This window comes from Streptomyces sp. NPDC058279 (genome assembly GCF_042881255.1).
Taxonomy (GTDB): Bacteria; Actinomycetota; Actinomycetes; order Streptomycetales; family Streptomycetaceae; genus Streptomyces.
This window is the reverse complement of sequence record NZ_JBHVYA010000009.1, coordinates 170,957-227,494: the sequence shown is the minus strand read 5'-3', so window position 1 is coordinate 227,494 and position 56,538 is coordinate 170,957. Positions and strand designations below refer to the sequence as shown.

The 56,538-nt window shown below is 71.9% G+C and carries 51 protein-coding genes, 1 tRNA gene and 1 pseudogene (2 of these 53 only partly in view); 36 read left to right on the top strand and 17 right to left on the bottom strand.

Going from position 1 to position 56,538, the window contains the following annotated elements:
- Positions 1-104 carry the 3' end of a hypothetical protein gene (locus ACFVXJ_RS19525; RefSeq protein WP_389663129.1) on the top strand. It extends 163 nt beyond the left edge of the window, so 104 of the gene's 267 nt are visible here — the last part of the coding sequence; its start codon lies beyond the left edge, outside the window; it ends in the stop codon at positions 102-104.
- A gap of 684 nt (positions 105-788) precedes the next feature.
- Here ACFVXJ_RS19525 and ACFVXJ_RS19520 read toward each other — a convergent pair.
- From ACFVXJ_RS19520 to ACFVXJ_RS19510, 3 genes are all read right to left on the bottom strand, one after another.
- On the bottom strand, positions 789-2,033 hold the full coding sequence (locus ACFVXJ_RS19520; RefSeq protein ID WP_389663127.1) for a histidine kinase dimerization/phospho-acceptor domain-containing protein: 1,245 nt from the start codon (positions 2,031-2,033) through the stop codon (positions 789-791).
- Entirely contained in the window at positions 2,030-2,707 is a 678-nt protein-coding gene (locus tag ACFVXJ_RS19515) for a hypothetical protein (RefSeq protein WP_389663126.1), read from the bottom strand. Before ACFVXJ_RS19515 ends, ACFVXJ_RS19520 begins: the two co-directional genes overlap by 4 nt.
- Before the next feature lie 153 nt (positions 2,708-2,860).
- Entirely contained in the window at positions 2,861-3,442 is a 582-nt protein-coding gene (locus tag ACFVXJ_RS19510; protein ID WP_389663124.1) for a hypothetical protein, read from the bottom strand.
- A 186-nt stretch (positions 3,443-3,628) separates the two neighbouring features.
- On the opposite strand from ACFVXJ_RS19510, the gene ACFVXJ_RS19505 reads away from it, so the two are divergent.
- Positions 3,629-4,426 (top strand): nuclease-related domain-containing protein, encoded by a 798-nt coding sequence (locus ACFVXJ_RS19505; protein ID WP_389663122.1) that lies wholly within the window; start codon positions 3,629-3,631, stop codon positions 4,424-4,426.
- A 186-nt stretch (positions 4,427-4,612) separates the two neighbouring features.
- On the opposite strand, the gene ACFVXJ_RS19500 is transcribed toward ACFVXJ_RS19505, so the two are convergent.
- Positions 4,613-5,725 (bottom strand): Ku protein, encoded by a 1,113-nt coding sequence (locus ACFVXJ_RS19500; RefSeq protein ID WP_389663120.1) that lies wholly within the window; start codon positions 5,723-5,725, stop codon positions 4,613-4,615.
- A gap of 31 nt (positions 5,726-5,756) precedes the next feature.
- Between ACFVXJ_RS19500 and ligD the strand changes: the two genes are divergently transcribed.
- Both ligD and ACFVXJ_RS19490 read left to right on the top strand, forming a co-directional pair.
- Entirely contained in the window at positions 5,757-6,641 is an 885-nt protein-coding gene (gene ligD / locus ACFVXJ_RS19495) for a non-homologous end-joining DNA ligase (protein ID WP_389663119.1), read from the top strand.
- Positions 6,638-7,576 (top strand): ATP-dependent DNA ligase, encoded by a 939-nt coding sequence (locus tag ACFVXJ_RS19490; protein WP_389663118.1) that lies wholly within the window; start codon positions 6,638-6,640, stop codon positions 7,574-7,576. Before ligD ends, ACFVXJ_RS19490 begins: the two co-directional genes overlap by 4 nt.
- 67 nt (positions 7,577-7,643) lie before the next feature.
- Here the strand turns inward: ACFVXJ_RS19490 and ACFVXJ_RS19485 are convergent, their stop codons facing one another.
- Both ACFVXJ_RS19485 and ACFVXJ_RS19480 read right to left on the bottom strand, forming a co-directional pair.
- Positions 7,644-8,084, bottom strand: a complete 441-nt coding sequence (locus ACFVXJ_RS19485; RefSeq protein WP_389663116.1) for a DUF6479 family protein — start codon at positions 8,082-8,084, stop codon at positions 7,644-7,646.
- Positions 8,085-8,206: 122 nt separating this feature from the next.
- Complete coding sequence (locus tag ACFVXJ_RS19480; protein WP_389663114.1) at positions 8,207-9,190, bottom strand: XdhC family protein; 984 nt, start codon at positions 9,188-9,190, stop codon at positions 8,207-8,209.
- A 181-nt stretch (positions 9,191-9,371) separates the two neighbouring features.
- Here ACFVXJ_RS19480 and ACFVXJ_RS19475 point away from each other — a divergent pair.
- Positions 9,372-10,049, top strand: a pseudogene (locus tag ACFVXJ_RS19475) (phosphoribosyltransferase); the annotation flags it as partial.
- Between the two features lie 81 nt (positions 10,050-10,130).
- Positions 10,131-12,524, top strand: coding sequence for a helicase-associated domain-containing protein (locus ACFVXJ_RS19470; protein WP_389663112.1), 2,394 nt, complete (start codon positions 10,131-10,133; stop codon positions 12,522-12,524).
- Between the two features lie 284 nt (positions 12,525-12,808).
- On the opposite strand, the gene ACFVXJ_RS19465 is transcribed toward ACFVXJ_RS19470, so the two are convergent.
- Positions 12,809-12,880: transfer RNA gene (locus ACFVXJ_RS19465), tRNA-Arg, on the bottom strand.
- Between the two features lie 82 nt (positions 12,881-12,962).
- Between ACFVXJ_RS19465 and ACFVXJ_RS19460 the strand changes: the two genes are divergently transcribed.
- From ACFVXJ_RS19460 to ACFVXJ_RS19340, 25 genes are all read left to right on the top strand, one after another.
- On the top strand, positions 12,963-13,457 hold the full coding sequence (locus ACFVXJ_RS19460; RefSeq protein ID WP_389663261.1) for a PleD family two-component system response regulator: 495 nt from the start codon (positions 12,963-12,965) through the stop codon (positions 13,455-13,457).
- Positions 13,458-13,538: 81 nt separating this feature from the next.
- On the top strand, positions 13,539-14,531 hold the full coding sequence (gene nrtL, locus ACFVXJ_RS19455) for an ArgS-related anticodon-binding protein NrtL (protein WP_389663110.1): 993 nt from the start codon (positions 13,539-13,541) through the stop codon (positions 14,529-14,531).
- A 19-nt stretch (positions 14,532-14,550) separates the two neighbouring features.
- Positions 14,551-15,942 carry a diaminopimelate decarboxylase gene (gene lysA / locus ACFVXJ_RS19450; protein ID WP_389663109.1) on the top strand — a complete coding sequence of 464 codons (1,392 nt, stop codon included), beginning with the start codon at positions 14,551-14,553 and terminating at the stop codon, positions 15,940-15,942.
- Positions 15,943-16,099: 157 nt separating this feature from the next.
- Positions 16,100-17,392, top strand: coding sequence for a homoserine dehydrogenase (locus ACFVXJ_RS19445; RefSeq protein WP_389663108.1), 1,293 nt, complete (start codon positions 16,100-16,102; stop codon positions 17,390-17,392).
- 6 nt (positions 17,393-17,398) lie between these two features.
- Positions 17,399-18,469, top strand: a complete 1,071-nt coding sequence (gene thrC / locus ACFVXJ_RS19440) for a threonine synthase (protein ID WP_389663107.1) — start codon at positions 17,399-17,401, stop codon at positions 18,467-18,469.
- Between the two features lie 354 nt (positions 18,470-18,823).
- Entirely contained in the window at positions 18,824-19,750 is a 927-nt protein-coding gene (gene thrB, locus ACFVXJ_RS19435; protein WP_389663105.1) for a homoserine kinase, read from the top strand.
- Between the two features lie 441 nt (positions 19,751-20,191).
- On the top strand, positions 20,192-22,309 hold the full coding sequence (rho, locus tag ACFVXJ_RS19430) for a transcription termination factor Rho (RefSeq protein ID WP_389663103.1): 2,118 nt from the start codon (positions 20,192-20,194) through the stop codon (positions 22,307-22,309).
- Positions 22,310-22,652: 343 nt separating this feature from the next.
- Entirely contained in the window at positions 22,653-23,762 is a 1,110-nt protein-coding gene (locus ACFVXJ_RS19425; RefSeq protein WP_389663101.1) for an LCP family protein, read from the top strand.
- 190 nt (positions 23,763-23,952) lie between these two features.
- Positions 23,953-24,171, top strand: a complete 219-nt coding sequence (gene rpmE, locus ACFVXJ_RS19420) for a 50S ribosomal protein L31 (RefSeq protein ID WP_030153765.1) — start codon at positions 23,953-23,955, stop codon at positions 24,169-24,171.
- A 108-nt stretch (positions 24,172-24,279) separates the two neighbouring features.
- A complete protein-coding gene (gene prfA, locus ACFVXJ_RS19415; protein ID WP_389663099.1) occupies positions 24,280-25,359 on the top strand; it encodes a peptide chain release factor 1 in 1,080 nt (359 codons plus the stop codon).
- A gap of 74 nt (positions 25,360-25,433) precedes the next feature.
- Complete coding sequence (gene prmC / locus ACFVXJ_RS19410; protein ID WP_361309382.1) at positions 25,434-26,279, top strand: peptide chain release factor N(5)-glutamine methyltransferase; 846 nt, start codon at positions 25,434-25,436, stop codon at positions 26,277-26,279.
- Between the two features lie 58 nt (positions 26,280-26,337).
- Entirely contained in the window at positions 26,338-26,985 is a 648-nt protein-coding gene (locus ACFVXJ_RS19405; RefSeq protein WP_389663097.1) for an L-threonylcarbamoyladenylate synthase, read from the top strand.
- Positions 26,982-27,638, top strand: coding sequence for a protein-tyrosine-phosphatase (locus ACFVXJ_RS19400; RefSeq protein WP_361309377.1), 657 nt, complete (start codon positions 26,982-26,984; stop codon positions 27,636-27,638). The genes ACFVXJ_RS19405 and ACFVXJ_RS19400 overlap by 4 nt, the downstream gene beginning before the upstream one ends.
- Before the next feature lie 205 nt (positions 27,639-27,843).
- Positions 27,844-29,073, top strand: a complete 1,230-nt coding sequence (gene glyA / locus ACFVXJ_RS19395) for a serine hydroxymethyltransferase (protein ID WP_389663096.1) — start codon at positions 27,844-27,846, stop codon at positions 29,071-29,073.
- Between the two features lie 104 nt (positions 29,074-29,177).
- Positions 29,178-30,512 (top strand): MraY family glycosyltransferase, encoded by a 1,335-nt coding sequence (locus ACFVXJ_RS19390; RefSeq protein WP_389663260.1) that lies wholly within the window; start codon positions 29,178-29,180, stop codon positions 30,510-30,512.
- 285 nt (positions 30,513-30,797) lie between these two features.
- Positions 30,798-31,235 carry a hypothetical protein gene (locus ACFVXJ_RS19385; RefSeq protein ID WP_389663094.1) on the top strand — a complete coding sequence of 146 codons (438 nt, stop codon included), beginning with the start codon at positions 30,798-30,800 and terminating at the stop codon, positions 31,233-31,235.
- 210 nt (positions 31,236-31,445) lie between these two features.
- Positions 31,446-32,285 carry a F0F1 ATP synthase subunit A gene (gene atpB / locus ACFVXJ_RS19380; RefSeq protein WP_389663258.1) on the top strand — a complete coding sequence of 280 codons (840 nt, stop codon included), beginning with the start codon at positions 31,446-31,448 and terminating at the stop codon, positions 32,283-32,285.
- Positions 32,286-32,364: 79 nt separating this feature from the next.
- On the top strand, positions 32,365-32,598 hold the full coding sequence (atpE, locus tag ACFVXJ_RS19375) for an ATP synthase F0 subunit C (RefSeq protein ID WP_079429787.1): 234 nt from the start codon (positions 32,365-32,367) through the stop codon (positions 32,596-32,598).
- A 43-nt stretch (positions 32,599-32,641) separates the two neighbouring features.
- Complete coding sequence (locus ACFVXJ_RS19370) at positions 32,642-33,181, top strand: F0F1 ATP synthase subunit B (RefSeq protein WP_389663092.1); 540 nt, start codon at positions 32,642-32,644, stop codon at positions 33,179-33,181.
- Positions 33,178-33,993 carry a F0F1 ATP synthase subunit delta gene (locus ACFVXJ_RS19365; RefSeq protein ID WP_389663090.1) on the top strand — a complete coding sequence of 272 codons (816 nt, stop codon included), beginning with the start codon at positions 33,178-33,180 and terminating at the stop codon, positions 33,991-33,993. The genes ACFVXJ_RS19370 and ACFVXJ_RS19365 overlap by 4 nt, the downstream gene beginning before the upstream one ends.
- A 129-nt stretch (positions 33,994-34,122) precedes the next feature.
- The gene (gene atpA, locus ACFVXJ_RS19360) at positions 34,123-35,718 is read left to right on the top strand and encodes a F0F1 ATP synthase subunit alpha (protein ID WP_190183439.1); all 1,596 of its coding nucleotides are present in this window, start codon (positions 34,123-34,125) and stop codon (positions 35,716-35,718) included.
- Positions 35,719-35,738: 20 nt separating this feature from the next.
- Positions 35,739-36,668 carry a F0F1 ATP synthase subunit gamma gene (locus ACFVXJ_RS19355; RefSeq protein ID WP_361309363.1) on the top strand — a complete coding sequence of 310 codons (930 nt, stop codon included), beginning with the start codon at positions 35,739-35,741 and terminating at the stop codon, positions 36,666-36,668.
- On the top strand, positions 36,668-38,110 hold the full coding sequence (gene atpD / locus ACFVXJ_RS19350; protein WP_389663088.1) for a F0F1 ATP synthase subunit beta: 1,443 nt from the start codon (positions 36,668-36,670) through the stop codon (positions 38,108-38,110). Before ACFVXJ_RS19355 ends, atpD begins: the two co-directional genes overlap by 1 nt.
- A 129-nt stretch (positions 38,111-38,239) precedes the next feature.
- A complete protein-coding gene (locus tag ACFVXJ_RS19345) occupies positions 38,240-38,614 on the top strand; it encodes a F0F1 ATP synthase subunit epsilon (protein WP_190183442.1) in 375 nt (124 codons plus the stop codon).
- A gap of 128 nt (positions 38,615-38,742) precedes the next feature.
- A complete protein-coding gene (locus tag ACFVXJ_RS19340; RefSeq protein WP_361309357.1) occupies positions 38,743-39,189 on the top strand; it encodes a DUF2550 domain-containing protein in 447 nt (148 codons plus the stop codon).
- Between the two features lie 194 nt (positions 39,190-39,383).
- On the opposite strand, the gene ACFVXJ_RS19335 is transcribed toward ACFVXJ_RS19340, so the two are convergent.
- Both ACFVXJ_RS19335 and ACFVXJ_RS19330 read right to left on the bottom strand, forming a co-directional pair.
- Positions 39,384-41,201 (bottom strand): glycosyl hydrolase family 18 protein, encoded by a 1,818-nt coding sequence (locus tag ACFVXJ_RS19335; RefSeq protein ID WP_389663256.1) that lies wholly within the window; start codon positions 41,199-41,201, stop codon positions 39,384-39,386.
- 542 nt (positions 41,202-41,743) lie between these two features.
- On the bottom strand, positions 41,744-42,316 hold the full coding sequence (locus ACFVXJ_RS19330; RefSeq protein WP_389663086.1) for a cob(I)yrinic acid a,c-diamide adenosyltransferase: 573 nt from the start codon (positions 42,314-42,316) through the stop codon (positions 41,744-41,746).
- Between the two features lie 235 nt (positions 42,317-42,551).
- On the opposite strand from ACFVXJ_RS19330, the gene ACFVXJ_RS19325 reads away from it, so the two are divergent.
- From ACFVXJ_RS19325 to ACFVXJ_RS19315, 3 genes are all read left to right on the top strand, one after another.
- Positions 42,552-43,400, top strand: a complete 849-nt coding sequence (locus tag ACFVXJ_RS19325) for a 3-hydroxyacyl-CoA dehydrogenase family protein (RefSeq protein ID WP_190183449.1) — start codon at positions 42,552-42,554, stop codon at positions 43,398-43,400.
- A 167-nt stretch (positions 43,401-43,567) separates the two neighbouring features.
- Positions 43,568-43,891, top strand: a complete 324-nt coding sequence (locus ACFVXJ_RS19320; RefSeq protein ID WP_361309350.1) for an STAS domain-containing protein — start codon at positions 43,568-43,570, stop codon at positions 43,889-43,891.
- A 195-nt stretch (positions 43,892-44,086) separates the two neighbouring features.
- Positions 44,087-46,681 carry an ATP-binding protein gene (locus tag ACFVXJ_RS19315; RefSeq protein ID WP_389663083.1) on the top strand — a complete coding sequence of 865 codons (2,595 nt, stop codon included), beginning with the start codon at positions 44,087-44,089 and terminating at the stop codon, positions 46,679-46,681.
- A gap of 28 nt (positions 46,682-46,709) precedes the next feature.
- Here the strand turns inward: ACFVXJ_RS19315 and nucS are convergent, their stop codons facing one another.
- Positions 46,710-47,381, bottom strand: a complete 672-nt coding sequence (gene nucS, locus ACFVXJ_RS19310) for an endonuclease NucS (RefSeq protein ID WP_361309344.1) — start codon at positions 47,379-47,381, stop codon at positions 46,710-46,712.
- A 220-nt stretch (positions 47,382-47,601) separates the two neighbouring features.
- On the opposite strand from nucS, the gene ACFVXJ_RS19305 reads away from it, so the two are divergent.
- On the top strand, positions 47,602-47,994 hold the full coding sequence (locus ACFVXJ_RS19305; RefSeq protein ID WP_136215131.1) for an SCO5389 family protein: 393 nt from the start codon (positions 47,602-47,604) through the stop codon (positions 47,992-47,994).
- A 133-nt stretch (positions 47,995-48,127) separates the two neighbouring features.
- Here the strand turns inward: ACFVXJ_RS19305 and ACFVXJ_RS19300 are convergent, their stop codons facing one another.
- Positions 48,128-49,147, bottom strand: a complete 1,020-nt coding sequence (locus tag ACFVXJ_RS19300; protein ID WP_389663081.1) for an LLM class flavin-dependent oxidoreductase — start codon at positions 49,145-49,147, stop codon at positions 48,128-48,130.
- A 248-nt stretch (positions 49,148-49,395) separates the two neighbouring features.
- Between ACFVXJ_RS19300 and ACFVXJ_RS19295 the strand changes: the two genes are divergently transcribed.
- Entirely contained in the window at positions 49,396-49,755 is a 360-nt protein-coding gene (locus ACFVXJ_RS19295) for an ATP/GTP-binding protein (protein WP_389663080.1), read from the top strand.
- Between the two features lie 40 nt (positions 49,756-49,795).
- Here the strand turns inward: ACFVXJ_RS19295 and ACFVXJ_RS19290 are convergent, their stop codons facing one another.
- From ACFVXJ_RS19290 to scy, 6 genes are all read right to left on the bottom strand, one after another.
- On the bottom strand, positions 49,796-50,680 hold the full coding sequence (locus ACFVXJ_RS19290; RefSeq protein ID WP_389663078.1) for an ABC transporter permease: 885 nt from the start codon (positions 50,678-50,680) through the stop codon (positions 49,796-49,798).
- Positions 50,677-51,792 (bottom strand): ABC transporter ATP-binding protein, encoded by a 1,116-nt coding sequence (locus tag ACFVXJ_RS19285; protein WP_389663076.1) that lies wholly within the window; start codon positions 51,790-51,792, stop codon positions 50,677-50,679. Before ACFVXJ_RS19285 ends, ACFVXJ_RS19290 begins: the two co-directional genes overlap by 4 nt.
- A gap of 164 nt (positions 51,793-51,956) precedes the next feature.
- Complete coding sequence (locus tag ACFVXJ_RS19280) at positions 51,957-52,739, bottom strand: ABC transporter permease (RefSeq protein ID WP_389663074.1); 783 nt, start codon at positions 52,737-52,739, stop codon at positions 51,957-51,959.
- The gene (locus ACFVXJ_RS19275; RefSeq protein ID WP_389663072.1) at positions 52,736-53,758 is read right to left on the bottom strand and encodes an ABC transporter ATP-binding protein; all 1,023 of its coding nucleotides are present in this window, start codon (positions 53,756-53,758) and stop codon (positions 52,736-52,738) included. The genes ACFVXJ_RS19280 and ACFVXJ_RS19275 overlap by 4 nt, the downstream gene beginning before the upstream one ends.
- Before the next feature lie 133 nt (positions 53,759-53,891).
- Entirely contained in the window at positions 53,892-54,830 is a 939-nt protein-coding gene (locus tag ACFVXJ_RS19270) for a cellulose-binding protein (protein WP_136215138.1), read from the bottom strand.
- Positions 54,831-55,023: 193 nt separating this feature from the next.
- Positions 55,024-56,538: the 3' portion of a polarized growth protein Scy gene (scy, locus tag ACFVXJ_RS19265; protein ID WP_389663070.1), read on the bottom strand. The gene runs 3,021 nt beyond the window's last position; the window shows 1,515 of its 4,536 coding nt (coding positions 3,022-4,536); its start codon lies beyond the right edge, outside the window; its stop codon occupies positions 55,024-55,026.

Below are 56,538 nucleotides of genomic sequence, written 5' to 3'. Positions count from 1 at the left end.
GCCAGACCAAACGCCTGGGCCTCCAGAAGGGCTGGAAGTACACCTTCCGTCCGGAGGGCACCCGCCCCCGCCTCCGCGCGCGCTGGCCGTGGGCCGGGCCGTAGCCCTGGCCGGGTCGTGTTGCGGGCCTCCGCGGGGGTTGCCCGGTGGGCCGGGCCGGTGCCCTGGCCGGGGCGTTGTGCGGGGTCCCGCGGGGGTTGCCCGGTGGGCCGGGCGGGGTGGGTGTTCGCCTCAAAGCTCCCCCAGCTACCGCTGGGAGGTGCCCCCACGGGGCTGGGGATGGGGCCGGGGCCGGGTGGGTATCTGATCCTCGTCCTGCCCTGGGCTGCATGAATGAGTCCGCGGTTGTCTTTCCGCTGGGACCGGCGGTCATCTGAGGTTGACGGCCGGGCGGTGGTTTGTCCCCTCTGGTTGGGCTGGAGGTGTTGGTCGGGGGTGGGGGCGGGGGGGGGGGTCGACCGGGGCTAAAACGTGATTTGTGGCGGGTCGGCCCGCCCGGCAGTGGAAGCCGGTTCGGGCGCCATAAATCATGCCCACCCCGTCCACGCCCCGACCCCCCCGCCCAGGCGCAACCACCCCCAGCCCCGCCGGCGTTTGAGGCGAACACCGACCCCGCCCGGCGGCACGGGCAACCCCCGCGGTGCCCCGCAAAGACGCCCGGCCAGGGCACCGGCCCGGCGGCACGGGCAACCCCCGCGGTGCCCCGCGAAGACGCCCGGCCAGGGCACCGGCCCGGCGGCACGGGCAACCCCCGCGGTGCCCCGCAAAAACGGCCGGCCAGGGCAACGTCACGGCAACCGCAGCACCGCCTCCGCCCCGCCCCCCTCCGCCCGGCGGAATTCCAGCCGCGCCCCGATCACCCCCGCCTGGCCGACCGCGATGGTCAGCCCCAGCCCGTGCCCCTTCCCGGCCCGGGGCCCCGACCCCTCGCTGCGGAACCGCTGCGGCCCCCGCGTCATCAGGTACTCCGGGAACCCGTCACCGTGGTCCCGTACCGTCACCACCGGTCCGTCCACCGTCAGGACGACCGGCTCGCGCCCGTGCCGGTGCGCGTTCGCGACCAGGTTCCCCAGCACCCGCTCCAGCCGCCGCCGGTCTGTCTCCACCAGCGCGTCCCGCACCACGACCACCTCGGTCGGCGTCCCCGACGCCCGCACCACGCGCCGCGCCAGCCGCGCCAACTGGTGCAGGTCCGTCTCCACCACCTCGCGGCCGGAGTCCAGCCGCGAGATCTCCAGCAGGTCCTCCGTCAGCCCCCGCATCGTCCGTACCCGCTCCCGCACCAGCTCCGTCGCCCGCCCCTCGGGCAGCAGCTCCGACGCCGCCTGCAACCCGGTCAGCGGTGTCCGCAGCTCGTGCGCGACGTCCGCCGTGAACCGCTGTTCGCGCTCCAGCTTGCCCTGGAGCGTCGCCGCCATCGTGTCGAGCGCGCCCGCCACCGTCGCGACCTCGTCCTGGTGGCGCGAGGCGTCCCGCGTCCGGGGGTCGCCCACCCGCGCGTCGAGGTCCCCCTGGGAGATCCGCCGCGCGACCGTGGCCGTCTGGTGCAGCCGCCGCGTCACCCGCCGCACCGCGAACGCGCCCAACAGCAGCGTGCCGCCGATCGCCAGCACCGAGGAGCCGACGATCGCCTGGTCCAGCCCGCTGATCGTGCGCGCCGCCTGGCTGTAGTCCACGGCCGTCGCGAGGGCCCGGCCATCCGCCGGTCCGGCCGCCCACATGACCTGCCGCCCCCGGTACTCGGCCACCACCGTGCCCCGCCGTCCGCCCACCGCCAGCCGCCGCAGCGACTCCGGCAGACCCGCCGGGTCCAGCGACGAACGCGGCGGCAGCGCCTCGCCCGCCTCGTACGCGCGCGTGGCGTCGGCCAGCTTCTCCAGGGCGCGGTCGCGAGCGTTCGACACCGTCTGTCGGGTGACCTCGACGTGCACGAGCGCGCCCAGCGCCGCCGCCAGCGCACAGCACATGACCACGATGAAGCACGCCGACTTCCAGGTGAGCCGGGCGGTCCACGCGGGCAGCCGGGCCCTCATGACGTCCGCGGGCGCGCCGGCACCCGTACGATCTGCTCGCGCGTCGGCAGCATGCTCCGCTGCTTGTCGTCCCACGACCACGTGCTGATCAGCTCGTATCCGGGATGCCCGCTCGGCACGCGCAGCACCACGTTCTGACCGGCCAGCTCGACGTCGATGACGGTCTCGGTGGTCGCCATGATCCGGTTGAGCCGTCCGTCCGGGTCGGCCGTGTAGGCGCGTACGGACATCATGTGGTCGGGCAGTTCGATCCCGACGACGACCTCGTCCTTCCCGTTCCCCGTGAGGTCCCGGTAGTACGGGTCGAGCACCGGGCACCGCTCCGGGGCCTCCGTCCCGCAGGCCCCGATCGCGTCGGCGGTCTCCTTCGGCATCCCGTCCGGGCCGACCACGGCGCCCCGGTGGGCGCTCAGATCGGCCCGCACCAGCGCCACCGCGTCCACCTCATGCACGTTCTGGTCGTGCACCGGCGCCAAGCCCTGCACGTACACCGGCGGCACGCCCCCGGGCGGTGCGGGCGGTACGTCGGCGCCCGCGCGCCACGGCCACAGTCGTACGGGCCCGCTCGCCGTCGGGGTCGGACCGGCGGAGACCAGCCCGCCCGGATCACCGCACGCCGCCAGCGGCGGCAGCAGGAGCAGCCCGATGACCGTGCGGAAGACGAGCGTGCGCACAGCGGCGGGCCTCCTCTGACACGGTCCGGGGTGACGGTCGGGTTCCCGCCAACCTTAGGCCGACCCGGTCCGCTTTCGCCCGCACACATGGGCGACGCCCGGGCGGCGGGGGAGCGTCACCCGCGTGACGCGCAGCCGGCCGGGCGCGCGGTGTCAGGCGTCCGTACGACCCCGCCGCAGCATCGCGAAGCCCAGCCCGGCGGCGCCGACGGCCGCGATTCCGCCGCCCGCGGCGAGCAGCAGCGCCCCGTTGCCGGGCCCGTCCGGCACGGCGTACGAGCGCAGCGCCGCGACGGCCGCGCTCCGCGGCGCCACGGCGGCGGAGACCGGCCGGCCGCGGGTCGCGGTCTTGTGTCCGTCGCCGGCCAACGCGTGGCCGCCCGGCCCGGGGGCGATGGCGCCGACCCAGGACGAGAGCCGGCCGTCCGCCCGCAACGCGATGTGCAGTCCCCGCGTCTCACCGGTGCCGGGGGCGCCGGGACGGCTGGTCAGCGACGCCACGCGGGCGCCGTCGCGCAGCACGTCGGCCTCGTACGTGTCACCGGGGAGCCGGTAGACCCGGGCCGTGGACCGGCCGTCGGCCAGGGACAGGCTGCTCACCAGGGTCCGCGTCCCCGCCGAGGCGGCCGGCGGCCCTTCGGCGAGCGCGGCGGCGGTCGGCGCGGCGAGCAGCGCGCCGGCGCAGACGGTCACGGCGGCGGCGCGCACGAGGGTGCGGCGGCTGACGGTGGTCACGGGACTCCTCCTGCGGTCGGGCTCGGCCGGGGACGTCCCAACGTAGGGGCGCGCCGTTGCGGTAGGGCGATGGCCTTGTAACGGTGAGCCGACAGCGTCCCGTAGGAGTCGTCGCACGGTGTGCCGCGTACGGGGGATTGCCGGGCGGCGCATCGCCTGTTCCCATGGACGCCGGGGGTGAGGGCGATGCGTGGACTCACGGTGTTGCCGAGCGGACGGCCCGGGCGCGGCCGGTTGTTCGTCAACCTGCCGGACGGCCGGGCGGTGGCCTGGTACGACCGGCGCGCCAACCGGGTCAGCCTGCTGGAGGAGGCCCGCCGCGAGGCGGTGCTGGCCGCCCTGCGCCCTTACCTGAGCGGTGAACCGGCCGTCGGGCCGCCGCCGGTGCCCACGCCCGCCGAACGGCTCCGGCTGGCCCTTCCCCCGGACCGGGACCTGGCCCCGAACCGCCCGGGTGAACCGCTGCTGGGGGAACTCGGGTACGGCTCACCGGGCACCCGGGCCCGCCACCGGCTGCGCCGGGAGCTGGAGGCCCGGGAACTGATGGGGGCGGAGCTGGACGCCCTCGAAGCGATGGACTGGCGGGTCCTGCACGCCGTGCCGCTCCCGGGCGGCGGCCTGATCGACCACCTGCTGATCGGGCCGGCCGGGGTGTTCTGCGTCGTCACGGTGGCGGGCGGGCGCCGCCGGGTCCGGGTCGGCGACCTGCTGGTCACGGTGGGCCGTGCCGACCCCCGCCCCGACGTACGCCACGTCCGCGGCGCGGCGGCCCACGCCGCGCTCGCCCTGCGCACGCCGGTCACCCCGGTGGTGGCGGTGGTCGACGCCTCCGCGGTCGAGGCGGCCGCCACCCTGCGCGACGTCCTCGTCCTGCAACCCCACACGGCGGCCCCCTACTTCACGACGGCCACCCCCACCCTCAAACCCCCGGACCCGGACACCCTCTTCTCCCTGGCCCGCGACACCACGACCTGGCTCCCGTAACCCCCGCGGCCCCACCGACCCCCAGCCCCGCCCCCGGACGGAGTCCGGAGGAGGTGGCGGGGGGAGGTGGCGGGGGAGCTTGAGGCGTACACCGACCCCGCCCGGCGCAACCGGGCAACGCCTCGCGGAGGCCCGCTTGACGTCCCGGCCAGGGCAACCGTGCAGCGTCCCGGCCAGGGCGCGGGATCACGCCGAGCGCCGCTTGCGCGGTGTCGCCGCCTTCTTGCCGGCCGCCGTCGTCTTCTTCGCCGCCGCCGACGTGGACTTGGTACCGCCCGACTTGCCCCCGGCCGACCCCGTCTTCTTCGCGGAAGCCGACGCCGACGACGACGACGCCGACGTGGACTTCCGCCCCGACGCCGTCTTCTTCGCCGCCCCCGACCCGGAGGTCGCCGTGGACTTCTTGCCGCCCACCGCCTTGGGCGCGGCGGCGGCCTTCCGCCGGATCGGCGTCACCTCGGCCTCGCCCCCCGACCCGGCCCCCGCTCCCGCCTTCGCCTCCGCGGGAACGCCACCGCCCTCGCCCCGCGACGCCTTCGCCGCCTGCACGCTCCGCTCCAGCGCCGCCATCAGGTCGATCACCTGCCCGGCCGGTTCCGCCGCGGCCTCGGCCGGCTCGTACGCCCCGCCCGCCTTCGCCGCGATCATCTCCTCCAGGGCCTCGCGGTAGTCGTCGTGCAGCGACTCGATGTCCACCTCGCCCAGCGTCGCCATCAGCGCGTCCGCCAGGTCGAGTTCGGCGTCCCGCACCGTCACCGACGTCTCCGGCGCCACCCCCTCCGGGCGGCGGATCTCGTCCGGCCACAGCAGTCCGTGCATGGCGATCACGTCGTCGACGACCCGCAGCATCCCCAGCCGCTCCCGCCCCCGCAGCGCGAACTTCGCGATCGCCACCTTCCGGCTGCGCTTCAGGGCCTCCCGCAGCAGGGTGTACGGCTTGGCCGCCGTCGCACCGTTCGCCGCGAGGTAGTACGCCGCGTCCATCTGGAGCGGATCGATCTCGTCGGCCGGTACGAACGACACGATCTCGATCGTCTTGGCGGTGGCGATCGGCAGCCGCGCCAAGTCCTCGTCCGTGATCGGGATGATCGAGCCGTCCGCCTCCTCGTACCCCTTGCCGATCTCGGCGGCCGACACCTCCTCGCCGTCCAGCTCGCACACCTTGCGGTACCGCACCCGTCCGCCGTCGGTCACATGGATCTGGCGGAACGAGATCGAGTGGCTCTCGGTGGCGTTCACGAGCTTGATCGGAATGCTGACCAGGCCGAAGGAAATCGCCCCATTCCAGATGGATCGCACAGTTCCTCCCGTTTCGTGGCAATCTCATCGTATGACGCCGATCACCATGGTGGAGGGGCGGCGCATCGCGCTCAGCAACCTGGACAAGGTCATCTACCCGGAGACCGGTTTCACCAAGGGCGAGGTGCTGCACTACTACGCCACCGTCGCGCAGCCCCTGCTGGCCCACGTCCACAACCGGCCGGTGTCGTTCCTGCGCTACCCCGACGGCCCCGACGGGCAGCTCTTCTTCACCAAGAACCCGCCGCCGGGTACCCCCGAATGGGTGCGGACCAGCCCGGTCCCGCGCTCGGAGGACCCGTCCGCCGAACAGGTGGTCATCGCGGACATGCCCACCCTCATGTGGGCCGCCAACCTCGTCGTCGAGTTCCACGTCCACCAGTGGACGGCGGGCAGCCCGGCCGTCGCCGACCGGCTGATCCTCGACCTCGACCCCGGCCCGCCCGCCACCGTCGTGGAGTGCTGCGCCGCCGCCCTCTGGCTGCGCGACCGGCTCGCCGCCGACGGCCTGCACGCCTACCCCAAGACCTCCGGCGCCAAGGGCCTGCACCTGTCCGCGCCCCTGGAACCGACCCCCTCCGCGCGGGTGTCCGCGTACGCGAAGCGGCTCGCCCAGGAGGCCGAACGGGAGCTCCCGGAGCTCGTCGTGCATCGCATGACCAAGGCGCTGCGGCCCGGCAAGGTGTTCGTCGACCACAGCCAGAACGCCGCCGCCAAGACCACCGCCGCGCCCTACACCCTGCGCGCCCGCGCCCGCCAGACGGTCTCCGCGCCCGTCTCGTGGGAGGAGGTGGCGGCCTGCGCCAACCCCGCCGACCTGGTGTTCCTGGCCGACGACATCGCGCCCCGGCTGGCCCGCGACGGTGACCTCTTCGCCCCGCTCACCGACCCCGCGCAGGCCGGGGCCCTGCCGTGAGCCGGGTCCGGGTCGCGCTGGCCGCCACCGTACGGACCCTGCCGCGGGCGCCCGGCCTGGCGTACGAACCGAAGTTCGACGGCCACCGTCTCGTCATCGTGCGCGGTGCGGACGGCGTGGTGCTCCAGGCCCGTTCCGGCCGGATCGTGACCAGTGCGTTCCCCGACCTGGCCCGGGCGGCGGAGCGGTTGCCCGCCGGGACCGTGCTCGACGGTGAGGTGGTGGTCTGGCACGACGGGCGCACGGACTTCGCCCTCGTCCAGCGGCGGGCGGCGGCGACGGCGACCCGCGCCCCGGCGCTCGCCCAGAGCCTGCCGGCCTCGTACGCGGCGTTCGACGTCCTGGAGCTGGCCGGAGTCGACGTGCGCGGCCGCTCGTACGAACGGCGTCGGGCGCTCCTGGTGGACCTGTTGCTCCCGCTCGGGCCGCCCCTGCAGCCGGTGCCGATGACGACCGATCCGGAGCTGGCCGCGACCTGGTACGAGACGCTGCCCGCCAGCGGGATCGAGGGCCTGGTCGTCAAACGGCTGGACCAGCCCTACCCGGCCGGCCGGCGCGCCTGGCAGAAACTGCGACACACCGACGTCCGGGACGCGGCGGTGATCGGCTACACCGGTACGCCGCGCCGGCCGGCGGCGCTGGTGCTGCTCGTGCCGGGCGACGACGAGGCGCCCCTCGTGTCGAGCCCCCTGTCGGCGCCCCTGCGCAGGGAGTTGTCCGAGGCCCTGGCCGCCCGTGCGGGCGGGGCCCCAGGGGAGTCGACGGCGGCGACGGCGGGGGCGGGGGCGGGCGCGCCGGCTCCGGCCACCGTCACGGCCATCGGGCTCGGGGAGGTGGCCTACCGTCCGCTCGACCCGCCGCTGGCGGCGGAGGTCCGGCACACCTCGCTGCGCCATCCGCCGCCGGAGGTGCTCCGACTGCGGACGGACCTCTGACGCGCGCCTCGCGGCAGCGCGGTCAGAGGTCCGAGGTCGAGGTCCGTCCGGGCGGTCGGGGGCGGCGTCAGGTGTGGTCCGTCCCCCCGTGCGGCGGGGCCACCGGCGGCTCCGGCGGGGTCGGTGGCGCGGGCGGCGGAGGCTCGGTGACCTCGGAGGACGGGCGCCGGCCGGCGTGCGGGTGCGAGTGCTGGTACCCCGATTCCCGGGCCGCGCGGACTTCGTCCGGATGCGCGGAGGTGGTGGACCCGAAGTTGCCGAAGCCCTGCATCTCGTGCGGACGCAGGCCGCTCTCGGGGAACTCCACGGGGTCCCGCTCCTCCCGCACCTCGTGCACGGCGCCCCCGTCGGGCAGGTGCGGCTGACTCTCGGGAGTGGGCGGCGGGGGCTCCTTGGCACGCACCCACTGGCCCAGTTTGAAGGCGGCGAGGAGGAACGCGACGATGAAGAACCCGATGAAGAGGAACCAAACGGAATTCGGTGCGTCGTCCGAGGCGAGCATGTTCATACGTACTATTTTCCTCCTCTCCGGGTGTATTGACCTGATCTATTCACCCAAGGTGGGGAGAACCCGTCCGGGGCACGCGGGCGCCACCCCGTCCCGGGCCCTCCCGGGAGCCGACGGCCCCGCTACCCCCGCAGCGGACCTTCGGAGTCCCGCAGCCCCCCGCCCTCCCGGCCCCCGAGCACCCCGAGGATCTCCGCGCAGATGGTCAGGGCCGTCTCCGCCGGGGTCCGCGCACCGAGGTCGAGGCCGATCGGCCCGTGCACCCGGGCCAGCTCGGCCTCCGTCACCCCGGCCGCCAGCAGGCCGTCGCGGAGCCGGGCGGCGGTCCGGCGGGAGCCGAGCGCGCCGACGTACGGGATGCCCAGCGCGAGCGCGGTGCGCAGCGCCGGCACGTCGAACTCCGGGTCGTGGCTGAGCAGCACCAGGCAGGCGGCGTCCCGGTGGGCGCCCAGCACCTTCTCCGCCTCGGCCGCCGACTCGACCGTCACCGCGCCCCACTCCAGCAGCGTCGCCTGCCGCGCGATGATCTCCGCGAGCTCACCGGAACCGCCGATCACCACCTGCGGTTCCGACGGGTACGCCTCCACCAGCACCAGCCCCGAGCCCGCGTACAGGGCGTCCCGGCCGGGCCGTCGCGTACGCAGCAGCTCGGCGGCCCGCCGCGCGGCGTCGTCGGCCGGCGCGGCGACGGCCCGTACGACCTCGCTCACCGCCCGGTCCGCGGCCTCGTTCAACCGGGTCACCAGCGCCACGCCGTGCCCCGCGCCGAGCTGCTCCCACCACTCGGCCGGGATCGCGGACAGCGGCTGGAGCAGCACCTCCGCCTGCCCGCCGCAGGTCAGCTTCGCCTCCACCGCCTCCCCGGCGCCGACGGAGACCTCGCACACCCGCGCGGTGTCGCCGGCCGCCATCAACCGCGCCTCGGCGACGAGTTCGGCGTCGAACACCCCCCGGTACAGGGCCCCGACGCAGTCGCCCCGGGCGTCCACGAGCACCGCCCCGGCCGGGTCGCGCGGCCCGAACCCCTGCTCGGTGACGGGCCGTGCCAGGTACCCGTCCCGCCCCTCGGCCACCCACCGCCGCGCCGTCTCCACCAGCTCACGCATCGCGTCCGCCCCATCCTCATCGTCCGAGCCTGCCACAAAGCGCCTGGTCAGCGGCGCCGGGTGGCTTTCTTGTCAACCTACGCACACGGCCTACGCCTACCCATCCCCCAAAACCCACAGACCCGGCACCACCTCCTTCGTACGAGTTGCGCCACACCGCCGGGAGGCGTTGGTTCGAAGGGTGCTGTTCAACGACCGCGACGACGCGGGCCGCCGCCTGGCCGAGGCCCTGCGCCGCTACGGACCCCGGCACCCCGTGGTGCTCGGCCTGCCCCGGGGCGGCGTCCCGGTGGCCTTTCACGTGGCCCGCGCGCTCGACGCCCCGCTCGATGTGATCGTCGTACGCAAACTGGGTGTTCCGGGCCACCGCGAGCTGGCGTTCGGCGCCCTCGGCGAAGGTGGCGTACGGGTCGTCAACGAGGACGTCGTCCGCCGTGGCCGACTCCGCCCCGAGGACATGGCGGAGGTCGAACGGTCGGAGCGCGCCGCACTCGCCGACCAGGCCCGACGCTTCCGCTCGGGCCGTCCCCGCCTGGCCGTCGCGGGCCGCACCGCGATCGTCGTCGACGACGGCATCGCCACCGGCGCCACGGCGGCGGCGGCCTGCGAGGTCGTCCGCGCGCAGGGCGCGAGCCACGTCGTCATGGCCACGCCCGTGGCCCCGCCGGACGCGGCCGCCCGCCTCGCCGCCTCGGCGGACGAACTCGTCTGCCTCACCACCCCGCCCGGCTTCTCCTCGGTGGGCCAGTGGTACCGCGACTTCTCCCAGACCCCGGACAGCCTGGTCATCACCCTGCTGACGGCGGACGCCCCCGGCCTTCCCGGAGCCCCGGGCACCCCCGACCTCCCGGGAACCCCCGACCTCCCGGGAACCCCCGGCACCCCCGGGCCGGCTCCGGATTCACCCCAAAGAGCAGCGGATCCGCCCTAGGCTGATCGTGTGAAGGCACGTACCGCTCTCGCCACCTGGCTCGGCACCCTCGACGACCGGCGGTTGACCACCCTGCTGGAAGAGCGGGACCTGCCGCGCGCCGCCGGGCCCCGTCCGATCGACACCCTCCCCGCCCTCGCGGACCACCTGCTCTCCGATCCGTCCGTGGGCCGGGGTCTCCTGGCGTGCGACCGCGGGGAGCTGGATCTGCTGGGCTCGGTCGCCGCCCTCGCCCTGGAGCGGTACGGCCCCGCCACCGAGGAGGCCGAGGGCGCCGTCCGGTACCCCTGGCAGCAGCACCGACCCGTCATCCGCGTGGAGCCCGCGGACCGGATGGTGGCCGAGCGGGACGTCCTGGCCTGGTTCGAACCGGGGGAGGAGCGACAGCGCGCGGAACGCGCCCTCGCCCGGCTGCGGGAGCGCGCACTGCTGCTGCCCGCCCCCACCGGCCGGCTGGCGCTGCCCCCGCTGCTGCACGTCCGGGCCACCGACTTCGACGGCTACGGCCGCCCCGTCGCGCACCTGTTGACCGCCGCCTACAACGCCCCCGAGATCAAGCGGATCGCCGCCGACCTCTTCGGCGGGGAAGCCGCGAACCGCACCCGTGACCGGGCCCAGGAAATGATCACCGCCCTCCTCGGCGACCCGGACCGGGTACGGGCCCTGGTGGCCGGGGCCCCGGCCGGGGCGCGGGACATGCTGGACGCCCTGGTGCCCGGCCCGCCGCTGCTGCGCACGCACTGCTTCGTCAGCCGGTACGGGTCGCAGTACGCGGGCCCCGACACCAAGTACGTCTTCCGGGCGAGCGGCAGCGGGGACCCGGACACCGACTGGTTGGCCGCGCGCGGGCTGCTGATCCCCGTCGGGCACGACCTGGTGGAGCTGCCGTACGAGGTCGCCCGCGCGCTGCGCGGGGAGGGCTCCGTACCCGACCCCCGGCTGGAGCCCGAACCGCTCACCGTCACCGCACGGCCGGCCCCGGGGCGGGCGGCGGAGGCAGGAGCCGCCGCGGCCTCCGCCGCCTGGCGGGCCGGACTCGTCCTGCGGGCGCTCGCCGCCGAGCCGGTCGCGATCCGCAAGGCCGGGGGCATCGCCGTACGCGACACCCGTCGGCTGGCCAAGGCGGCCGGGGCGGACGAGGCCCAGACCCGGCTGTGGCTCGACCTCGCCGTCAACGCCGGCCTCGCCGCCCCGCACCGGGAGTCGGCCCCCGCCGCGCCCGGCCGCCGCGCCAAGACCTCCGCCGCCCCGCGGCCCGGGGTCCGGCTCCTGCCCAGCGACCGCTACGACGCCTGGGCCGCCGCCCCGGCCGCCGGCAAGCTCCTGCCGCTGCTGGCCACGTGGGCCGTGATCCCGGCCCTCCTGAGCTACTGGCCGGACCCGGAGGAGACCCCGGTCGCGCTGATCAACGCGCAGGACGAGTCCGCCGTGCGGCTGCGGACCGGAGTGCTCCGGGCCCTCGCCACCCTGCCGGACGGCTGCGGCCGGGACCCGGCCAGGCGGGGGCACGCCGAACTCCTCAACCTGGCGGAGTGGTTCGTCCCGCCCCTGGACAACCACGCGGAAACCGACGACGACCTGCCCGAGCGACTGGTGGCCACCCTGGCGGAGGCGACGCTGCTCGGCGTCGTCTCGCACGGTGCGCTGACCCCCGTCGGCCGGGCCCTGTGCCGGGTGTTGGAGGCGGGCGGCGCCCGCCACTACCCCGCCGTCCCCGGCGCGGGCGCCGACCCCGCCGCCCGCGGCTCCGACGGCCTGGGCGCGGACCTCACCGCACGCCCCGAACTGGCCCGCGCGGTGACCGAGCTGCGCGAGGCCCTGTACGCGGCCCTGCCCGAGCCCAGCACCACCGCCCGCTTCCAGAGCGACCAGACCGCCACCGTGACCGGCGCGCCCGCGCCCGCCCTCTCCGACCTCCTGTCCACCGTCGGCGACATCGAGTCCGAGGGCCACGCGGTGGTCTGGCGGATCACCGCCGGCTCCATCCGGCGGGCCCTGGACGCCGGTTGGAGCGCCGACGAACTCCTCGACCGCCTCACCGCCGCGAGCGAGGGCGGCACCCCGCTCCCACAACCACTCGCGTACACGATCAAGGACGCCGCCCGCACCCACGGCCGGCTCAAGGTCGTCCGCTCCGGCTGCTGCGTCCGCTCCGAGGACACGGGCCTGCTCGCCGAGGTGGTCCACGCCCGCGGCCTGTCCAAGCTGGGCCTGCGCCGCATCGCCCCGACCGTCCTGACCTCCACGGCCCCGCCCGAGGAAACCCTCGCCACCCTCCGCGCGGCCGGCTACGCCCCCACCCAGGAATCCGCCACGGGCACCCCCCTCCTCACCCGCCCCCCATCCCCCCGCGCCCCGTCCCTCGTCCCACCCCTCCCCCCAACGGCCCACCTCCCCGCTTAAGGCGTCCCGCTGCAGCGGACCTCACACCTCTCCGGCCGGTGCGCTATCGGCGTCCCGGGCCGCTCTTGGCGGTCACGTTCGGGCTGCGGCAGCCGGCCGGGCCCGAGCGGCAGTGCTGCAGGCAGGACAACGCCACGCCGGACCGGACGGCTGCTGCGATGGCCCCACTTCCAAGGTCGTCCCCCTGACGGACACCCAGCAGCCCGGCACACAGCTGGGCATACGCGAAGACCCCGTCTCAGCGTTGCCGCTGATGGCGGGGTCTTTGGGCACTTCCTGCGAAGTGCCCCCGGCAGGATTCGAACCTGCGCACACGGCTCCGGAGGCCGTTGCTCTATCCCCTGAGCTACGGGGGCGTGTCGTTCGCGTTGCGGCGACGGGTTGAACACTACCAGCTCGCGGGCGGTGATCAGAAACGGTTTGCGGGGGTGGGGAGGGGTGGGTCGCCCGGAGGGGGTGGAAGTGGGGAAAACCCGGACGCGGAGGCTTAGGCGGACCTACTCTCGAGTTGTGCCAGGCGCCTCGCGCCGGGTGCTTGTTGTCGACGACAACAAGGTCATCCGGCAGCTGATCAAGGTCAATCTCGAGCTGGAGGGCTTCGAGGTCGTGACCGCGAACGATGGTGCCGAGTGTCTGGACGTCGTCCATCACGTGTGTCCCGACGTCATCACCCTTGATGTGGTCATGCCCCGGCTGGACGGGTTCGGGACCGCCGCCCGGCTGCGGGCCGATCCGCGGACGCGACACGTGCCGCTCGCCATGGTCAGTGCCTGTACGCAGCACGAGATGGAGGCCGGGATCACCGTCGGGGTCGACGCGTTCCTCGCCAAGCCCTTCGAGCCGGCCGAGCTGGTCCGGGTCGTACGGCGGCTGGTCGAGCGGCGGGACCGGCGTGAGCGGGAAGGGGCTCCCGCCGGGACCGGCAGGGGGTGACACCGACCACGCTGCTCAGGCGCTGTTCACATGGCGAAACCCTCGGCATGACGTCCGGGGTTCTCCCCTAGGCTGGGTCCCGTGACCCCCGCCGACCTCTCCCGTACCGTCGCGCACGCCGTGCGTGGCGCCGTCGGGGACGGGGAGCTGCCCGCCGGGGTGGAGCTGCCGCAGCGGGTGGTCGTGGACCGGACGCGGCCCGGCGGGGTGGGGGAGTACGCCACCGCCGTCGCCTTCCCCCTCGCCAAGAGCGCCGGACGGCCCCCCGGGGACGTCGCGCGCGTGCTCGCCCGCCGGCTCGCCGGGGCGCCCGGGATCGACCGGGTCGAGGTCACCGGCTCCGGGTTCCTGAACTTCGTCATGGGACGGCCGTCCGCCGAAGCGCTGGTACGGGATGTGCGCGAGCGCGGGCTCCGGTACGGAGTCTCGCCGGAGGTCGCCCCCGGCGTCGTAGGCGCCCGAACCCGAGCCGAGGTCGTGCGTGACGCCGTTCTGCGGCTCGGCGGCGACCTCGGCCTCAACCCCGACCTCGACCCCGACACCCGCGGGCCGCGGATCGCCCCCGTGCCCAAGAAGGAAGGGGACGTCTTCGCCGACTACGGCGCCGACGCCGCCCGGTGGGCCATGCTCGCCGTCCCGCCGCACGAGACCCCCTCCTTCTCCGGTCGACTCCTCGTCCAGGACGAGTCCAACGAGTTCTTCCGCGTGCGGTACGCCCGCGCCCGCGCCCGAGCCCTGCTGCGGAACGCCGCCCACCTCGGTTTCCGCCCCGAGGCGGGGGACGAGCCGGGGGATACGGAACACACCCCGGCCGCCGACGCGCTCCTGCGCGCCCTCGCCGACCACCCCCTCGCCCTCGAAGCCGCCGCGCACCACCGCGCGCCCGAGCGCCTCGCCCGGCAGCTCGTCCGGCTGGCCGACGCGCTGCTCGACTTCCAGTACGACGTGCTCCCCAAGGGAGACGAGAAACCCTCGGCCGCCCACCGCGCCCGGCTGGCCCTCGCCGAAGCCGCCGGGACGGTGCTGGCCGGCGGCCTGTCCCAGCTCGGCATCGCCGCCCCCGAACGCCTGTGACCTGCGAAGAGAGATTCCGATGAGCCGTTCCGCGCACCCCGCCGGGCCCCGCCACGCCGATGTCCTGCCCGAGGGCCACTACGCGCCGCCGCCCGCCGACCTCAACGTCCTCGACGAGAAGGTGTGGTCGCGCACCGTCACCCGCGACGCCGACGGCGTCGTGACCGTCGGCGGGATCGAAGTGACCAAGCTGGCGGCAGAGTTCGGGACGCCCGCCTACTTCATGGACGAAGAGGACTTCCGGGAGCGCTGCCGGGCCTGGGCGCACGCCTTCGGGGCCGACGCCGACGTGTTCTACGCGGGCAAGGCGTTCCTCTCCAAGGCCGTCGTGAAGTGGCTGCGGGAAGAGGGACTCAACCTCGACGTGTGCTCCGGGGGCGAGCTGGCCACCGCGCTCGCCGCCGGGATGCCCGCCGAGCGGATCGCGTTCCACGGCAACAACAAGTCCGTCGCCGAGATCACCCGGGCCGTCGAGGCCGGTGTGGGTCGCATCGTGCTCGACTCCTTCCAGGAGATCGCCCGCGTCGCGCACATCGCCGCCGGCCTGGGCGTGCGCCAGCCCGTGCAGATCCGCGTCACCGTCGGCGTCGAAGCGCACACCCACGAGTTCATCGCCACCGCGCACGAGGACCAGAAGTTCGGCATCGCGGTGGCCGACGGGTCCGCCGCCGAGGCCGTCCGCAGGGCGCTGGGCCACGACTCGCTGGAGCTGCTCGGCGTCCACTCCCACATCGGTTCGCAGATCTTCGACATGGCCGGATTCGAGGTGTCCGCCAAGCGCGTCGTGCGGCTGCTCGCCGCCGTCCGTGACGAACACGGCGTGGAACTGCCCGAGATCGACCTCGGCGGCGGCCTCGGCATCGCCTACACCTCCGCCGACGACCCCCGCGAGCCGCACGAGATCGCCAAGGCCCTGCACGAGATCGTCGCGCGCGAGTGCGAGGCGGCGGGTCTGCGGGCCCCCCGGATCTCGGTCGAGCCCGGCCGGGCGATCGTCGGCCCGACCGCCTTCACCCTCTACGAGGTCGGCACCATCAAGCCGCTGGAGGGGCTGCGGACGTACGTCAGCGTCGACGGCGGCATGTCGGACAACATCCGCACCGCCCTCTACGACGCCGAGTACGCGGTCACGCTCGTCTCCCGCGTCTCCGACGCCGAGCCGATGCTGGTGCGCGTCGTCGGCAAGCACTGTGAGAGCGGCGACATCGTGGTCAAGGACGCCTTCCTGCCGGCCGACCTGGCCCCCGGCGACCTCCTCGCCGTCCCGGCCACCGGCGCCTACTGCCGCTCCATGGCCAGCAACTACAACCACGCCCTCCGGCCGCCCGTCGTCGCCGTGCGCGACGGACAGGCGCGCGTGATCGTCCGGCGCGAGACGGAGGAAGATCTCCTGCGTCTGGACCTCGGATGATGCCGGTATTTCTGGGGTAGGCCCCAGGACCCCCAAAATGGACGTCTCACTCAATGGACCGAGGATGGAAACTACTGTCCATTGCGTGAGACTGGTCAGACCTGGCACGCAAAACCGTGTGCCGGGTGGCGATGAAAGATCGAAAGGCGTAGGTCGAATGATGCGTACGCGTCCGCTGAAGGTGGCGCTGCTGGGCTGTGGTGTGGTCGGCTCAGAGGTGGCGCGCATCATGACGACGCACGCCGAAGACCTGACGGCCAGGATCGGCGCGCCCGTCGAACTCGCCGGCGTCGCCGTGCGCCGCCCCGCCAAGGTGCGCGAGGGCATCGACCCGGCGCTGATCACCACCGATGCGACCGCCCTCCTCAAACGCGGCGACATCGACATCGCGATCGAGGTCATCGGCGGCATCGAGCCGGCCCGCGGCCTGATCACCACCGCTTTCCGGCACGGCATCTCCGTCGTCTCCGCGAACAAGGCGCTGCTCGCCCAGGACGGCGCCGCACTGCACGCGGCGGCCGAGGAGGCCGGGCTCGACCTGTACTACGAGGCCGCCGTCGCCGGCGCGATCCCGCTGGTCCGCCCGATGCGCGAGTCCCTCGCGGGCGACAAGATCAACCGGGTCATGGGCATCGTCAACGGCACCACCAACTTCATCCTCGACAAGATGGACTCGACGGGCGCCGGCTACCAGGAGGCGCTCGACGAGGCCACCGCCCTCGGGTACGCCGAGGCCGACCCGACCGCCGATGTCGAGGGGTACGACGCCGCCGCCAAGGCCGCGATCCTGGCCGGCATCGCCTTCCACACCCGGGTCCACCTCGACGACGTCTACCGCGAGGGCATGACCGAGGTCAGCGCCGCCGACTTCGCCTCCGCCAAGCGCATGGGCTGCACCATCAAGCTCCTCGCGATCCTGGAGCGGGCCGCGGACGGCCGGTCGGTGACCGCCCGCGTGCACCCGGCGATGATCCCGCTCAGCCACCCGCTGGCGTCGGTCCGCGAGGCGTACAACGCCGTCTTCGTCGAGGCGGAGGCCGCCGGGCGGCTCATGTTCTACGGCCCGGGCGCGGGCGGCTCGCCGACCGCCTCCGCGGTCCTCGGCGACCTCGTCGCCGTCTGCCGCAACAAGCTCGCCGAGGCAACGGGGCCCGGCGAGTCGGCGTACACCCAGCTGCCGGTCAGCCCCATGGGGGACGTCGTCACGCGCTACCACATCAGCCTCGATGTGGCGGACAAGCCGGGCGTCCTCGCCCAGGTCGCGACGACCTTCGCGGAGCACGGGGTGTCCATCGATACCGTCCGCCAGCAGGGAAAGGACGGCGAGGCGTCCCTCGTCGTCGTCACTCACCGGGCCCCCGACGCCGCCCTCTCCGGGACCGTCGAGGCGCTGCGGAAGCTGGACACCGTGCGCGGTGTGGCCAGCATCATGCGTGTTGAAGGGGAGTAAGGACCCATGAGCAGCAATCGCACCCACCAGTGGCGCGGCATCATCGAGGAGTACCGGGACCGCCTGCCGGTGACGGACGCGACGCCGGTGGTCACGCTCCGCGAGGGTGGCACTCCCCTCGTCCCGGCCCAGGTGCTCTCCGAGCGCACGGGCTGTGAGGTGCACCTGAAGGTCGAGGGCGCCAACCCCACCGGGTCCTTCAAGGACCGCGGCATGACGATGGCGATCACCAAGGCCAAGGAGGAGGGCGCCAAGGCGGTCATCTGCGCCTCCACCGGCAACACCTCGGCCTCCGCCGCCGCGTACGCGGTGCGTGCCGGGATGGTCTCGGCCGTCCTCGTGCCCCGCGGCAAGATCGCGCTCGGCAAGATGGGTCAGGCCCTGGTGCACGGCGCCAAGATCCTCCAGGTGGACGGCAACTTCGACGACTGCCTGGACCTGGCCCGCGCGCTGTCCGACAACTACCCGGTGGCGCTGGTCAATTCCGTCAACCCGGTCCGTATCGAGGGGCAGAAGACGGCCGCGTTCGAGATCGTCGACGCGCTGGGCGACGCCCCCGACATCCACGTCCTGCCGGTCGGCAACGCGGGCAACATCACCGCGTACTGGAAGGGCTTCAAGGAGTACAAGGCCGACGGCCTGGCCTCCCGTACGCCCCGCGTGTGGGGTTTCCAGGCTTCCGGTTCCGCGCCGATCGTGCGCGGCGAGATCGTCAAGGAGCCGCACACCATCGCGACGGCGATCCGCATCGGCAACCCGGCCTCCTGGGAGTACGCCCTCGCCGCGCGCGACGAGTCCGGCGGCTTCATCGACGAGGTGACGGACCGCCAGATCCTGGCCGCCTACCGGCTGTTGGCGGCGCAGGAGGGCGTCTTCGTGGAGCCCGCCTCCGCCGCGTCGGTGGCCGGTCTGCTCAAGGCGGCCGAGGCCGGACTGGTCGATCCCGGCCAGAAGATCGTGTGCACGGTCACCGGCAACGGTCTCAAGGACCCCGACTGGGCGGTCGCCGGCGCCCCGCAGCCGGTCACCGTTCCGGTGGACGCCGAGGCCGCGGCCGTCCGGCTCGGCCTGGTCTGACCCCGGTCCCACCCCGCCCGGTCCGCCCCGGCTGATCCGAGCCGGTCGGGTCCGACCCGGGCGGGTCGGCCACCCGGGCCCGCCCCGCGCGGGCCCACGCCGTGTCGCCGGATTCCGGAAAGTCCCGGAATCCGGCAACTCGGACGGAAGAACGCGACACGCATCGTGCGCCTCCTGTGCGCCCTATGTCGCGAGAGAACCTTCCTTCGATAGGCTGTACTTACATCCGCCACCGCGCATATGACGCGGTGCTGCCCCAAGGGCCTTCGGGTGTCGTACGTTCTCCAGTACATTCGCAGCGAAGATCCCGCCAAGCACCAGATCTCGCACAGTCACAAGGAGTGTCATCGACCGATGGCAGGTCCAGCGTTCCGCGCCGCCGCCGTACGAGTGCGCGTCCCCGCCAGCAGTGCCAACCTCGGCCCCGGCTTCGATGCCCTCGGCCTGGCCCTGGGGCTCTACGACGACGTGGTCGTCCGGGTCGCCGACTCCGGCCTGAACATCGACATCGCCGGTGAGGGCGCCGACAACCTCCCGCGCGACGAGAGCCACCTCCTCGTACGCTCCATGCGCACCGCCTTCGACCTGCTGGGCGGCCAGCCGCGCGGCCTGGAGGTCGTCTGCGCCAACCGCATCCCGCACGGGCGCGGACTCGGCTCGTCCTCCGCCGCGATCTGCGCCGGCATCGTCGCCGCCCGCGCCGTGACCATAGGCGCGGAGGCCAAGCTCGACGACGCGGCGCTGCTGGAACTCGCCACCGAGATCGAGGGCCACCCCGACAACGTCGCCGCCTGCCTGCTCGGCGGCTTCACCCTCGCCTGGATGGACGGCGGCAGCGCCAAGGCGATCCGGATGGACCCCGCCGATTCCATCGTTCCGGTGGTCTTCGTGCCTTCCAAGCCGGTCCTCACCGAGACGGCCCGCGGCCTGCTGCCGCGCACCGTCCCGCATGTGGACGCGGCCGTCAACGCGGGTCGCGCGGCCCTGCTCGTCGAAGCCCTGACCAGGCGTCCCGAGTTGCTGCTGCCCGCCACCGAGGACCGGCTCCACCAGGAGTACAGGTCCCCGGCGATGCCCGAGAGCGTGGCTCTCGTGGCCCGACTGCGGGCGGACGGCATCCCCGCGGTCATCTCCGGCGCGGGCCCCACGGTCCTGGCGCTGGTCGACAACGGTGCGGCCGACAAGGTCGCGCGGCTCGCGGGCGAGGGGTGGGCGGCCAACCGGCTGGCCCTCGACGTCCCGGGCGCGAGCGTTCTTCCGCTGGGCCCCCAGGGCGGCTAGGCCGCAGGGGCCCGGCCGGCCAGGGGGCCGGTGCGGCGGCTGGGCAGGCCGACCGCGCGGAAGGGCGTGATTGCCGGTGATTGAGAGGGGGAATGTCTGTTGGATCCGGTAGTGTTAATCTCGAGTGCGCATCCGAAGCCGCCATGGCTCGGTGCTCAGTGTCCCGATTCGGGACCACCTTTCTTCCGGGAGCCTCCCCGACTGCTCTGATCGTTGCCGGCAGTTTCGAGCACGCTCCGGAATCGGCGTGACATTCCCACGCTTCCAGCTCGGGGGCTTCTCGCCGTAACCAGCACGCACGTTTTCTTTCCGCCGTATCTCTACCGGCGGACCACCGCCCCGGCTGCAGTCCATGCCCCATCGGGTCACAGACTGTCGCCGGACAGCACAACCGGTCGCCGAGCCAGACAGGCCGACGTCCGCTCCAGGGAAGGACCCTTCGTGAGCGACACCACCGATCTGATGGGCGCTGCCGACACCAACGTCGACACCAGTGCCCCCGCCGCGGGCGCCGCCGCGGCACCTGCCGGACGGCGTCGCCGCTCCGGCACCGGCCTTGACGGCATGGTCCTCGCCGAGCTCCAGCAGGTCGCGTCGGGCCTCGGTATCAGGGGCACCGCGCGGATGCGCAAGAGCCAGCTGATCGAGGTCATCAAGGAGGCGCAGGCGGGCGGAAGCGCCCCCAAGGCCGCCGCCTCCGTCGCGGACACCGCCGAGGCCAAGCCGAAGCGCCGCGCCACCAGCAAGGCCCGTACGGGTGAGGTCGCCGAGGCGCCCGCCGAGAAGCCTGCCACGCAGGCCCAGATCGAGATCCCCGGCCAGCCGGCCAGCGACGACGCCCCGGTCGGCGAGCGCCGCCGCCGTCGGGCCACCGCGCCCACCGGCAGCCCGGAGTCCGCGGCCCCGGTCGCCGTCCAGGTCGAGCAGAAGACCGAGACCGCCCCCGCGACGCAGACCGACGTCAAGGTGGAGGCCGCGACCGCCGTCTCCGCACAGGGCCAGGGCCAGGGTCAGACGCAGCTCCAGGAGGCCGGCGAGGGCCGTGGCCGCCGGGACCGCCGTGACCGCGACCGCGGCGAGCGCGGCGACGGTCGGCGCGACCGTCGCGACCGCGGTGCCAAGGCCGACGAGCCGGGCCAGGGCGGCCAGGCGCAGGGCAGCGGTCAGGCCCAGGGCGGTCAGAGTCAGGGTGGTCAGGGCGGCAGCCGTCAGGACCGCGGTGACCGTCAGCAGCAGGGCGGCCGCGGCCAGGGCCAGAACCAGGGCCAGCAGGGTCGGCAGGACCGTCAGGACAACGGCCCGCAGGACGACTTCGACTCCGAGGACGGCCGGCGCGGCCGTCGTGGCCGCTACCGCGACCGCCGTGGCCGTCGTGGCCGCGACGAGTTCGCGCCGAGCGAGCCGCAGGTCGCCGACGACGACGTCCTGATCCCCGTCGCGGGCATCCTCGACATCCTCGACAACTACGCGTTCATCCGGACCTCCGGCTACCTGCCCGGCCCGAACGACGTGTACGTCTCCCTCGCCCAGGTCCGCAAGGCGGGGCTGCGCAAGGGCGACCACACCACCGGTGCCGTGCGCCAGCCCAAGGACGGCGAGCGCCGCGAGAAGTTCAACGCCCTCGTGCGCCTGGACTCGGTGAACGGCATGGCGCCCGAATCGGGTCGCGGCCGCCCGGAGTTCCAGAAGCTGACCCCGCTGTACCCGCAGGACCGGCTCCGTCTGGAGACCGACCCGGGGGTGCTGACCACCCGCATCATCGACCTCGTGTCGCCGATCGGCAAGGGCCAGCGCGGTCTGATCGTGGCCCCGCCGAAGACCGGCAAGACCATGATCATGCAGGCGATCGCCAACGCGATCACCACCAACAACCCCGAGTGCCACCTGATGGTCGTCCTGGTCGACGAGCGTCCGGAAGAGGTCACCGACATGCAGCGGTCGGTCAAGGGCGAGGTCATCTCCTCGACCTTCGACCGTCCGGCCGAGGACCACACCACCGTCGCCGAGCTGGCCATCGAGCGCGCCAAGCGTCTCGTCGAGCTGGGTCACGACGTGGTCGTCCTGCTGGACTCCATCACCCGCCTGGGCCGCGCGTACAACCTCGCCGCCCCCGCCTCCGGCCGCATCCTGTCCGGTGGTGTCGACTCGACCGCGCTGTACCCGCCGAAGCGCTTCTTCGGTGCCGCGCGCAACATCGAGGACGGCGGCTCGCTGACCATCCTGGCCACCGCGCTGGTCGACACCGGCTCGCGCATGGACGAGGTGATCTTCGAGGAGTTCAAGGGCACCGGCAACATGGAGCTCAAGCTCGACCGCAAGCTCGCCGACAAGCGCATCTTCCCGGCCGTCGACGTCGACCCGTCGGGCACCCGCAAGGAGGAGATCCTCCTCAACGCGGAGGAGCTCGCCATCGTCTGGAAGCTGCGCCGGGTGCTGCACGCGCTCGACTCGCAGCAGGCGATCGAGCTGCTGCTCGACAAGATGAAGCAGACGAAGTCGAACGCCGAGTTCCTGATGCAGATCGCCAAGACGACCCCGGCGGGCAAGAACGACGACTGACCGTCGTCGTAGCCGGACCGTCCGACGGGACCGCCCCCCTCGCAGTCGCGAGGGGGGCGGTCCCTTTTCGTCCGTACCGCCGCTCCTTCTCCCTGCGACCTTCGCCACACCGACGCCCGGTCGGCGGGGCCCCACAGCGCCGCTTTCGTCCGGGTTCCGGTACGGGTGGTAGCCGTGACGTCACAGCCGGTCAGGGCCATTGCCGGCCGACCGGTCGGCCCGGTACGAGCCCCGCCCGGGACCGTGGAACCCTGGAAGGCGTTCCTCCGTCTGTGTCAGAGAACAGCGGGGGTCGCAGACAGGCCGAACGGGTCGCGGGAGCGGGCCGGGGACCGAGGAGAGCATGAGCGAGGACACGAGGGGCCGCGGCCGCCGCGCCGCGGGCAGCCGGCGCCGCAGGAAAGCGCCGAAGCGCCGTAAGGGCCTCACCGTCGTCGCGTGGACGGCCGCCGGCGTGGTGTTGCTGGGCGGCGCGGGCGCGGGCTACTTCTACTTCAAGTTCAACGGGAACCTGAAGACCGTCGACATCGACGCGGCGCTCGGCAAGGACCGTCCCCAGAACGTCGACAACGGCTCGATGGACATCCTCGTCCTCGGCTCGGACTCCCGCGGCGGGGCGAACAGCGAGTACGGCCGGGACGACGGCGGGTCCGCCCGCTCCGACACGGCGATGATCGTCCACCTCTACGACGGTCACCACAAGGCGAGCGTCATATCCATCCCGCGCGACACCATGGTCAACCGTCCCGCCTGCCAGACGGCGGACGGCAAGACGGACCGGGGCAGCACGCGCTCGCAGTTCAACGAGTCGTTCACCATCGGCGGGGCCGCCTGCGCGGTCAAGACCGTCGAGAAGATGTCGGGGATCCGCATGGACCACTACATCGAGGTCGACTTCACGGGCTTCAAGAAGATCATCGACAACCTCGGCGGCGTCCAGGTGACCACCACCAAGCCGATCAAGGACGCCTCCAGCCACCTCGACCTGCCCGCCGGCCCCAACAAGCTCAACGGCGAACAGGCCCTCGGCCTCGTCCGCACGCGCAAGAGCGTCGGCGACGGCAGCGACCTCGGCCGAATACAGCTCCAGCAAGCCTTCATGAAGGCCCTGATCAAGCAGGTCAAGGGGATCGGCGTCTTCGACAACCCCAAGCGGCTGCTCGACCTCGCCGACACCGGCACCAAGGCGCTCACCACCGACAAGCAGCTCGGCGACGTGAAGTCGCTCCTGGGCTTCGCCCAGAGCCTGCGCGGCATCGACGCCCAGAACCTCCAGATGATCACCATGCCGGTGACCGCCGACGCCCTCGACCACGACCGCGTCGCCCCGCTCGCCAAGCAGTCCAAGATGGTCTGGGACGCCCTGCTCGCGGACCAGCCGATCCCGGCCGAGGCGACGGCGGACTCCATGGGCGACAAGGGCACCGCGGGCGGCATCGTCCAGCAGTCCTGAGAGCGCGAACGCCTGGTCACGGGGGTTCGCCGATCGGGTGGAATAGATGCCGGCCCCTCCCCGTTGTGGAGGGTGTCCTCAGAATTTTGACAGGCGGCCCGGTCCTGGCAGACTGGTCTGTCGGCCCCGGTTCACGCAGCGCGCAATTCGGCCCCTGCGACCCGGCGCCCTCCCGAATCTAGGAGACACCTTGAAGCGCGATGTTCACCCCGAGTACGTCGAGACCCAGGTCAGCTGCACCTGTGGCGCGTCGTTCACCACCCGTAGCACCCTGACCGAGGGCACCATCCGTGCCGAGGTCTGCTCCGAGTGCCACCCGTTCTACACGGGCAAGCAGAAGATCCTCGACACCGGTGGCCGTGTGGCCCGCTTCGAGGCCCGCTTCGGCAAGGCTGCCGGCTCGAAGTAGCGAGCCTCCGGCGCCGGACCCCGGCTGCACCGCGTCACACGCGGGCAGCCGGGCCGGCGCCTTTCTCGTCCCGCAGCCATTTCTTCACTTTCACCACAGGAGCCCCCGATGTTCGAGGCGGTCGAGGAACTGGTCGGCGAGCACGCCGACCTTGAGAAGAAGCTCGCCGACCCTTCGGTCCACTCGGATCAGGCCAACGCGCGCAAGCTCAACAAGCGCTACGCGGAACTGACCCCGATCGTCGCGACCTTCCGCGCCTGGAAGCAGACCGCCGAGGACATCGAGACGGCCAAGGAGTTCCTGGCCGACGACCCGGACTTCGCCGCGGAGCTCAAGGAGCTCGCCGCCCAGCGCGAAGAGCTCACCGAGAAGCTCCGCCTGCTGCTCGTCCCGCGCGACCCCAGCGACGACAAGGACGTGCTCCTGGAGGTCAAGGCGGGCGCGGGCGGCGACGAGTCCGCCCTCTTCGCCGGTGACCTGCTGCGCATGTACCTGCGCTACGCCGAGCGCGTGGGCTGGAAGACCGAGATCATCGACGCCACCGAGTCCGAGCTCGGCGGCTACAAGGACGTCCAGGTCTCCGTCCGCACCAAGGGCGGCAATGGCGCCACCGAGCCCGGCCAGGGCGTCTGGGCCCGCCTGAAGTACGAGGGCGGCGTACACCGCGTCCAGCGGGTTCCGGCCACCGAGTCGCAGGGCCGCATCCACACCTCCGCCGCGGGCGTGCTCGTCACCCCGGAGGCCGAGGAGGTCGAGGTCGAGATCAACATGAACGACCTGCGCATCGACGTGTACCGCTCCTCCGGCCCCGGCGGCCAGTCCGTCAACACCACCGACTCGGCCGTGCGCATCACGCACATCCCCACCGGTGTGGTCGCCTCCTGCCAGAACGAGAAGAGCCAGCTCCAGAACAAGGAGCAGGCCATGCGCATCCTGCGGTCCAGGCTGCTGGCCGCGGCCCAGGAAGCCGCCGAGCAGGAAGCCTCCGACGTGCGCCGCAGCCAGGTGCGCTCCGTGGACCGGTCCGAGAAGATCCGCACCTACAACTACCCGGAAAACCGGATCTCGGACCACCGGACCGGCTTCAAGGCGTACAACTTGGACCAGGTGCTCGACGGAGACCTCGACGCGGTCATCCAGGCCTGCGTCGACACCGACTCCGCCGCCAAGCTCGCGGCCGCGCACTGAACCGCGACCGCCTGACCGCGGCGCCTGCCTGACCCCCGCTCCACCCCCGTACGACAGCAGCCCGGAGGACCAGCGTGAACTTGCTGCTTGCCGAGGTGGCCCAGGCCACCCAGCGGCTGGCCGCCGCCGGCGTGCCCTCACCGCGCTTCGACGCGGAGGAGCTCGCGGCCTTCGTGCACGGCGTCAAGCGGGGGGAACTGCACCACGTCAAGGACGCGGACTTCGACGCCCGCTACTGGGAGGCCGTCGCCCGCCGCGAGGCGCGCGAGCCGCTCCAGCACATCACCGGGCGCGCCTTCTTCCGGTACCTGGAGCTCCAGGTCGGTCCCGGGGTCTTCGTGCCCCGGCCCGAGACCGAGTCGGTGGTGGACTGGGCCATACACGCCGTCCGCGCCATGGACGTGGTCGAGCCGCTGATCGTCGACCTCTGCACGGGCTCGGGTGCCATCGCGCTGGCCATGGCGCAGGAGGTGCCGCGCTCGCGCGTCCACGCGGTCGAGCTGTCCGAGGAAGCCCTGCGGTGGACCCGCAAGAACGCCGAGGGTTCCCGGGTCACCGTGCACCAGGGCGACGCGCTGAGCGCGCTGCCCGAGCTGGACGGCCAGGTGGACCTCGTCATCTCCAACCCGCCGTACATCCCGCTGACCGAGTGGGAGTACGTCGCGCCCGAGGCCCGCGACCACGATCCCGAGATGGCGCTGTTCTCCGGCGAGGACGGCCTCGACACCATCCGGGGCATCGAACGCACCGCGCACCGGCTGCTGCGGCCCGGCGGCATCGTCGTCATCGAACACGCCGACACCCAGGGCGGCCAGGTGCCGTGGATCTTCGCCGAGGAGCGGGGCTGGGCCGACGCCGCCGACCACCCCGACCTCAACAAACGCCCGCGCTTCGCGACCGCCCGCAAGGCCCTGCCGTGATCCGCGCGATCCCGCTCCCGGACAACGTCACCACCCCGCTGCATGAGGAGGCCCGCTGATGGCCCGGCGATACGACTGCAACGATGCCACGGACCGCAAGACGGGCCTGCGCGAGGCCGCATCCGCAGTGCGCCGCGGCGAACTCGTCGTGCTGCCCACCGACACCCTGTACGGGATCGGCGCGGACGCCTTCAGCGCGGAGGCGGTCGGTGACCTGCTCGCCGCCAAGGGGCGCGGCCGCGACATGCCCACCCCCGTCCTCATCGGCTCCCCGAACACGCTGCACGGCCTGGTCACCGACTTCTCCGAGCAGGCGTGGGAGCTGGTCGACGCGTTCTGGCCGGGCGCGCTGACGATCGTCGCCAAGCACCAGCCGTCGCTGGCCTGGGACCTGGGGGAGACCCGCGGGACCGTGGCCGTGCGCATGCCGCTGCACCCCGTGGCGATCGAGCTGCTGACCGAGGTCGGCCCGATGGCCGTGTCGTCGGCGAACCTGACCGGGCACCCGGCGCCGGAGGACTGCGACGCGGCCCGCGCGATGCTGGGCGACGCGGTGTCGGTGTACCTGGACGGTGGCCCCACCCCGGGCATCCAGCCGTCCTCGATCGTCGACGTGACGGGGAAGGTTCCCGTCCTGCTGCGCGCGGGGGCGCTGACCGCCGAGCAGCTGCGGGAGGTCGTACCCGACCTCGAGGTGGCCCCGTGAGCCCTCAGGGGCGTGGCATAGCAACGGGGCGTCTTCCGGCGGAGGCCGGCGGAGACTGCTTCCGCATCCTCCACGTCAGCACCGGGAACGTGTGCCGCTCGCCGATCACCGAGCGGCTGACGCGGCACGCCCTGAGCCACCGGCTGGGCGGTCTCGTCGCCGGTGAACTCATCGTGGAGAGCGCCGGCACGTGGGGCCACGAGGGGGCCCCGATGGAGGCCAACGCGGCGGCCGTGCTGGCGGACTTCGGCGCGGACGCCTCCGGTTTCACCGGACGCGAGCTGCTGGACGAGCACGTCATCCGGGCCGACCTGGTGCTGACGGCGACCCGGGACCACCGGGCGCAGGTCATCTCCATGGGCCACTCGGCGGGGCTGCGGACGTTCACGTTGAAGGAGTTCACCCGACTGGTGCGGGCGATAGACCCCGCCACGCTGCCGCCGCTGGACGACGGCATGGCCGAGCGCGCGCGGGCCCTCGTACGGGCGGCCGCGGCGCTGCGCGGATGGCTGCTGGCGCCGTCCGCCGACGCGGACGAGGTGTACGACCCGTACGGGGCGCCGATCACCTTCTTCCGCTCGATCGGCGACGAGATCAACCAGGCCTTGGACCCGGTGGTCACCGCCCTGACGGGCGTCACGGCTTCCCGCTGACGGTTCGGCGTCCCGGAGGTCGGCGCGGTGGCGCGATGCCCGGGAGGCCCTCTGGGGCCGAGTGGTGCGAGGGGCGCGTCCAAGGGGTGTCGGGTGTCACGGCTTCCCGCCGGCGGCCCGGCGCGGCCGGAAGCGGTGTCCGGGGGCGGAATCGTGGGGGCGCGCCTACAGTGGCCGTATCCGGGACAGCACTGGGAGCCGCGCCATGAGCGTCATCACCCCGCCCACGGACCTGCTGCGGCAGCAGGATCCGAAAATGGCCGATGTCCTCGCGGGGGAGGCCCAACGGCAGGCCGGCTCCCTGCAGCTGATCGCCGCCGAGAACTTCTGCTCGCCCGCCGTGCTCACCGCGCTCGGCTCCGCGCTCGCCAACAAGTACGCCGAGGGCTACCCCGGCGCCCGCCACCACGGCGGCTGCGAGTACGCGGACCTCGCCGAACGCATCGCCGTGGAGCGGGCCATGGCGCTGTTCGGCGCCGAGCACGCCAACGTCCAACCGCACTCCGGCTCCTCCGCCGTGCTGGCCGCGTACGCCGCGCTGCTGCGCCCCGGCGACACGGTGCTGGCGATGGGCCTCCCGTACGGCGGGCACCTCACGCACGGCTCTCCCGCCAACTTCTCCGGCCGCTGGTTCTCCTTCGTCGGGTACGGCGTCGACGCCGAGACCGGCCTGATCGACTACGAGCAGGTGCAGGAACTCGCCCGCGCGCACCGGCCCAAGGCCATCGTCTGCGGCTCGATCTGCTACCCCCGCCACCCCGAGTACTCCGTGTTCCGGGAGATCGCCGACGAGGTGGGGGCCTACCTGATCGCCGACGCCGCGCACCCGATCGGGCTCGTCGCCGGCGGGGCGGCCCCCAGCCCCGTCCCGTACGCGGACATCGTCTGCGCGACCACCCACAAGGTGCTGCGCGGCCCGCGCGGCGGGATGGTCCTGTGTACCGCCGAGCTGGCCGAGCGCGTCGACCGGGCGGTGTTCCCCTTCACGCAGGGCGGCGCCCAGATGCACACGATCGCCGCGAAGGCCGTGGCCTTCGGCGAGGCGGCCGGTCCCGCGTTCACCACGTACGCCCACCGGGTCGTCGCCAACGCCCGGGCCCTCGCCGAGGCGCTGGAGGCCGCGGGTCTCGCCGTGACGACCGGCGGCACCGACACCCACCTCATCTGCGCCGACCCCGCCCCGCTCGGCATCGACGGGCCGACCGCCCGGGGCCGGCTCGCCGCGGCCGGCATCGTGCTGGACACCTGCGCCCTGCCCTACGGCGATCAGCGCGGGATCCGCCTGGGCACCGCGGCCGTGACCACCCAGGGCATGGGCGAGGCGGAGATGGCCCGTATCGCCGCGTTGTTCGGGGCGGCGCTGCGCGGGGACGCCGCTCGGACCCGCACGCAGGTCGCCGAGCTGGCCGGTGGATTTCCTCCTTATGGGGCGTAACACGGACGAGCGGGGCGTACCGCAACCGGGGTAGGCACCCCGCGCGTCCTCGGTAGCGGTGACATCGCGGCTAATGTGTGGGGCTGAGATGGCCGGCGATACATCTGGGGCTGCCAGTGCGTGAATATCTGCTGACGCTTTGCGTCACGGTCGCGGTGACCTACCTGCTGACCGGGCCCGTGCGGAAGTTCGCGATCGCGGTCGGGGCCATGCCGGAGATCCGGGCCCGTGACGTGCACCGCGAGCCGACCCCTCGGCTCGGCGGGATCGCGATGTTCGGCGGACTGTGCGCGGGGCTGCTCGTGGCCGACCACCTGCGCAACCTCAACGGGGTGTTCACCGGCTCGAACGAACCCCGGGCGCTGCTGTCCGGCGCCGCGCTGATCTGGCTGATCGGCGTGCTGGACGACAAGTTCGAGATCGACGCCCTGATCAAGCTCGGCGCCCAGATGATCGCCGCCGGTGTGATGGTCATCCAGGGTCTGACGATCCTGTGGATCCCGGTGCCCTTCATCGGCACGGTCTCGGTCACCCCGTGGCAGGGCAACCTGCTGACGGTGGCCCTCGTGGTGCTCACGATCAACGCGGTGAACTTCGTGGACGGCCTCGACGGCCTGGCGGCCGGCACGGTCTGCATCGCCGCCACCGCGTTCTTCCTGTACGCGTACCGGATCTGGTTCGGCTACGGGATCGAGTCGGCGGCGCCGGCGACGCTGTTCGCCGCCATCCTGATGGGCATGTGCCTGGGCTTCCTGCCGCACAACATGCACCCCGCCCGGATCTTCATGGGGGACTCGGGATCGATGCTGATCGGCCTGGTGTTGGCCGCCGGCGCCATCTCCATCACCGGGCAGGTGGACCCGGACACGCTGAAGCTCTTCGCGGGCGGCGAGCGCAACGCGACGCACGCGATGCTGCCGGTCTTCATCCCGCTGGTGCTGCCGCTGACGATCATCGCGATCCCGATGGCGGACCTGATCCTGGCCATCGTCCGGCGCACCTGGAACGGCCGGTCGCCCTTCGCGGCCGACCGCGGGCACCTGCACCACCGGCTGCTGGAACTCGGGCATTCCCACAGCCGCGCCGTACTGATCATGTACTTCTGGTCGGGCCTGATCGCGTTCGGGGCGGTGGCCTACTCGGTGCACTCGACCTCGATGTGGATCGTGCTCGGCATCGCGGGGCTGAGCGCCCTGGGTCTCGTCCTGCTGCTCCTGCCGCGGTTCACCCCGCGCGCCCCGCGGTGGGCGGAGGCGTTGGTCCCGCCGCGCTACCGGCACGCGGAACGGGCGGCGGAGGCGGCGGCCCTGGACGACTCGGGCCTGGAGCCCGAACCGACCCGGCCGATCGCGGCGGGTGTCTCGGGCGTCAACGGGGCGACCGCCATTGGCCCCCGTTCGCGCTTCCCCGACCGGCGTAAGGCCGGATCGGCTCGCTGACGCCCCGAGCGCATGTCCGACATGAACGCCCTTTACCAGACAAGGTTCCCCCGTGTCCTGCACACACGGGCGCGTTAACCCTCATGTGTGACAGTCAGCACACTCCCCGGGTAAAGCTCTCATCAAATACTTTGTGATACCGTTCACTAAACCCGGCGACGGAGCCGAAGGACCGTAGTGCGACGGTCCATTGGCCCGAGGCGCTGCCTCGGACCGGGCTTACGCTCGTCCCCGTACGAGTCCCGTACGAGTCCGTGCCCCCACCACCACGCGGAGCAAACCGCCATGCGGTCAGATGACGTCCGATCCCTCCTGCAAACCGCCGTACCCACGGCTGTCGCCGGCGCTGTAGCCGCCGCGATCAGCGGTGTGGTCGTGGGCGGCAAGGGCGCGATCGGTGCCGTGATCGCGACGGCGGTGGTGATTGTCTTCATGGGTCTCGGATTCGTCATCCTGCAGCGCACGGCGAAATCCCTGCCGCATCTGTTCCAGGCGATGGGCCTCATGCTCTACGCGGCTCAGATCCTGCTGCTCTTCGTCTTTCTCGCCGTGTTCAAGAACACGACGCTGTTCCACCCCCGGGCATTCGCCATCACGCTCGTCGCCACCACCCTCGTGTGGATCGGCGCGCAGACGCGAGCCCACATGAAGGCCAAGATTCTTTACGTCGAACCCGAGTCCACGAAGGGCGACAAGCCCGGAAATCCGGGGTCGAAGCCGTGAGGGGTAGGGCCGGGATAAGTGTGCGTTCGAGATGCTGCTATCGTCCGGTTCAAACTGCGGCACTGCGGGCGCGGGCATCCGAGCTGACGCCTGTTCCATCGCGAGGCGCGATGCCTGACCGCCGCCCCCACATCCGTTACACCAGTCCAGTGCCGAACCGCGGCTGCGCGCCGCGCCGACACAACGAGGTTGCCGTACCCATGCGCCACGCTGAAGGAGCCCGCGGTGAGTCCTGACCCGACGCAGGTGCTCGCTTTCGAGACCGACTGTCACATCTTCGAAGGATGTGGCTTCCCCGGCCCGGGCCTGCACTCGTTCCTCTTCGAGCCGCTGTGGGGCAAAGCCGGCCTGACCAACGCGTACTTCAACAAGCCGATGCTGCTTGCCCTGCTGGGCAGCATCATCATCGTGGCTTTCTTCTGGGCCGCTTTCGGCAAGCCGAAGGTCGTCCCCGGCAAGCTCCAGATGGTCGCCGAATCCGGTTACGACTTCGTGCGCCGCGGCATCGTCTACGAGACGCTCGGCAAGAGGGAGGGCGAGAAGTACGTCCCCTTCATGGTCTCGCTGTTCTTCTTCGTCTGGATCCTGAACGTCTGGTCGATCGTTCCGGTGGCGCAGTTCCCGGTGACCTCGATCATCGCCTACCCGGCGATCCTGGCCCTCCTCGTCTACGTCACGTGGATGTCGGTCACCTTCAAGCGCCACGGCTTCGTCGGCGGCCTGAAGAACCTGACGGGCTACGACAAGAGCCTCGGTGGCGTCCTGCCGCTCGTCATGGTCATCGAGTTCTTCTCGAACGTCCTGGTGCGCCCGTTCACCCACGCGGTCCGACTGTTCGCGAACATGTTCGCCGGTCACACCCTGCTGCTGCTCTTCACGATCGCCAGCTGGTACCTGCTGAACGGCATCGGCATCGCCTACGCCGGCGTCTCGTTCGTCATGGTGCTCGTGATGACCGCCTTCGAGCTCTTCATCCAGGCTGTCCAGGCGTACGTCTTCGTCCTCCTGGCCTGCAGCTACCTCCAGGGCGCGCTCGCCGAGCACCACTGAGCCAGGGCCGCCCCGCTCAGCCCCCATTTCGTCCGGTGGCCAACCCCCACCGGTCCGTGAAAGAGAAGGAAGAACTGGCATGTCCCAGACCCTTGCCGCCGTCACCGGCTCCCTCAGCTCCGTTGGTTACGGTCTCGCGGCCATCGGCCCCGGCGTCGGCGTCGGCATCATCTTCGGCAACGGCACCCAGGCCCTCGCCCGTCAGCCCGAGGCCGCCGGCCTGATCCGCGCCAACCAGATCCTCGGCTTCGCCTTCTGTGAGGCGCTCGCCCTGATCGGTCTGGTCATGCCGTTCGTCTACCCGACCTCCTGATCCTCGGTCTCGACGAACAGCCCATTAGACGAAAGGCACTGATGTGAACCTCCTGGTTCTCGCGGCAGAGACGGAAAACCCGCTCTTCCCGCCGATCCCCGAGCTCGTCATCGGTCTGATCGCCTTCGTCATCGTCTTCGGCTTCCTCGCGAAGAAGCTCCTCCCGAACATCAACAAGGTTCTGGACGAGCGTCGCGAGGCCATCGAGGGCGGTATCGAGAAGGCTGAGGCCGCTCAGACCGAGGCCCAGAGCGTGCTGGAGCAGTACAAGGCCCAGCTCGCCGAAGCCCGGCACGAGGCCGCGCGCCTGCGCCAGGAAGCGCTGGAGCAGGGCACTGCGCTCAAGGAAGAACTGCGCGCAGAGGGCCAGCGGCAGCGTGAGGAGATCATCGCTGCCGGCCACGCCCAGATCGCGGCCGACCGCAAGGCCGCTTCGCAGGCGCTCCGCCAGGACGTGGGCAAGCTCGCCACCGACCTGGCCGGAAAGCTCGTCGGCGAGTCCCTTGAGGACTCCGCCCGGCAGAGCCGCACCATCGACCGTTTCCTCAGCGAGCTTGAGGAGAAGGCCGAGGCCGCCCGATGAACGGAGCGAGCCGCGAGGCGCTGGCCTCCGCGCGTGAGCGTCTCGACGCGCTGACGGACAACACGTCCGTCGACGCGGCGAAGCTCGCCGACGAGCTGGCCTCCGTCACCGCGCTGCTCGACCGTGAGGTCTCGCTGCGTCGGGTCCTCACGGACCCGTCGCAGGCCGGCGAGGCCAAGGCCGAGCTGGTGGGCCGCCTGCTGGGCGGCCAGGTGAGCGGGGAAACCCTCGACCTGGTGTCCGGCATGGCCCGGTCCCGCTGGTCGCAGTCGCGTGACCTGGTCGACTCGCTGGAGGAACTGGCGGCCACCGCCGACCTCACGGCGGCCCAGCGCGCGGGTGCGCTCGACAACGTCGAGGACGAGGTGTTCCGGTTCGGCCGGATCGTGTCCTCGAGCACCGAGCTGCGCTCCGCGCTGACCGACCGTGCGGCGACCGCCTCCGCCAAGAGCGGGCTGCTGCGCAGCCTGCTCGGCGGCAAGGTGAACGCCGTCACGGAGCGGCTGGTCATCCGTCTCGTCACGCAGCCGCGTGGACGTAGCCTGGAAGCGGGACTCGAGTCCCTCTCCAAGCTCGCCGCCGAGCGCCGTGACCGCATGGTCGCCACCGTGACCAGCGCGGTTCCGCTCAGCGACGTGCAGAAGCAGCGTCTCGGCGCGGTGCTGGCCAAGCTGTACGGCCGCCAGATGCACCTGAACCTCGACGTGGACCCCACGGTCCTCGGCGGGATCTCGGTGCGGGTCGGCGACGAGGTCATCGACGGCACCATCGCGGACCGCCTCGCAGAGGCGTCCCGCCGCATGGCCGGCTGACCGGCCACCAATAGAACAACGCATTCCTAGCGGCCCGGTTGGGCCGTGCAGAACTTGCAGAAGATTCCTGGGGGTCGCCCCCAGACCCCTAAGAAGCTTCAGGCCCAACAAGGAGAGCAGGGAACCCAGATGGCGGAGCTCACGATCCGGCCGGAGGAGATCCGGGACGCACTGGAGAACTTTGTCCAGTCGTACCAGCCGGACGCGGCCTCGCGCGAGGAGGTCGGAACGGTCAGCGTTGCCGGCGACGGCATCGCGAAGGTGGAGGGTCTGCCCTCCGCCATGGCGAACGAGCTGCTGAAGTTCGAGGACGGCACCCTCGGTCTCGCCCTCAACCTCGAGGAGCGCGAGATCGGTGCGATCGTCCTCGGCGAATTCAGCGGTATCGAGGAGGGCCAGCCGGTGCAGCGCACCGGTGAGGTTCTCTCCGTAGGTGTCGGCGAGGGCTACCTCGGCCGTGTTGTCGACCCGCTCGGCAACCCGATCGACGGCCTCGGCGAGATCGCGACCGAGGGCCGCCGCGCCCTTGAGCTGCAGGCCCCGGGCGTCATGGTCCGCAAGTCGGTGCACGAGCCCATGCAGACCGGCTACAAGGCCGTCGACGCGATGGTGCCGATCGGCCGTGGCCAGCGTCAGCTGATCATCGGTGACCGTCAGACCGGCAAGACCGCTCTTGCCGTCGACACGATCATCAACCAGCGCGACAACTGGCGCTCGGGCGACGTGAACAAGCAGGTCCGCTGCATCTACGTCGCCATCGGTCAGAAGGGCTCGACCATCGCGTCCGTTCGCGGCGCCCTGGAAGAGGCCGGCGCGCTCGAGTACACGACGATCGTCGCCGCCCCGGCGTCCGACCCGGCCGGCTTCAAGTACCTGGCGCCGTACACCGGTTCCGCCATCGGTCAGCACTGGATGTACGCCGGCAAGCACGTCCTGATCATCTTCGACGACCTGTCGAAGCAGGCCGACGCCTACCGCGCCGTCTCGCTGCTGCTGCGCCGCCCGCCGGGCCGTGAGGCCTACCCGGGTGACGTCTTCTACCTGCACTCGCGTCTGCTGGAGCGCTGCGCGAAGCTCTCCGACGAGATGGGTGCCGGTTCGATGACCGGTCTGCCGATCGTCGAGACCAAGGCGAACGACGTGTCGGCGTTCATCCCGACCAACGTCATCTCCATCACCGACGGTCAGTGCTTCCTGGAGTCCGACCTGTTCAACGCGGGCCAGCGCCCGGCGCTGAACGTCGGTATCTCGGTCTCCCGCGTCGGTGGTTCCGCGCAGCACAAGGCCATGAAGCAGGTTTCCGGCCGACTGCGCGTGGACCTGGCCCAGTACCGCGAGCTGGAGGCGTTCGCCGCCTTCGGTTCCGACCTGGACGCCGCGTCGAAGGCTTCGCTGGAGCGCGGCAAGCGCATGGTCGAGCTGCTCAAGCAGGGCCAGTACCAGCCGATGCCCGTCGAGGAGCAGGTCGTCTCCGTCTGGGCCGGCACCACCGGCAAGATGGACGACGTCCCGGTCAACGACATCCGTCGCTTCGAGTCCGAGCTGCTGGAGCACCTGCGCCGCGAGCGCAAGGACCTCCTCACCTCGATCGCCGAGGGCGGCAAGATGTCCGACGACACCCTGACGTCGATCGCGGACGCCATCGCTGCCTTCAAGCAGCAGTTCGAGACGTCTGACGGCAAGCTCCTGGGCGAGGACGCTCCGGCCGTCAACGTCTCCAAGTGACGACGGAAGGGACCTGACTCATGGGAGCGCAGCTCCGGGTCTACAAGCGTCGCATCCGTGCCGTCACGGCGACCAAGAAGATCACCAAGGCGATGGAGATGATCGCCGCCTCGCGCATCGTCAAGGCGCAGCGCAAGGTGGCGGCATCGATGCCGTACGCGACCGAGCTCACCCGTGCGGTGACCGCGGTGGCGACCGGTTCGAACACCAAGCACGCGCTGACCACCGAGGTCGAGGCGCCGACCCGCGCCGCGGTCCTGCTCATCACGAGCGACCGCGGTCTGGCCGGCGGCTACTCCTCGAACGCCATCAAGCAGGCGGACCGGCTCACCGAGCGGTTGCGCGCCGAGGGCAAGGACGTCGATGCCTACATCGTCGGCCGCAAGGGTGTCGCCTACTACGGCTTCCGCGAGCGCAAGATCGCGGACTCGTGGACCGGCTTCACCGACAGCCCGGCTTACGCGGACGCCAAGCGCGTCGCCGCGCCGCTGATCGAGGCCATCCAGACGGAGACGGCCGAGGGCGGCGTGGACGAGCTGCACATCGTCTACACGGAATTCGTGTCGATGATGACGCAGAACGCCGTGGACGGCCGGATGCTGCCGCTCAGCCTCGCGGAGACCTCCGCTGGGGCTCAGGACGAAGAGCGCGCGAAGGGCGAGATCCTTCCGCTGTTCGAGTTCGAGCCGTCGGCGGAGGACGTCCTCGACGCCCTGCTGCCGCGCTACGTCGAGAGCCGCATCTACAACGCGCTGCTGCAGTCGGCCGCTTCCGAGCACGCCGCCCGCCGCCGCGCGATGAAGTCGGCGACCGACAACGCCGGGGACCTCATCAAGAGCCTCTCCCGGCTTGCCAACGCGGCCCGCCAGGCCGAAATCACCCAGGAAATCAGCGAGATCGTCGGTGGCGCGAGCGCCATGGCTGACGCGACCGCGGGGAGTGACAAGTAATGACGACCACTGTTGAGACGGCCGCCGCCACGGGCCGCGTCGCCCGGGTCATCGGCCCGGTCGTCGACGTGGAGTTCCCCGTCGACGCCATGCCCGAGATCTACAACGCCCTCAAGGTCCAGGTCGCCGACCCGGCCGAGGACGGCAAGCTCAAGACCCTGACCCTCGAGGTCGCGCAGCACCTGGGTGACGGCCTCGTCCGTACCATCTCGATGCAGCCGACCGACGGTCTGGTCCGCCAGGCCGCGGTGACCGACACGGGCGAGGGCATCACCGTCCCCGTCGGTGACTTCACCAAGGGCAAGGTGTTCAACACCCTGGGCGAGGTGCTCAACTACCCGGAGGCCAACTCCGAGGTGACCGAGCGCTGGCCGATCCACCGCAAGGCACCGAGCTTCGACGAGCTCGAGTCGAAGACCGAGATGTTCGAGACCGGCGTCAAGGTCATCGACCTCCTCACCCCGTACGTCAAGGGTGGCAAGATCGGTCTGTTCGGTGGTGCCGGTGTCGGCAAGACCGTTCTGATCCAGGAAATGATCTACCGCGTCGCCAACAACCACGACGGTGTGTCGGTCTTCGCGGGCGTCGGTGAGCGTACCCGTGAGGGCAACGACCTCATCGAGGAAATGGGCGACTCGGGCGTCATCGACAAGACGGCGCTCGTCTTCGGCCAGATGGACGAGCCCCCGGGCACCCGTCTTCGGGTCGCGCTCGCCGGTCTGACCATGGCGGAGTACTTCCGCGATGTGCAGAAGCAGGACGTGCTCTTCTTCATCGACAACATCTTCCGTTACACCCAGGCCGGTTCCGAGGTCTCCACGCTGCTCGGCCGTATGCCGTCCGCGGTGGGTTACCAGCCGAACCTGGCCGACGAGATGGGTCTGCTGCAGGAGCGCATCACCTCGACCCGCGGTCACTCGATCACCTCGATGCAGGCGATCTACGTCCCCGCGGACGACCTGACCGACCCGGCGCCGGCCACCACCTTCGCCCACCTCGACGCGACGACGGTGCTCTCCCGTCCGATCTCCGAGAAGGGCATCTACCCGGCCGTGGACCCGCTGGACTCGACGTCCCGCATCCTCGACCCGCGGTACATCGCGGCGGACCACTACGCGTGCGCCATGCGCGTCAAGGGGATCCTGCAGAAGTACAAGGACCTGCAGGACATCATCGCGATCCTCGGTATCGACGAGCTGGGCGAGGAGGACAAGCTCGTTGTCCACCGTGCCCGTCGCGTCGAGCGCTTCCTGTCGCAGAACACCCACGTCGCCAAGCAGTTCACCGGCGTGGACGGTTCGGACGTTCCGCTCGAGGAGTCGATCACCGCGTTCAACGCGATCTGCGACGGTGACTACGACCACTTCCCCGAGCAGGCGTTCTTCATGTGCGGTGGCATCGAGGACCTGAAGGCCAACGCCAAGGAGCTGGGCGTCTCCTGAAGCCCCGCTCCTCGCGAGCAGAGCTGATTTACGGAGAGGGGCGGGGTACGTCCCGCCCCTCTCCCCACGCCCATTAGAATTTGACCCAACACCCGGCAGACCCGCCGGGTGGTGACCCGAGGAGCCACCTTGGCTGCTGAGCTGCACGTCGAGCTGGTCGCGGCGGACCGCAATGTCTGGTCCGGCGAGGCCACCCTTGTTGTCGCGCGCACCACGTCGGGCGACATCGGCGTCATGCCCGGTCACCAGCCGCTTCTCGGTGTGCTGGAATCGGGCCCGGTGACCATCCGCACCAGCGACGGCAACACTGTCGTCGTCGCGGTGCACGGCGGTTTCATCTCGTTCGCGGACAACAAGTTGTCCCTGCTGGCCGAGATCGCCGAACTCGCGGACGAGATTGATGTCCAGCGGGCGGAGCGGGCACTGGAGCGCGCGAAGGCGGAGGCCGATGCGGCCGCCGAGCGTCGCGCCGATGTCCGGCTGCGCGCGGTGACGGGCCACTGAGCCCCTTACCGAACAGTGTGCGTCCTCAGCCGCGGCCCGATCCGGAGTTCTCCGGAGCGGGTCGCGGCTGAGGCGATGCGGATCGGTTTTTCGTGTGCTGTATTCGATGAGCGAGGAGGTCGGTGAAGATGCTCCTCGCTCTGCTTGTGAGCGGCCTGGTCGTAGCCCTGGTGGTGATCGGGCTGTTTGTCTTCGGGCTGCGCCGCAGACTCATCCAGCGGTCCGGCGGGACCTTCGACTGCAGCCTGCGCTGGGGCGTGGCCGAGGAGCCCGACGTCTCCGGCAAGGGCTGGGTGTACGGGGTCGCCCGCTACAGCGGTGACCGGATCGAATGGTTCCGGGTGTTCAGCTACTCGCCCCGGCCCCGCCGTCTCCTGGAGCGCGCCTCCATCGAGGTGCTGGCCCGTCGCGCCCCGGAGGGCGAGGAGGAGCTGGCGCTGCTCTCCGACGCCGTCGTGCTCGGCTGTTCCCACCGGGGGACGCGCCTGGAGCTGGCGATGAGCGACGACGCGCTGACCGGATTCCTCGCCTGGCTTGAGGCTGCGCCTCCCGGGCAACGGGTAAATGTTGCCTGAAATTCCTTGCCCGTTGGGTGGGGGTCCCCCCGGACGAACTCTGGGGAAGGGTGAACGTGGCCTGAGGCCGGCGAAGCCGGATCGCCCTCGCCGGACGGAGTCTGGCGCAGCGGCGCGTCAAGAAGGAGAAGCCGGGGAGAAGGGGGCGGACCCTGCTCCCCGGCTTCGTCTTTCACCGGCCCCGTGCGTGGGGGCTACTGGAGACCGGTGTGGATGGCGTTCGCGAGTTCACCGTTCGCGGTGTCGCCGCTGAACTCCCAGAAGAAGGCGCCCCTGAGGCCCTGCTGCTTGGCCCAGGTCATCTTGCCGGCGATGGTGGCGGGGGTGTCGTAGCTCCACCAGTTGCTCCCGCACTTCGCGTAGGCGGTGCCGGCGATCGTGCCGGTCACCGGGCAGCTGCTCTTGAGCACCTTGTAGTCCTCGATGCCCTGCTCGTACGTGCCGGGGGCGGGGCCGGTGGCGGCGCCGCCGGGGGCGTCCTGGGTGACGCCGGTCCAGCCGCGCCCGTAGAAGCCGATGCCCAGGTTCAGCTTGGAGCCGGTGATGCCCTTGCCCTTGAGCTTGGTGATCGCGGCCTCGGAGTTGAAGCCGGCGATCGGGATGCCCGCGTAGGAGGTGAGCGGGGAGTGCGGGGCGGTCGGGCCCTTGGCGTCCCAGGCGCCGAAGAAGTCGTAGGTCATCACGTTGTAGAAGTCGACGTACTGGGCAGCGCCCGCGTAGTCGGCGAGGTCGAGCTTGCCGCCGTTGGAGCCGTCGGCGGAGATCGCGGCGGTGATCAGGTTACTGCCGCCGAACTTGGCGCGCAGCGCGGCCAGCAGGTTCTTGAGGGAGGCGGCTCCGCTGGTGTCGCAGGACAGACCGCAGGCGTTCGGGTACTCCCAGTCGATGTCGATGCCGTCGAAGACGTCCGCCCAGCGGGGGTCCTCGACCAGGCTGTAGCAGGAGTCGGCGAAGGCGGCCGGGTTGGCCGCGGCCTGGCCGAAGCCGCCGGACCAGGTCCAGCCGCCGAAGGACCACAGCACCTTGATGCCGGGGTACTTCTTCTTGAGCTCGCGCAGCTGGTTGATGTTGCCGGCGACGGGCTGGTCCCAGGTGTCGGCGGTGCCGTCGACGCTCGACGCGGCGTCGTACGTCTTCTGGTAGTCGGCGTAGGCGTCACCGATCGCGCACTTGCCGCCGGTGACGTTGCCGAAGGCGTAGTTGATGTGCGTGATCTTGGCGGCGGTACCGGAGGTGACGAGGTTCTTCACCTGGTAGTTGCGCTGGTAGATGCCCCAGTCGGTGAAGTAGCCGAGCTTGACCTTGCTGCCGGTGGGCGGGGGTGTGGTGCCGCCGCCGGTCGTGGTGACGGAGAGGGCGCCGGAGGACGGACCGGTCTGGTCGGCGGTGTCACGGGCGGTGACGGTGTAGCCGTAGGAGGTCGCCTTGGTCAGGCCGGAGTCTGTGTAGCCGGTGCCGGTGACGGTCGCGACCTTGGCCCCGTCGCGGAAGACGTCGTAGTTCTTGACGCCCTTGTCGTCGGTGGCCGCGCTCCAGCCGAGGGTCACGGAGGTGTCGGTGACCCCGCTCGCGGTGGGGGTGCCGGGGGCCGAGGGCGGGGAGTCGGTGGGGGTCGTACCGCCCTCGCAGGAGGCGCCGTTGACCTTGCAGCCGGCGGGCGCGCCGGAGCCGGCGCCGTTGAACCCGAAGCTGATGGTCGCGCCGGGGGAGAGGGTGCCGTTGTAGCTCTTGTTCTTGCCGGTCCAGTGGGTGCCGGAGCCGGTGACGTCGGCGTCCCAGGCGGAGGTGACCGTCGTGCCGGAGGGGAAGTCCCACTCCACGGTCCAGCCGGTCAAGGCGGTGGTGCCGGTGTTCTTCACCGTCCACTTGCCCTCGAAGCCGGAGCCCCAGTCGGAGACCTTCGTGTACGTCGCGGTCGCGGAGCCGGCGGCCTGGGCCGGGCCGGCGAGGGCGACGAGTCCCGCCGCCGGCAGGGCGAAGGCGGCCACCGTGGCGGCGAGCCTCCTGAACAGACGGGTGCGGGGTGGGGGTGCTGTGCTCAAGGTCGTCCTCCGTAGGTCCGTCGAAGTCGCGGGGCCGACTTCGACATGGGGGTGGGACCTGCGCCGCCCGTGAGCCTGCCGGGGGGATCTTTTGTCATGGCACGCTCACCACAGTTCCGGTGAGCGTAGAAAGGTCTGGACCAACCGTCAAGAGGTCCAGACCTCCGCCCAGGTGGCCTACCGGGGACCCAACTCACGGACTCGTACGACCGCTTGGGCCCGACTTCGGAACTCCGGCTTTCCCAACAGCCCGCTGACGTGCGTCTTCACCGTCGCCTCCGGCGTCCCCGGGGCACGGGAGGCCGTACCTGCCGCAGGGCCGCGAACTCGGCGGCAGGCGACGCGTCACCGCCGGGTAGGGGCACTACAGCGTCAAGTGGCTCGACCGGCACGCCGGGTACCGGCTGAACGCTGGGACCGAAGCGCCCGGCACGCGGTAGGGCGAGGACCGGGCGCGCCACGAGCGGCGACTGTGGCCGCGCACCCTGGTCGCGGCGGTCGTCGTGCTCGGGCTAGCGTTCGCCGCCCGGCACCCAGAGCACGTCCCCGACCTCCTTGTTGGCGGTGCGGGCCAGGATGAAGAGCAGGTCCGAGAGCCGGTTCAGGTAGGTGGCGGTCAGCGGGTTCATCACCTCGCCGTGTGCCTCCAGCGCCGCCCACGTCGAACGCTCGGCGCGGCGGACCACCGTGCACGCCTGGTGCAGGAGCGCCGCGCCGGGGGTGCCGCCGGGGAGGATGAAGCTGCGCAGCTTCTCCAACTCGTCGTTGAAGCGGTCGCAGTCCGCCTCCAGCTTGTCGATGTAGAACTGCTCGACGCGCAGCGGAGGGTACTGCGGGTTCTCGACGACCGGGGTGCTCAGGTCCGCCCCGACATCGAACAGGTCGTTCTGCACCCGGACCAGGACCTTCACCACGTCCTCGGGCAGGGCGCCCAACGCGATCGCCGTCCCGATGGCCGCGTTGGCCTCGTTGGCGTCGGCGTACGCGGAGATCCGCAGGTCCGTCTTGTGCGTACGGCTCATGTCGCCGAGGGCGGTCGTGCCCTTGTCGCCGGTGCGGGTGTAGATGCGCGTGAGGTTCACCATGGTTCCAGCCTAATGACAAGGACGGCGGTGCGGGCCGGGGAGGAAGGCGCGTACCCGGACAAAGGTGCGCACGGGTCAACTGCGGGCCGCTCAAGCGCCGCTGGGCCGTACCGGTGTGATGTCCGTCAGCTGAGACGTGACGCGTGTTACTTCGCGGTCACACCGTCCCTCACGGACGCTAGTCTCCGCCGGAGAGGCTACGAGACTGGGCCGTAGCGAGAACGAGGGGTGTGCAGTGGCTGGGAAGCTCGCCGTCATCGGTGCCGGACTCATGGGTTCCGGGATCGCTCAGGTCTCCGCTCAGGCGGGTTGGGACGTCGTCTTGCGCGATGTCACCGATGCCGCGCTGACCCGTGGCACGGACGGGATCAAGGCCTCGTACGACAAGTTCGTCTCCAAGGGCAAGCTGACGGCCGAGGACGCCGAGGCGGCGCTCGCCCGGATCACCACGACCACCGACCTCGACGCGGTCGCGGACGCCGACATCGTCGTCGAGGCCGTCTTCGAGAAGCTCGAGGTCAAGCACGAGATCTTCCGCGCGCTCGACAAGCTGGTGCGGGACGACGCGATCCTGGCGTCCAACACCTCCGCCATCCCGATCACCAAGATCGCCGCGGTGACGGAGCGCCCCGAGCGGGTCGTCGGCGCGCACTTCTTCTCGCCCGTGCCGATGATGCAACTGTGCGAACTGGTCCGCGGCTACAAGACCAGCGACGAGACCCTCGCCACGACCCGGGCGTTCGCCGAGTCCGTGGGCAAGACCTGCATCGTCGTCAACCGCGACGTTGCGGGCTTCGTGACGACCCGTCTGATCTCGGCGCTGGTCGTCGAGGCCGCCAAGCTCTACGAATCGGGCGTCGCCACCGCCGAGGACATCGACATCGCCTGCAAGCTGGGCTTCGGGCACGCGATGGGGCCGCTGGCCACCGCGGACCTCACGGGCGTCGACATCCTGCTGCACGCGACCAGCAACATCTACACCGAGTCGCAGGACGAGAAGTTCGCGCCGCCGGAGCTGATGCGCCGCATGGTGGACGCGGGCGACTTCGGCCGCAAGAGCGGACAGGGTTTCTACAAGCACTGACGGCCAACGTTCGAACGCCTTCACCCGTTGGTGTGAATGAGAGTATCGGTTCGCTCACAGTCGGCAACTTCCCCGCCCCCGGGGCAGTCAGTTCCAGTGAGAGTGGCCGACCACGGACCAGTCGGACCATACGTACGCGGCACGTACGCGGGACTGCGGGAGCACACATGCACATCAGGGGCGACCACGCCGAACTCGTTGTCGGGGGTCGCCTCGACGTGCGCAGCGCGGCGGACGCCCGTACGGCCCTGCACACCGCCCTCGATCGCGGCCACGGCGACCTCGTGCTCGACCTCACCGGGCTCGACTCCTGGGACGCGACCGGCCTCGGTGTGATCATGGGCGCGCACCGGCGGGCGGGCCGCACCGGGCGCCGCCTCGTCCTGCGCGGGGTGCCCGCGCAGATGCAGCGGCTGCTCGTCGCGACCCGGCTGCACCGCATCCTCGCCATCGAGGGCGGACTGGAAGCGGAATCCCTCCCGCGGGTGTGATACGAGGGGCGCTTCTTTCCTGCGGAAACGTAACGTTCCGGTGGTGAACGCCCTCTGACGGTTCCCGCGCGCCCGGCCACGGTTTAGGCTCCGGGCGGAAACCGGACCAGTAGCGACAGCGGTGTGTGCGTGCGAAGGCCGGGCGGTACGACGGCGGCAGCGGCGCGGCACGCGGCGCGATCGGGGGACTTGGTCATGGACCGTACTCAGGGGCAGCCCGGCGCGGGCACGGGACGCGGCGTGGGCGATTCCGGAACCGGAACCGCCACATCGGCGGGGCCCGCCGCCGGCGCCGCGTCCACCGGAGGCGTCGCACGCGTCGTCACACTGACCGCGGGCGACTTCGCCCTCACCGTCAACCCCGTCGACGGCAGCGAGATAGAACCCCTGCGTCCCGGCACCGGGACGCCCCGGCCCGCCAAGCGGGGCCCGGCCGCCCGCGCCTCCCGGGAGGCCGCCGGCCGGCCCCCGGCACTGCCCGGCTCCCCCCTCCCCTCCCGCCCGCTGCTCCAGCGCGAGGAGGAACGGGAGCGCCTCCAACGGCTGCTGGGCCGCGGCCGTTCGGTACGACTGACCGGACCGGCCGGATCGGGCCGTACCGCGCTGCTCGACTCGGTTGCCGCCGCGTGCTCCGACCTCGCCCCCGACGGGGTCGTCCGGCTGAGCGGATACGGCCAACAGCAGCCGCTGGAACTGCTGCACGCACTGCACACCGCGGTGTTCGAGAGCGCCGACGAACGACCCGACCGGACCGAACTCCTCGCCCGGGTACGGGAGATCGGCGCGATCGTCGTCATCGACGACCTGGAGCTGGGCGGAGCCGCCCTCGACGAACTCCTGCGGGCCACCCCCGAGTGCGCCTACCTGCTCGCCGCCACCCCCGACGTCAAAGCCCCTTCCGAGCACTCCCACTTGGAGGAGGTCTTCCTCGGGGGCCTCGGCCGGGCCGAGTGCGTCGCGCTCCTGGAGGCCCTCACCGGGCGTCCCCTGACGGAGGAGGAGACGGCGTGGGCGGCAGACCTGCGGTTCGCCTCCGAGGGGCTGCCCCTGCGCTTCGTACAGGCGGCCGCGCTGCTGCGCCGGCGCGACGAGTTGAACCACCGTGACGAGCCGGACGACGAGGACGAGCCCGGCGTCTTCGAGGGCCGGCCGCGAGAGGCCGGGCACGTACCGCTGCCGACGCTCGCCGAGGGCGCGGCGCCGGCGGAGCTGCTGGCCTCCCGGGTGAGCGAGTCGGCGCGGGCCGCCCTGCGGATCGCCTGCGCGCTCGGCGGCGAGATGCCGCACCACGCACACCTGCCGGCGCTGGTGGGGGACACCCACGCCGACGCGGCGGTCGCGGAGCTGTTGGACTGCGGCCTGCTCACCCCGGTCGGCCCGCGCTACCGGCTGGCCCACGGGGTCGCCCGTCAGTTGGAGGAGGCCGGGTACGGGGACACCGCGGCCGAGGAGGCCCGTACCGCCGCCCGGCACTACGCCTGGTGGACCGGGCACGCCTCGGTGACCCCCGAGCGGGTCGCGGCCGAGGCGGACGCGGTGCTGGCGGCGCTGGCGGGCGCCGACGTGGTGGCCGCCGTCATGCTCGCCCGCACGGCGGCTCCGGCCCTGGCGGCCTCCCTGCACTGGGAGGCGTGGGAGCGGGCGCTGCGCTCGGGCGCGGAGGCCGCACGGAAGGCCGGCGAGGTCGCGGAGCAGGCGTACTTCCACCACGAGCTGGGCGTGCTCGCGCTGTGCGAGGGGCGGTTGGAGCGGGCGCGGGCGGAGCTGGAGGCGTCGATCGGGCTGCGGGGCGCGCTCGCGGACAAGCGGGGCACCGTCGCGGGACGGCGGGCGCTGGCGCTGGTCACCGACCGGGAGGCGGCGGCGGCCCAGGTGTCGCCGCCCCTGCGGCTGGAGGCCCCGGCCACGCCCGCGCCGGGCTCGTCCGCGCCGGTCGCGTCCGCCACGTCGGCGGCGGCCGGGCCGCCCGCCTCTGCCCTGCGCGCGTCGGCTTCGGCCGCGTCCGCGCCGGCCCTACCGGCCGCGTCGGCCGCGTCGGCTTCGGCCGTGACCCGTCCGCTCGCCCGTCCGGTGGTCTCCCCGGTGACCCCGCCCGTGGCCCGCCCGGTGACGCCGCCCGTCGCCTCCGAGGCCGTGACCCAAATGGTGTCGGCGGTCCGGCGACCCGAGGCGCCGACGACTCCGTCGACCCTCTCCCAGGTGTTCGAGGACGCCTTCCCGCCCGCACCCAAGCAGGAGCCGGCGCCCGGTGCGCCCCTCGCGCCGGGTCGCGCCCCGGCGGGGGAGCCGGACTCGCGGCGCAGGACGGCGTTCCTCGCCGCGGCCGGCGCCCTGGCGGTGGCCGTGATCGGGACCGTGGTGGGCCTGACGGTCTCCGGTTCGGACACCCGGGCGCCGAAGGACCCGGCGGTGTCGTCGTCGCCGGACACCGACCTGGGCACCGACTCCGGCACGAGCGACCCGGCCGTCGCGCCGGCGCCGGGCACCACCGCCCCGTCGGCGACCCGGTCGGACGCGGCGACGCCCGGGCCGGGCGAACCGGCGGCGCAACCCGTCCCCGGGACCACCCGGGCCCCCGGCTCCACGTCGGGCGGCCGGACCCCTTCGTCCAAGCCCACGCCACCGGCGCAGCCGGGCACCAAGGCGCCGACGTCCACACCCCCGACCGCCGACACACCCCCGGCGAGTCCGTCCAACTCGTCCGTGTCGCCGCCGAGCCCGCCCACGAACTCGCCGCCGGCGGGCAGCTCCGAGTCCGCCTCCGAGGCCGCCCCGTCGTCCACGCTGTGACGTCGCGACGTCGGCGGCGGCCCTCGGCTCAGAACAGGCGGAGCTTGTCGTCCTCGATGCCGCGCATCGCGTTGTAGTCCAGCACCACGCAGTCCATGCCGCGGTCCGTGGCCAGGACCCGGGCCTGCGGCTTGATCTCCTGGGCGGCGAAGACACCGCGGACCGGCGCGAGGTGCGGGTCCCGGTTGAGGAGCTCCAGGTACCGGGTGAGCTGCTCGACGCCGTCGATCTCACCGCGCCGCTTGATCTCCACGGCCACGGTCGCGCCCGAGCCGTCGCGGCACAGGATGTCGACCGGGCCGATCGCCGTCATGTACTCGCGGCGGATCAGCGTGTAGCCGTCGCCCAGCGTGTCGATGCGGTCGGCGAGCAGCTCCTGGAGGTGTGCTTCCACGCCGTCCTTGATCAGGCCCGGGTCGACGCCCAGCTCGTGGGAGGAGTCGTGCAGCACTTCCTCCATGGTGATGATGAGCTTCTCGCCCGCCTTGTTGACGACGGTCCAGACACCCTCCTCGGCTCCGGTCCCCTCCTTGAGGGTGCACGGAGGAGACATCCAGTTGAGCGGTTTGTACGCCCGGTCGTCCGCGTGGATGGAGACACTGCCGTCGGCCTTCACGAGGATCAGACGGGGTGCGGAGGGCAGATGGGCGGTGAGCCGGCCCGCGTAGTCGACGGAGCAGCGGGCAATGACGAGACGCATGGTCGGCAACGCTACTCGACCGATGGGCCTCCACGCGATTCGCCCGTGAAAGCCCCCTTCGTCGATGGCGCGTTGTATGCGCATTCTCCTGGTGCGCCAACCCGGGGGCGCCTACCGTGGTGAGCGGGTGGTTGTCGAACGTGCACGCTGCGTCGCGGCCGCCTTCCCTGCCCGTAGGACTCCGGACACCCAAACCGCCGGGGTCACGAGAGGAGAACCCATGTCGCTCGACGTCTCACCGGCCCTACTCGAACAGGCCGAGCGAGGCGAGGTCGACGAAGCCGCTTTCGTCGACTGCGTCCGGACCTCCCTGCCTTACGCATGGGAGATGGTCAGCTCGCTGGTGGCCCAGCTGGAGGTTGAAGGCGGAGAATTCGCCGACAACCAGACGCCGCCGCCGGACGAGCAGGCGCGCGGGCAACTGCTGCGCGCGCTCGCGAGTGACGCGATACGCGGTGCCCTGCAGCGGCACTTCGGGGTGCGCCTGGCATTCCAGAACTGCCACCGTGTAGCGGTGTTCCCGCTGGACCCCGCGGTGGACGACCGGCTTGCCAAGTTCACCTCGATCCGCGGCCAGCTGCTCAACCAGTCGCCGGAGCTGCGGGACTGTTAGCTCCCGAGCAGGTCCTCCGTCAGCCGGTCCCGCGTCAGCCGGTCCTGCGTCGGTAGGCCCTGCGTCGAAGAGCCGCCCGCTGCCGCTCCGAGTCGCGGGAGGTACGACCGGTACCGGAGCGGCAGTCCGGCTCTCAGCCGAGGCGGGGCAGGACCTCGGCGCCGATGCGCCGTACGTTCTCCTCCGTCGCGGCGAGGTCGCCGGAGCCCTCCGTGAGCAGGGCGAAGCGCGTGATCCCCGTGCGTTCGGCGGTGGCCGCGATGCGGTCCGCCGCGAACCGCGGGGTGCCCACGGGGTGCAGCTCACAGAGCAGCTCCGTGTACGCCACCGGGTCCCGCATCGCGCGCTGTCGGCCGTCCACCGTCACATGGGCGTCCAGGCCCTGGCGCAGCCAGCCCGGCATGGCCTTCACCAGGGTCTCCCGGGCGTCCGCCGTGCGGTCCGCGAGTTGGCAGACCCCGGCCGACACGTGGGCCGCGTCCGGCGCGTGCCCCGCGGCCACGGCGGTGCGCCGCCACAGCGCGACCATGTCCGCCTTGTCCTCGTCCCCGCAGTGCATGCCGAGCAGCATCGGCAATCCGCGCTCCGCGGCCAGCCGTACGGACGCCGGAGAGGTACAGGCGACGATCACTTCCGGCCCCTTCCCGTCACCGTCCAGCGCCTCCGCGGGACGCGGTACGACGGCCACCTCGCGGAAGCCGTACCGGTCGCCGGCCGCGCCCACCCGGGCCTCGGTCAGCCAGCGCCGCAGCAGGTCCAGGGCTTCCGGGAAACCGGTCTCGTACGCGTCCAGGCCCCCGCCGAACACCTCCAGGTCGACCCAGGGACCGCCCCGGCCCACCCCGAGCATGAAACGGCCGCCCGAGGTCAGGTGCAGCAGGGCCGCTTGTTCCCCCAGGGCCACCGGGTGCGTGTTCGGCAGTACGCTCACCGCCGTGCCCACGCGCAGCCGCTCGGTCCGCCCCAGCAGCAGGGCCGCCAAGGTCACCGCGGAGGGGCAGACCCCGTACGGCACGAAGTGGTGCTCCGCGAGCCAGACCGCGTCCAGTCCGGACTCCTCGGCGACCTCGGCGGTCCGCACCGCCCGGTGCAGTGCCTCCCCCGGCCCCTGGCCCGGGAACTGGGCCCCCACTACAAACGCTCCTACGCGCATCGCGCTTAGCCTCCTCGCGGCTGACGCGGCCTCCCCAGGTGGACCGGCTCTCCGACGTTCATGACATCAACGTCTGATGGCAACAACGCCCGACACGTGCCAAGGGCACGGCCCGGCGGCAAAGTTATTGGGATTGTCAGGCCGGCGCCCATGAGCGAGCCCGCTCTCCGAACACCCTGCGGGTACCCGGGCTCGCTGCGCGTAGTCTGGGAGAAAGTCACTGCCGTCCGCGCATCCGTGAGGTATACGTGTCACCGCGCCACAACCGCCCCAGGGGCGGCGGGAATCCAGCCGACCGTTCGGGTACGGGGTCGGGGTCCGGGTCCGGTTCCGGTTCCGGGGGGTTGGACCGGTTCGGCCTCGAACAGACCGAGGAGTACCTCGGCGAGGAGTGGAAGGTCCGCCACGTGGCGGGCGCGAGCGCGGCGGGCAAGCGCTACCGCTGCCCCGGCTGTGACCAGGAGATCCCCTCCGGCACCCCGCACCTGGTGGCCTGGCCCGAGTACGGCGGCGTGGACGACCGCCGGCACTGGCACAAGGCGTGCTGGAACGCCAAGGACCGCCGCACCTCACGGGTGCAGCGGTCCAGGAACGCGCCGAAGTACTAGGGGTGTCTGACCGCCTGCCGCGTCGGGGGCCCGGGTCGCGTCATACGTCGCGGCGGCCGACCACCACGTAGGAGGCCGCCATCGCGGCGCCCGTCACCAGCAGCATCAGCGCCAGCTGCGTCAGATCGGCGGGCATCGTCTCGGGGGAACCGGACGGGCTCGTGGTGCCCGACGGCATCCCGAACAACTGCATCAGGGCGACCGGCGCGTTGTGCCGGAGCACCACCCGCCCCAGCGGCGCCGACGCCTCCCAGATGCTGAGCATCGCCCCCGCCACCGGCGGCAGCGTCACGACGCCGATCATGACGGCGATCGCCCCCGCCGAGTGCCGCACCAGGGCGCCGACGGCCAGCGCGAGCATCCCGAGCAGGGTGACGTAGAAACTTCCCGCGAGCGCGCCCATCCATTCGCCCGCCGTGTGGCTGCCCGCGGCGGGGCCGTTGTGGGCGATGGCCGCCGCCGTGCCGACCACGAAGACGGAACCGGCGGTGGCGAGGAAGGCGGTCAGGCCGAAGATCAGGTACTTGGCGGTGAGGACGCGGTGCCGGTCGGGCGCGGCGGTGAAAGTGGTGCGGACCAGGCCCGTGCCGTGCTCGGAGGTGATCGTGAGCACGCCGAGCACCATCACCGCGAGCTGCCCGACGAACATGCCGATCAGGGCCGGCGTGGTGAAGGGGATGTTCGCGTAGTCGCCCGAGGAGGTCTGCGCGATGAAGACCATGCCGATGCCGACGACCACCACCACGAGCGAGCCGAGCGTCCACAGGGTGGAGCGGACCGAGACGAGTTTGGTCCACTCGGAGGCCAGCGCGTGTCCCAGGTGGGGGCGCCGGCTCTCCAGCGGAGAGCTGTAGGCCGGGCTCGGCGGGCCGGTCCGGGGCTCGGCCGGGGACTCGGTACGGCGGTCGGTCTGCGCGCCGGTCATCGGGTGGCCTCCGGGTTGTTCCGGGCGGAGGCGGCGAGCTCGCCGGGCTCGGCGGGCATCAGGAACGCCCCGCCGCCCTCGCCGGGCGGCGGGGGTGCGAAGAAGCCCGTACGGGGGACTTCGGGGGCCTCCGGGCCCTCCTCCCAGTCCGGGAGGGCCAGCGGGTCCGGCTCCCACAGCTGCGCCCGGGGGTCCTCGGTGGAGGTGTACTCGACGGAGGACCGGGTCATCCGCATGTACGCCTCCTCCAGCGAGGCCCGGTGCGGGGACAGCTCCCACAGGCGCAGGCCGCCCGCGTGCGCCAGGTCGGAGATCCGGGGCAGCTCCAGGCCCGTCACGCGCAGTGCTCCGTCCGGTTCCTGGAGGACGCGGGCGCCGTCCCCGCGGAGGGTCTCGGCGAACGCGTCCCGGCCATCGGGGTCGGTGTCGGCCACGCGTACCCGAGCGAATCCGGCCGAATTGTGCGTGATGAACTCCTGGGTGCTCATGTCGGCGAGCAATCGGCCCCGCCCGATCACGATCAGGTGGTCGGCGGTCAGGGCCATCTCGCTCATGAGGTGCGAGGAGACGAAGACGGTGCGGCCCTCGGCGGCGAGCTGCCGCATCAGGTTGCGGACCCAGAGGATGCCCTCGGGGTCGAGACCGTTGACGGGTTCGTCGAACAGCAGCACCTGGGGGTCACCGAGCAAGGCGGTGGCGATGCCGAGCCGCTGGCCCATGCCGAGGGAGAAGCCCTTCGTGCGTTGGCGGGCGGCGTCCTGGAGGCCGACGACCGCCAGCACCTCGTCCACCCGCTTCTCCGGGAGGCCGGAGAGCTGGGCGATGGACAGCAGGTGGGTGCGCGCCCGACGGCCGCCGTGCATGGCCTTGGCGTCGAGCAGGGCGCCGACGTGCCGTTGCGCGTTCGGGAGCTCCCGGAAGGGGAGCCCGTTGATCGTCACATGACCGGCCGTGGGCCGGTCCAGCCCGAGGATCATGCGCATGGTGGTGGATTTCCCCGACCCGTTGGGTCCGAGGAATCCGGTGACGTGACCTGGCCTGACCTGGAAGGACAGCTGGTCGACGGCGGTCTTGGCGCCGAAGCGCTTGGTCAGGCCGACTGCCTCGATCATGGTTCTGCCCCTCGACAGGCCGGCGGGCCCGGGACGGCTCTCGCCCCTGTAAGGGTTAAGAGGATATCGAGTGGCCTACGGTTCCGTCCCGTCCCGGATCCCTGATCTCCCCCTGATCCCGACCCCGGCTTTTCCCGTACACCGGGGACCGGTCCGTTTCTCCGTCAGGCGTCCCGCTTCTTCAGCACCAGGTAGCCACCGAGTACGGCGGCCAGCGCCCACAGCACCATGATCCCGAAGCCGCCCCAGGGGCCGTAGGGCGCCGCATCGCGGCCCATGGCGTCGGGCACGACCCGCATGACCACCGAGCCGGCCCGGTCCGGGAGGTACTGGGCCACCTTCCGGGTCGCGTCGACGAATCCGAGGATGTTCGAGAAGATCAGGAAGAACGCGATCAAGAGGCAGATCGAGAGCGCCGAGCTGCGGAGCATCGTGGCCACGCCCATCGAGCACAGCGCGAGCACGGCCAGGTAGAGCCCGGCCCCGATCACGGCACGCAACACGTTCGGCTCGCCGATGCCGATGCTCCGGCCGCCCAGGATCGCCTGTCCCAGGAAGAAGGACAGGAAGCTGGTGGCCAGCCCCACGACCAGGGCCAGCCCCGTCGCGACCACGAGCTTGCCGAGGAGGAAGTCGGCCCGGCGCGGCACGGCGGCCAGCGAGGTGCGGATCATGCCCGAGCTGTACTCGGTGCCGATCACCAGGACGCCGAAGACGATCATGGCCAGTTGTCCGAGCTGCATCCCGGAGAAGCTGGCGAGCGTCGGGTCGAAGGTCAGCCGCTCTTCGGGCGGCATGTTGTCGAAGGTGGCGTTGATGACCGCGCACAGCCCGGCGCTGATGCCGACGGTGACCACCAGTACGGTCGCGAGGGTCCAGGTGGTGGAGGCGACCGTACGGATCTTCGTCCACTCGGACGAGAGGACTGCGGTGAAGGCCACGGTCACTCACCGCCCTTGCGGGTCGCGTCGAAACCGGCACCCCAGGCGGGGACCTCGGCCGGTCGCGCGGGGTTGTCGCTCGCCATGTCGGGAGCGGGCGCGGCGCCGGGCGAGTCCGGGGCGTGGGCGTGGTATTCGACGGATTCCGCCGTCATGCGCATGAACGCCTCTTCCAATGACGCCCGCTGCGGGCTGAGTTCGTGCAGCACGATCCGGTGCTGGGCGGCCAGTTCGCCGAGCCGCTCCGGCCCCACGCCGTCGATCTCCAGCGTGCCGGTGGCCGGAACGCTGACGGCGTCGATGCCGGCCTCGTGCAGGACGTCCTTGAGTCGTTCCTGCTGCGGCGAGCGCAGGCGCACGTAGCTGCGCGAGTTCTGATGGATGAAATCGGCCATCGACAGGTCCGCGAGCAGTCTGCCCTGCCCGATCACGATCAAATGGTCTGCCGTCAGCGCCATTTCACTCATCAAGTGCGAGGAAACGAAGATCGTCCGACCTTCCGACGCCAGCCTCTTCATCAGATTGCGGATCCAGTGAATTCCCTCCGGGTCCAGACCATTGACGGGCTCGTCGAACATCAAGATCTCCGGATCGCCGAGCAGGGCGGAGGCGATTCCCAGCCGCTGCCCCATGCCGAGCGAAAATCCTTTCGACTTCTTCTTCGCCACCGGCGTCAGCCCGACGAGATCGAGCACCTCCGACACCCGGCGCTCGGGGATACGGTTGGACTGGGCGAGGCAGAGGAGGTTGTTGTAGGCGCTGCGTCCACCGTGCATGGACTTCGCGTCCAGCAGCGCCCCGATGTGTTTCAGCGGTTCCCGCAGGTCCCGGTAGCGCTTTCCGTCGATCCGCACCGTGCCGCCGGTCGGATTGTCGAGGTCGAGCACCATGCGCATGGTCGTGGACTTGCCGGCTCCGTTGGGGCCCAGGAAGCCGGTCACCACTCCCGGTCTCACCTGGAAGCTGAGGTCGTCCACGGCGGTCTTGGCGCCGAATCGTTTGGTGAGGCCCACGAGCTCGATCATGCGGCCACGCTAGAACGCCCGAGGGCCCCACGCCACCTCGGAAGGTGGCCCGGGGCCCTCGTCGAGCACGTGCCGCGGCCCGGTCCTGCCGGCGAATATCGGGGGTGTACGCGCCGGACGCCGTGACCGGGGTTCAGCGGGTCTGCTGCGCCGGGACGCCGCGGGTGACCGGCTCGTCGTCGATCGGGGAACCGGCGGCGGCGACGGCGGCACCGGTCAGCGTCGCCAGCATCTCGCGGACGTTGGTCAGCTGGGCGTTGATGGAGTCGCGGCGGTTGGTGAGCGCGGCCAGCTCGCGCTCGGACTCGCTGCGGATCCGGTCGGCCTTGGCGTTGGCGTCGGCCACGATGTCCTCGGCCTGGCGCTGCGCGGTCTCCACCGTCTGGCGGGCGCGGCGCTCGGCGTCCGTGCGCAGCTTCTCGGCCTCCAGGCGCAGCTGCTCCGCGCGGTGCTCGATCTCCGCGAGCCGCTTCTCCGCCTTGGCCTGACGGGAGGCCAGGTCGCGCTCGGACTGCTCGCGGCGCTTGGCCAGGTTGGTCTCGAAGTCGGCGGCGGCCTGGGCGGCCTTGGCGCGGGTCTCCTCGAAGAGCGCGTCGGCTTCCTCGCGCTTGGAGGCGGCGTCCTTCTGGGCCTCGGCGCGCAGGGTCGACGCGTCGCCCTTGGCCTTCTCGACGATGCGGACGCCCTCGTCCTCCGCCTTCGCCTTGCGGTCCGCGGCGAACGACTCGGCGTCGTTGCGCACCTGCTGGGCGGCCGACTCGGCCAGCTCACGGTGCTGCTCGGCCGCGCGACGGGCCTCCTCGCGCAGGTCCTTCGCCTCTTCCTCGGCCAGGCGCAGGATCTTCTCGACCCGGGCGCCGAGACCCGCGTACGACGGCTCGGCGTCGCTCACCTGGGCCTGGGCGTTCTGCGTTTCGAGGTGCAGCTCCTCGATCCGCTTTTCCAGAGAGTTGATACGTCCAAGGGCGCTGTCGCGGTCGGAGACCAGCTTGGTGATGCGGTCGTCCACCTGACCACGGTCGTAACCACGCCGCACGAGCTCGAAGCCGAAGGGGGAGGAAGTGTCGCTCATGGGGTTCCTGTCGAATGAGACCGATGAGGTGCTACGTGAGGTGTTAGGGGAATCCTAGGCGCCCGAGCGGCGTGTCATCGAGTCAATCCAGGTTTGATCTGGACAATGACACCCCTTTTGAGTGGCAAGACGGCAGAATGCTTGTCACTCCTTCGGGTGAACCTTCATCAGGAGCACACATTCCTCCACGCGACTAGCCCTCTGACGACTTACCACCTGAACGAGTGGCACCCGCTGCCGCTCCGGCCTTCACGCCCCCCGCGCCCTGACCGCCGACCGCCGGCTTTCCGCCGCCCGAAGGCGCCTCGAATGATTCCAACGCCTCAAGAACGTCCTGGACACGGGAGATCTCCGCCTGAATGTCCTCCCGCCTGCGCACGAGGACTTCCAGCTCACGACGGCCCTCGTCGACGAGCCGCTCCGCCTCGGCCTTCGCCTCCGCGAGCGCCTGCTCCGCCCGGCGCGCCAGGTCGGCCTTCTTCTGCTCGGCCTCCTTGAGCAGCGCCTCCGCCTTGCGGACGGCGGCGATACGGACCTTGCTCGCCTCGCTGCTCGCGTCGGACAGCATCGCCTTGGCCTTCGCCTCGGCCTCCACGCTCTGTTCCGTCGCCGCGCGCACCAGCTTGTCCACGCGCTCACCGGCCGACTTCATCTGCTCGGCCGACTCGCGCCGGGCGCGCTCGTGCAGTTCCTCCACCTCGGACTCGACGCGGCCGCGCAGCTCCTCCGCCCGTTCCCTTATGGCGGCGGCGTCCGTACGCGCCCCGACGAGCAGCTCGTCCGCGTCCGTACGGGCCTTCTCCACCAGCGAGTTACCCTCGACGGTCGCCTCGGAGGCGATACGTGCCGCCTCCTTGCGGGCCGCGTCGACCATCGCGTCGGCCTGCTCCTCGGCGGCCGTCGTCGCCGCCAACGCCCGCTGCGCCGCGTCGGCGGTGAGCTTGTCGGCTTCCGCCGCCGCCTCGGTGATGAGCCGGTCCACCTGCTCCGCGGCCTCGGTGCGACGCTTGTTCGCCTCCTCGCGGGCCTCGTCGAGCAGCCGCTCCGACTCCGCGCGGGCCTCGGTGCGCACCCGCTCCGCCTCGGTCGCCGCCCGCGCCTTGACGCGCTCGGCCTCCGACCGGGTACGGGCCGCGTGCTCCTGCGCAGAGGACAGCGCCTCCGTGGCCTCGGCACGCAGTCGCTCGGCCTCGGCCGCGGCCTCGCCGACCGTGCGCTCGTTGTCCTTGCGGGTCTGCTCGGTGAGCTTGTCGGCTTCCGCCGCCGCCTCGGTGATGAGCCGGTCCACCTGCTCCGCGGCCTCGGTGCGACGCCTGCCCGCCTCCTCGCGGGCCTCGTCCAACAGCCGCTCGGATTCGCGCTCGGCGCTCGCCAGCGTCTCCGCCGCCGCGGCCGTGACCCGCTCGGCCTCCGCGGTGGCCTCGCCGATGACCCGGCCGCCTTCCGCGCGCGCCTCCTCCAACGTCCGCGCCGCGTCCGTACGCAGCCGCTCGGCCTCGGCCGCGGCCTCGCCGACCGTGGCCTCGTTGGCGGCGCGGGTCTCCTCGACCAGCCGGTCGCCCTCGGTGCGGGCGTCCACCAGGACGCGCGCCGCGTCCCGTTCGGCGGCGGCCAGGGTGTCGGCCGCCTGCGTGGTGAGCCGCTCGGCCTTCGCCGTCGCCCGGGCCAGCGCGGTCTCGTTGGCCGCGCGGGTCTCCTCGGTGAGCCG

What these genes read in the sequence shown, in the direction of transcription:
- ACFVXJ_RS19305 (WP_136215131.1), top strand. Translation starts at nt 47,602, where the DNA reads ATGTCGCTCGACGTCTCACCGGCCCTACTCGAACAGGCCGAGCGAGGC.
- ACFVXJ_RS19445 (WP_389663108.1), top strand. Translation starts at nt 16,100, where the DNA reads ATGATGCGTACGCGTCCGCTGAAGGTGGCGCTGCTGGGCTGTGGTGTG.
- thrC (WP_389663107.1), top strand. Translation starts at nt 17,399, where the DNA reads ATGAGCAGCAATCGCACCCACCAGTGGCGCGGCATCATCGAGGAGTAC.
- ACFVXJ_RS19480 (WP_389663114.1), bottom strand. Translation starts at nt 9,190, where the DNA reads ATGCGTGAGCTGGTGGAGACGGCGCGGCGGTGGGTGGCCGAGGGGCGG.
- ACFVXJ_RS19405 (WP_389663097.1), top strand. Translation starts at nt 26,338, where the DNA reads ATGGCCCGGCGATACGACTGCAACGATGCCACGGACCGCAAGACGGGC.
- ACFVXJ_RS19385 (WP_389663094.1), top strand. Translation starts at nt 30,798, where the DNA reads ATGCGGTCAGATGACGTCCGATCCCTCCTGCAAACCGCCGTACCCACG.
- ACFVXJ_RS19485 (WP_389663116.1), bottom strand. Translation starts at nt 8,084, where the DNA reads ATGAACATGCTCGCCTCGGACGACGCACCGAATTCCGTTTGGTTCCTC.
- ACFVXJ_RS19365 (WP_389663090.1), top strand. Translation starts at nt 33,178, where the DNA reads ATGAACGGAGCGAGCCGCGAGGCGCTGGCCTCCGCGCGTGAGCGTCTC.
- ACFVXJ_RS19505 (WP_389663122.1), top strand. Translation starts at nt 3,629, where the DNA reads ATGCGTGGACTCACGGTGTTGCCGAGCGGACGGCCCGGGCGCGGCCGG.
- atpD (WP_389663088.1), top strand. Translation starts at nt 36,668, where the DNA reads ATGACGACCACTGTTGAGACGGCCGCCGCCACGGGCCGCGTCGCCCGG.
- atpA (WP_190183439.1), top strand. Translation starts at nt 34,123, where the DNA reads ATGGCGGAGCTCACGATCCGGCCGGAGGAGATCCGGGACGCACTGGAG.
- ACFVXJ_RS19340 (WP_361309357.1), top strand. Translation starts at nt 38,743, where the DNA reads ATGCTCCTCGCTCTGCTTGTGAGCGGCCTGGTCGTAGCCCTGGTGGTG.
- nucS (WP_361309344.1), bottom strand. Translation starts at nt 47,381, where the DNA reads ATGCGTCTCGTCATTGCCCGCTGCTCCGTCGACTACGCGGGCCGGCTC.
- atpE (WP_079429787.1), top strand. Translation starts at nt 32,365, where the DNA reads ATGTCCCAGACCCTTGCCGCCGTCACCGGCTCCCTCAGCTCCGTTGGT.
- ACFVXJ_RS19290 (WP_389663078.1), bottom strand. Translation starts at nt 50,680, where the DNA reads ATGACCGGCGCGCAGACCGACCGCCGTACCGAGTCCCCGGCCGAGCCC.
- ligD (WP_389663119.1), top strand. Translation starts at nt 5,757, where the DNA reads ATGACGCCGATCACCATGGTGGAGGGGCGGCGCATCGCGCTCAGCAAC.
- lysA (WP_389663109.1), top strand. Translation starts at nt 14,551, where the DNA reads ATGAGCCGTTCCGCGCACCCCGCCGGGCCCCGCCACGCCGATGTCCTG.
- ACFVXJ_RS19315 (WP_389663083.1), top strand. Translation starts at nt 44,087, where the DNA reads ATGGACCGTACTCAGGGGCAGCCCGGCGCGGGCACGGGACGCGGCGTG.
- ACFVXJ_RS19270 (WP_136215138.1), bottom strand. Translation starts at nt 54,830, where the DNA reads ATGAGCGACACTTCCTCCCCCTTCGGCTTCGAGCTCGTGCGGCGTGGT.
- ACFVXJ_RS19320 (WP_361309350.1), top strand. Translation starts at nt 43,568, where the DNA reads ATGCACATCAGGGGCGACCACGCCGAACTCGTTGTCGGGGGTCGCCTC.
- ACFVXJ_RS19520 (WP_389663127.1), bottom strand. Translation starts at nt 2,033, where the DNA reads ATGAGGGCCCGGCTGCCCGCGTGGACCGCCCGGCTCACCTGGAAGTCG.
- ACFVXJ_RS19300 (WP_389663081.1), bottom strand. Translation starts at nt 49,147, where the DNA reads ATGCGCGTAGGAGCGTTTGTAGTGGGGGCCCAGTTCCCGGGCCAGGGG.
- prfA (WP_389663099.1), top strand. Translation starts at nt 24,280, where the DNA reads ATGTTCGAGGCGGTCGAGGAACTGGTCGGCGAGCACGCCGACCTTGAG.
- ACFVXJ_RS19330 (WP_389663086.1), bottom strand. Translation starts at nt 42,316, where the DNA reads ATGGTGAACCTCACGCGCATCTACACCCGCACCGGCGACAAGGGCACG.
- ACFVXJ_RS19285 (WP_389663076.1), bottom strand. Translation starts at nt 51,792, where the DNA reads ATGATCGAGGCAGTCGGCCTGACCAAGCGCTTCGGCGCCAAGACCGCC.
- glyA (WP_389663096.1), top strand. Translation starts at nt 27,844, where the DNA reads ATGAGCGTCATCACCCCGCCCACGGACCTGCTGCGGCAGCAGGATCCG.
- ACFVXJ_RS19425 (WP_389663101.1), top strand. Translation starts at nt 22,653, where the DNA reads ATGAGCGAGGACACGAGGGGCCGCGGCCGCCGCGCCGCGGGCAGCCGG.
- ACFVXJ_RS19275 (WP_389663072.1), bottom strand. Translation starts at nt 53,758, where the DNA reads ATGATCGAGCTCGTGGGCCTCACCAAACGATTCGGCGCCAAGACCGCC.
- ACFVXJ_RS19355 (WP_361309363.1), top strand. Translation starts at nt 35,739, where the DNA reads ATGGGAGCGCAGCTCCGGGTCTACAAGCGTCGCATCCGTGCCGTCACG.
- thrB (WP_389663105.1), top strand. Translation starts at nt 18,824, where the DNA reads ATGGCAGGTCCAGCGTTCCGCGCCGCCGCCGTACGAGTGCGCGTCCCC.